Genomic DNA, 52,419 nt, shown 5'->3' on the forward strand with positions numbered 1-52,419 from the left:
ACAGCACAAGGCCAATATCGAAGGCGGGGCCATGCTCGGCCGTTGCCGTCTGCCCGTTCGCGCCCACGGCATCGACGATGCGGCGCACGTACGCATCGTCGATGCCCGAAACGGATGCGATCTCGCCGTCTGCGACGACCAGATTACCATTCTCCGCGATGTACGATCCCTTCGGCATCTCCTTGCCGAACATGCCGATCAGCGTGGCGTATTGCCGTCCAGACGCGGGCACGAAGCGGATGCCGAGCTGCTTCATGCGTTCCAGCCGAGACCAGAAACCATCGGGGATGCGGCTTTCGCCGTCAAGCAGCGTGCCGTCCATATCGGCGACAACGAGCTTGATATCATGTGGTTCTTGCGTGATTTCAGTCCAGTCAGCAGCGCCCATATCATCCTTTTCAATACCTGTTGTTCCCTAATCGTGCAGCAACGATACTACCTGTCTGACATTGCCGGATCGACCCGCGGGCATTTCTTATGGCTCTTCTCGCCGCATCCGATCTACCGGCGGCTCCACCTGCCACATGCAGACAATTCATGACTCACGCCGTTGCAGCGATTCGCGACATCCAACGGCGGCCTACGCCATCAATCAGTAATCCCGCTTGGGCGCGTGATTCGGGTCTTCGACCGGATTGCCCTGCGCCTCGTAGTCGCGCAGCAGGCTGGTGGCCTCAATGCGAGCGGCGCCCTCTGCGCACCGCTCGCCGTCAGGACCAGGCGAGGGCACGAAGAACATTTCGCGGTAATAGCGCAGCTCGTCGACCGATTCGATGATGTCCGCCAGCGCGCGGTGCCCGCCATGCTTGACAGGCTTGTTGTTGTAGGCGTTCGGGTACCAGCGGCGCGACAGCTCCTTGAGCGTGCTCACGTCGATGATCCGATAATGCAGCATGCCCGTCAGCTCAGGCATGAACTGGTCGAGGAACTTCTTGTCGGAACCGACCGAGTTGCCTGCCAGATGCGCCTTGCCGCGTGCGGGCAGGAAGCGTTTGACATAATCGACGACCTGCTGCTGCGCGTCCTCCAGCCGCATACCGGACGCATTCCATTCGTCGACCAGACCGGAAGACGTATGCATATTGCGCACGTAATCGTTCATGTTCGCCGCCGCCGCATCCGAAGGCCTGATGACCAAATCGATACCTTGGTCAAGCACTGTGAGATTGAAATCAGTAGGAACGACCGCGACCTCACACAGCTCGTCATGGAAGACGTCGAGACCCGTCATCTCGCAATCAATCCATATCATCCGAGATTCCTCGGGTGTGAATGTCAGATCCTCATTGCTTTGAGCCATGCCGGCCCGCCTTTCTTCGAATTGCCGAACCGATTAGGCTACCTCGCCGACGCGACCACGCATGACTGCACTATTCGTGGCACGGTTTTGCCGGGTCACCGCTGGAGTTGCGCATCTCGCCCGGCATTTTCCCATGAATTTCACGAATCACGCGCCTTCAGAACCATATCCTCGGCAACCTCCCGGGATAATTGCGTTTTCGGAGCGTCCGGGCCCAATGCGAGCGGCAGCGCGTGTCACCGAAAATGTGGAGGCTCTGACTTGCAGGGCGGCCAGGCGACGGCTAGTTATGGAACCCGTTGTAGTTGGGGGCCTCGGCGGTCATCACGATGTCATGCGGATGCGATTCGCGCAAGCCCGCATCGGTAATCCTGATGAAACGGCCTTGTTCCTGCAGCTCGGGGATCGTGCGTGCACCGGTATAGAACATCGACTGGTGCAAGCCGCCGACCATTTGGTAGAGCACCGCGTTGAGCGGGCCGCGATAGGGCACCTCGCCCTCGACGCCTTCAGGCACGACCTTGTCGTTGCTGGTGACGTCGGCCTGGAAGTAGCGATCCTTCGAATACGATTTCTTGCCGCGGGGGGCCATGGCACCCAGCGAACCCATGCCGCGGTATAGCTTGTACTGCTTGCCGTGCAAAAGCACTTTCTCGCCCGGGGCCTCTTCGCAGCCGGCCAACGCACCGCCGAGCATGACAGAGCTGGCTCCGGCCACCAGAGCCTTGGCGATATCACCCGAATAGTGAATGCCGCCATCGGCGATACAGGGAATACCCGCCGCCTTGCAGGCCTGGGCAGCGTCATGCACAGCCGTCAGCTGTGGCACGCCCACGCCGGCCACCACACGCGTGGTGCAGATGGATCCCGGGCCAACGCCGATCTTGACCGCGTCTACTCCGGCATCGATCATCGCCTGCGCGCCTTGGCGGGTGGCGATGTTGCCGCCGACGATTTGCACGCCATTGAAAGCCGGATCGGCCTTGATGCGCCGGATCATATCGAGCGCCAGCCGCGCTTCGCCGTTCGCCGTGTCGACGATCAACGCATCGACCCCGGCTTCCATCAGCGCGGAGGCACGTTGCCAGGCGTCACCCAAGAAGCCCACACCTGCGGCCACACGCAGACGGCCCTGTTCGTCCTTGGTAGCATCCGGGTACTGTTCGGTTTTCACGAAGTCCTTGACGGTGATCAGGCCGGCGAGCCTGCCATCCTTATCGACCAACGGCAGCTTTTCGACCTTGTGCTTAGCCAGCAGGTCGTGCGCATCCTCTTTGGTGATGTCGGCCGGGCCGGTGATGAGGTTGTCCTTGGTCATCACGTCCTTGACCTTGAGCCGGTCGTAGTCTTCGGAGGCGATGAAACGCATGTCGCGATTGGTGATGATGCCCACGAGACGGCTGTCGCGGTCGACCACCGGCAAACCGGAGATGTGGAAACGCGCGCACAGTTTGTCGAGATCAGCCAGCGTCACCTCGGGATTGACGGTGAGCGGATCGGTGATCATGCCCGATTCGCTGCGCTTGACGACATCGACCTGCGCGGCCTGGTCGTCGATGGAGAGGTTGCGGTGCAGCACGCCGATGCCGCCGTTGCGGGCCATGGCGATCGCCATATCCGATTCGGTGACCGTGTCCATCGCGGCGGAGAGCACCGGGACCTTCATCGTGATCTCTCGGGTGAAATGCGTCGTGGTGTCGACCTCCGAGGGGATGACATCCGTCTCGTTGGGAAGCAACAGCACATCGTCGTAGGCCAAGCCAAGCTTGGCAAAAACGGCAGGGACGGGAGCGTATGGAAATTCCATGTTCATATCAGGATTTGAAGCCATATCGTCACTATATGGGGCCGGGCTGACGAATTAGGCGGACCCGCGCTGCGTCTTCGCTACGCGCGCATGGAGGGCGGCCGCCTCCCGGCATGCGATGTTTTGCTCTCCCGCATGCGCCGCACGACATAGGGAAACATCGTCAGTACCGTCAAAGCCACGCCCGCGATGATCATGCCGATGGCGACATAGCGGGCCGGGAAGAACAGAATCGTAATCGAACCGAAGGAAATGAGCGCGGCCCAGCCCCATAGGATGAGCACGGCACCCTGCACCGAATGGCCGATGCGCAACATGCGATGGTGCAAGTGCATGCGGTCCGGGTGCGTGGGCGACTGGCCTTTGCTCAGCCGCCGCACAATGGCTAGGCACATGTCGAGCACCGGCAAAAACAGCACCAGAATGGGCAGCAGGATGGGCATGAACGCCGGCAGATACACGCTGGTATTCACCGAAGCTGGGTCCAAGTGGCCGGTCATGACGATCGAAGCGCAGGTGATGAGGTAGCCGAGCAGCATCGAGCCGGAGTCGCCCATGAACAATTTCGCCGGATGCCAGTTGTGCAGAATGAAACCGATGCAGATGCCGACCATGGCGACGTCGAGCAACGTCGCCATCGAAGCGTAGTTGGGAGACGAGCGGGCAAGAATATACGAATATATCGCGAAGGCGATGCCACCGATCGCCACGATGCCCGAAGCCAGCGCGTCCAATCCGTCGACGAAATTCACGGCGTTGATCGAGGCGACGATCAAAAACGCAGTAATGGCCATGGAAATCGTGGGTGATGCGGTGATCAGAGATCCCAATGGCAACGAGATGATCTGCAGGCCGCCCCAGGCCACGAACACCGAAATGAGCAGCTGCCCGGCGAGCTTGAGCATCCAATCCAAGTCCCAGAGATCATCGGCGACCCCGAGCAGGCAAATCAGCACGGCTCCGGCGAGGATGATCCACGCCTGATGAGAGTCGACGAACAGACCGCTGATGAACGGAATGCGGCTGGCAAACACCAACGCCACAGCAAATCCGGCCAGCATGCCGACGCCACCCATGCGCGGGGTCGGCACCGTGTGCACATCGCGTGCCCGCACCTCGCTCACAGCGCCTAGGCTGATGGACAGGTGCCGCACCAGCGGGGTGACCAGCCAGGTCACGCCGCCGGCGACCGCCGCGATGAACAGGTATACCCTCACGCGCCCAGTCCCCCGCCGTTGATGGTCAGCGCCCTGCGGATCACGGATGCCGGAATCATGCCTTCGCGAATGATAGCGATGCCGTCGCGTTCATGCGGGTCGGCCGCTACGACGGTACTGGCGATATGCCCCTGCGTTGCGCCGCCGTCCAGATACAATTCAACGTCGTCGCCCAAAGCCTCGTATGCCTCCTGTGCCGTCTGCGGGCTTTCGCCGCCCGAACGGTTCGCGCTTGAAGCGGCCACCGGGCCGATGGCCTTGAGAATCTGCAGTGAAACCGTTGAATTGGGGATGCGGATGGCCTGCGTGCGTTTGCCATTCGATTCAGTGCGCAATGTGCCGAGCGTCCTGGCAAAATCGCCGTCCTGCGCTGCCTGCGCGATCGGCGAGAACGCGCCAGGCAGGAAGGTGGCGGCCAAGCGGTTGAGCGGCGCGGGCAGATAGAGCCCCAACCCTTCCAACTCGTCGATCGACGAAAGAATGATCTGCAAAGCCTTGTAGCGCGGACGACGCTTCGCCCCATATATGCGATCAATGGCCTTGGCGTTGAAAGGGTCGCACGCCACGCCATACACCGTGTCGGTGGGGATGACGACGAGCCCTCCACGGCGCACGATATCGGATGCAAACGCCAGCGACTCATCGGTGACGGCACGAATCTCGCTCATAAAGCCTCCCTGAACTTCGTATCAACCACCCATTGCACCATTGCGCCGCGACGTGTGCATGTGACGACAGCGCGGGGATCGGCTACCGCCTGAGACCGTGCAACGCGAAGTCGCATACGAATGCGGTCAGGCGCGAATCGCGAAGAGGTATCGCGGCCGCCCAGTCAAATCGTTGCCGGTATGTGCTGTGGCGAATCCTCCGTGCAAAGCACATTCAACCAGTGATTTGCCTTGGAAGATATCGTGCTCCATCACCAGCAGGCCGCCCCGACGCAGCAGTGCAGCCGAACGGGCAAGTATCGCATACGGGACTGCCAGGCCATCATCCGATCCGCCGTACAACGCCATTTCGGGGTCATGATCGCGCACTTCCGGCTGCTCAGGGATGTGCGCGAGTGGCACATACGGCGGATTCGTGACCACGGCGTTGACCGTTCCGTTGAGATCGGCCAGCGTCGCGGCATCAGTGGCGTCACCTTGAATAAGGCGGTATTGATGCTGTCGCGAGGCTGGGGTCCCTGTGGCAGCATCCAGTACCGAGTCACGGTTGCGTCGTGCCCAAACCAATGCCTGCGGCGACTGTTCAACCGCCCAGACCTGCGATCCCGGCAGCTCGGTCGCGATGGCCAGCCCGATGGCACCGCTGCCCGCGCACAGATCGACCACTCTCGGCTGCGCAATCGCGTGCCCGCGCATCCAGTCAAGCGCGGTCTGCACCACGCTTTCAGTTTCCGGCCTAGGGATGAACACGCCCGGACCGACTGCAAGATCGAGGAAACGAAAGGGGGCGTGCCCAGTGATGTATTGCAAAGGCTCCCGAGCGGCCCTGCGGGTGAGCATGGAGCCGAAACGGCGTGCGGCATGCGCGTCTTCAGACAACCCACGGCCGAGCAACATCGCCTTGTCGATATCACGAGGCTCCACATTGTAAGCTTCGGCCAACAACAGCTTGGCGTCGACTTGCGGAGTCTCGACGCCGGCCGCGCGCAATATGTCTGCGGCCGCCCGCAGCCGCTTCCGCACGATATCGGATGCGGCATTGGAGCCTGCGCGAAATATGTCAGCAGTCATTGTGCTCGGCGACCAGTTCGCATTCAATGTACGCAGTACACGGCGCTCAGCGCGCCATGCGCTGGGCCTCGTCAGCCTGGATGTCGCTGTCGATCACGGCCTGCAAGTCGCCGTCGAGCACCTGGTCGAGGTTATAGGCCTTGTAATTCGTGCGATGGTCGACGATGCGGTTCTCGGGGAAGTTGTACGTGCGAATGCGCTCCGAACGGTCCAGCGAGCGCACTTGGGAGTGGCGCATGTCGGCGGCCTCGGCGGCCTCCTGTTCATGCTTCATGGCAAGCAGTCGTGATTTGAGCACGCGCAGGGCGGCCGCACGATTTTGGATCTGCGACTTCTCGTCCTGCATGCTCACCACGATGCCGGTGGGGATATGCGTCATGCGCACCGCGGAATACGTGGTATTGACCGATTGACCGCCGGGTCCGGAACTCATGAAAATGTCGATTTTCAGGTCTTTAGGATCGATTTCGATCTCGTCATCGTCATCGTCGGCCTCGGGGAACACGATCACGCCCGCGGCCGAGGTCTGGATGCGCCCCTGCGATTCGGTGACGGGAATACGCTGCACACGATGCACACCGCCCTCGTATTTCAAGCTTGCCCACACGCCGTCTGCAGGCGCCGGATTGCCTTTGGACCGGATGGCCAGCTGGATGTCCTTGACGCCCCCGAGCTCGGTCGAATTCTCGCTCTGAACGGCCGTGGACCAGCCGCGTTTCTCTGCATAGCGGGTATACATGCGCAGCAGATCGCCCGCGAACAAGGCCGCCTCCTCGCCGCCTGTACCAGCCTTGATCTGCATGATCGTGTCACGCGCATCGTCAGGGTCGCGCGGAATCAGCGCCGAGCGCAGCCTCTCTTGGGCATCGGGCAGTTGAACCTGCAAACGCCGGGCTTCTTCGGCGAATTCCGTGTCCTCAGCCGCCATCTCTTGGGCCGCCTCGAGATCATCGCGGATTTGCCGGTAGCGCTGATAGGCGGAGACAATGACGCCCAGCTCGGCGTGCTTGCGGCCAAGCTTACGCATCGCGTCGGGATCCACCGCGACCTCGGGCGTGCCCATCCGACGCTCGATGTCCTGGTATTCCTCCAGAGCGCTCTGCGCTGCGGGGAACTGTTCGTCTGCCATGCCTGTCCTTAGATTTCACTGTTGTAATAGTCGTGATGGTTACAACGTTGGTTGACTTCTTGTCGAATGGATACGCGGATATGAAAACGCCAGTCCGCAGACGAGCCGCCGAAACGACCCGGACCTGCAAGGACTGGCGCGATAACGCTACTTGGCCTTCTTGCCGTAGCGGCGCTCGAAACGAGCGACGCGGCCGCCGGTATCGAGGATCTTCTGCTTGCCCGTGTAGAACGGGTGGCAGCTCGAGCACACGTCAACGGTCATATGATCGCCCTGGGCAGTCGAACGGGTCACGAAGGTGTTACCGCACGAGCACGTAACCTGCACGGCGTGGTAATCGGGGTGAATGCCCTGCTTCATAATATCTCCTATGGATTCAACGGGGACCCGGGTCGCCGCGCCCCATTGGCGGGCGTGAACCGGAACCTTACCGATTATAGGCACCTGTATGGACGCCCGTGTAGAGACGGTTGAAGCCCTCGGCATAGTTCATCCCGACCGCTCAGCGCAGTTTTATGCCTCCTGCCTCAAATACCCGCCGCGAACGCGGCATTGCTGAATGGGTGCTGTCCCGTTTCCGCCTTCTGCCGCGAACTAGCGTTACGAAAAAGGCACAGCCCACAAGTCACCGGAACCCCATGATCTCAGCGCCGTGTGCATAGGACTGCTCGGGCCTAGGCCAGGCCCGGCGAATATGAATCCGCTGCCCTGATACAACGGGCGTTGGAACCACCAAACAAGAATGTTGGACGCCAACGATAATCAGCCATTCAGACGTTGTATAGAACCGAACAGTCGCCGTCCGGGCAATAAACACTGCTTTGGCAGAAGGCGGCCAGGCGCCATGGCAACCGAGCTCGGCGACTATGTAGGTCAATGGCTCGAAGCGAAACGTCACACCGCGGATCCCGCGCATACCGCAACTGCCAGACGGCGGCGAACCTGCGCCTGAACGCCTGCTGGAACCGCTCACCATCGGAGATGGCACCATGATGGTTCCTCTGCTCACCGGCATGAAACACAATGAAATTCCGGGCACCTCGGCCGAAGACCTGGCAGTCGACACGGACCTCATGGAGCGGTTGAAGGAATGGTGACGCCTGACGAAAAACCAACTTGCAAGGCGACCGACCGAGCCTGACGGTAATCAGCGTAATCGGTTTGGAACACTGAGGCTCATACTCTCACATTGAGCAAACGGCCTGCAATGACGGTTTATCGCGACCTCACCCCTTTGGCTGCCAAGGCCTTCACGAGTTTGCCGCATGTATCGCCGACAGGACCGCCAATCGGGTTTTCGATCACGGTTTCGCTTTACGCTTCACATTCAGGTTGATAGTGGATAGTGTAAAATTTGGTTTAGCGGTTTTTCTGTTAGGCTGTCAGGATTCCTTTATGAGCCCGGCGTTACAGATGGCTCGTTCACAACGTTTCATGGAATCCGCCTCGACAATGGATGGACATTGTAGCTCGCCGGGTTCGCCACCCTATACATCAGGAGGCAACGATTATGAGAATTCAGGCTTTCCATTCCCGGCTGGGAATGATCTACCACGACAATGACGACTACCCGTTCGCGCGGACCATCAAACCCGCATCACGCCGCTCCGGTGAATCAGGACTGGGCCTGTGCATGATGTGCCGCAGCCTCGACAAGGAAGACGATGAGGCCAACGACCCTCGTCTGCAGCAGGCGCAATTAGAGGTCACAGATGGCGACGGGGGCGCGCAACACCGCATCGACGATCAGCAAACCCGCTGAACCGACACATACGCCACCTAAGGAGACATTATGTTCGCTTTCATGATCGTGCTGCTCGTCGCTTGGCTCATCGCCGGCACTATAGGCCTGGCTGTACAAGGACTGCTCTGGCTGTTCTGGGTCGCCCTGGCCCTATTCCTCCTCACCGCCGTCGCCGGGTTCATAAAAGGACTCTTCAGAAAGAACCCCACGGAGCGCAAACCGTGACTTGCCGCCCGGCGGACGTTCGGGTCGCAGCGCCCAGGCCCAGCGCATAGGTTGCGCCTGCTCCGGCTGCGCACAGAAATCATACGAACCGTTCATCGTCGGCGGCGACCTCAGAAACCCGAGGACACCGCCCACCAGCAGAAGGAAAACCAGATCATGTCAGACAGCACATCGAGTCATCGCGCTTGCACCATAATCGTCATCATCACCGCACTGTCCTCGCTCGCCCTCGTGGGAGCATCGGTATACGCCGGCATGAGCAAACGCAAAGAAGCCCGGGAGCTCACAGGGATACTCCAGAGTTCGACACAAGACCTGTCCAATGAGGCCAAGAGGAAAATTCTGGACACCATCGCCCGAATAAGCACGGTTCTTGCCAAATGAAAATTCCGAGCCGGTGATTTCCACCGGCTCGGCCAGTCCAATCCGCTCGGCTCGGCCGTCCCGCGTTGGACTGGCCGAGCCGAGTAGCGAAAAGGCCGTCGCCGTACTCAACAATCACATCAGCGAGGCGCAGCGACCCACAACGGCCCAAAGCCCCTCACCACGCCGATCGACACCTAAGTCTCCAACATGCGGTTCAGCCAGCTATCATCCAACAGCCGCCCCGTTGCATGGCCGTCTTGGCCGGAAGAGACAACACAATGCACATGCCGAAAGTCTGATCACGACGAGGGCCAAATACGAAAGCGGCCAATCGCTCAGTCACAGCGAAACAATCGAAGAACAGGAGCCACATGGAAAACGGCAGCAATAACCAAGGGGACAAGCTCGAGCGCTCGTTCCTTAAGCAGAACTTCGGAATCAACGGGAAAAGGGACCTCAAAGGCAATCCGGTGCCTGACGAGGAATTGAAGCTCATCGATCAGAATCTCAATCAACTGCATGACCGCAGGCGCAGCCGAACCCGTCAGGGACAAAACGGGGACGAAAGTAAGTAATCTGCGACTGCACAGGAAAGTCGGCCTGCAGGGAGTTGCACCCTGCCCATTCCACACTTGCAAGCATTGCAGGGTGGGGTTTCTGGTTAAGCCACAATATGATCTCATGCACAAAGGCAAGGAACGAATCCGACCACGCGTACATTGAAATCTTCTTCATTAAACCTCGCACACCAGTGTTTGTCAAGTTACTTCGGCAAGTTTCTCCATTCTTTGCTCCATGATCCGAACAATGCCCGCTGCTGGATCTTCATTCTGCCGCGTGCAGCGTGCCCCCGCTCGAGCGCCAGGGCTCGACGCGCATTCAGGGCAGGTGACGGGCCGCCGGACGGATTGCAGCCGGTGCGTTTGGGCGCAACGCATGGGTTTTGATGTAGAGCACCTTGCGTTTCTTGCCGAACATGCCCCGGGTGGCCTCACCCGCCCAGAGGCCAGCTGCTTCTCACGCAGATGGTCCTGTGCATACAGGGGGTCTGGTCTTCAAGCTGAGTTAGGGCACCTCACACATTTCGAGGGCGATCACGATCTTCATTGTCCTTGTGTCAAGAAAATCGGAGTGCACCACGCCGACACTATTTTTCAATCGTTTCATTTGTTGCATGCACTGATAATGCCTCGCGCTCACCCAGTGCTTGCCCACCCCGTGCTTGCCCACCGCTATGTGCGCATTGAAATAACGATCCCATACGTCGACTGCCCCGCGCTGCTGGGCGACCGCCGCGTTCGTCGCTTGTGCGCTCTTCAGACGGCTTATGCCGGTAGTCGCCGCCACACGGCGAAAGCGCGGCGATCAATCATCGTCATGCTGCAGGTCTTACTGTCCGCACTAGTCGTTCGCGTCATACGAACGATCGCCCGAGGTTGACGTTGAAGCCGTCCGAGCTTTCCTTCGGCTGCGAGGAAGTGGTTTTCGCACATCGGTTTCACGGCTGCAAGGCGGAAAGTCCTTCTAGGCTGCGGCGGACGTGAAAACCTTGATAAAAAACGGACTTTTTGGCAACATCGCTTCAAGATCTACACTGATCTGCACCACCCGGCGGGAAGACTACCGTTCAGGATTCATCAATGCGGTGGCGACGAACCACAATTGCCGATTACTTCAATCGGGAAGATTATGGAGCTGCTTCTCAGGAGGCAATATTCAATGAGTTCCACAGAAAATGGGAAGATGAACAAGATCCCTCTAAAATTCGATTCGGCAATCATTGGGTCTCTTGTATCAAGAATCCAGAACATTTTTAGATCGCTATTATTCGGAAAAGGGCTTGGATGGCTCGGTTATAGTGCTCAGCGCCAATAAGTCCGTGGATCTCAGTTCATTACCGGCCTGGGAAAACGTCCAAGACGAGCAGGAAGTCGTTGCACCGCCAGATAAATCACAGCTGGTCGAGGTTCTTTCATCCAACGAGTTCAAAGAAAAATACTGCAAACTCGGATATGAGGACTATCCTTAACTCTTCCACAACAAAAAAAGCCCGGCGCAAGGCCGGAATCGCGATCAGCTTATTACAGAAAGAGTGTGAAGATCAAAGATCATGTTCCGATTGTTTTTGGTCATTGATAGAAACCCCGTGCCTTATGCCAGTCGATAAGGCCATCTTCTTGCCTCTGATCGTCGGGAGGATCTGCCTGAAGACTTTCGAAGTATTCCTTCAAGCTCGCATCGGTGATGATGCGATCATCGGTCACGCGTGCGTTCCTCCAGGGGTCCTGTCCTTGGCTAAGGTCTTCAACGCTTGTGCCCGAAAGACGAATCGTCCACGTCATCAAACAGGCCAAGGACTCGATTGATGACGGCGCTCTGCGACCCACTCAATTTTGCCTCGTTGAGGAAGCTTGGCAGCGCAAGCTTGAAATGTACTATTCCCTCTGCAATATGGCCAGGCGCTCTCTATGGCAGGGCCGTGGCCCCATGCACTCGTGGCATCCGCAAAGGGAACATCGTCTTTTGCGACAAGAGACTAGCCCCTTGCACAGGTAAAGGAGTTTCTGCAGAGCAAAGGCGGCAGTTGAATGTCCGCGTCGTGCACGCTCATTCAATATGTACTTCGCTACGCTAATCGCAGTAACCATCGCCTGGCTCCTTTCGCAATTTCCGGTAACGCTTGAATTGTGCATAACTCTGTGCACAACATACAAATCACATCATGCAACACCGTTCCACGACGAATCATCCTCCCCCTATGGGGGTTAGCCTCGCCGAGTCGCCTGATCAAACTTCCTGCGGCCCGAAGCCGTTGACGGCCGCTCCCGTGGCCGCGCCCAATGCGTTTCGTCTCCCGTTTGCGTTCCCCTAGTTCCAGCGCGCCCATGATCGTCATAGGTGAGATTTGTTGACATTTTTGTTGGCTTTGCGCGTTTCCCTGAACATTGAAAAAGCCCTGCTCCCCTGTGAGGAGCAGGGCTTTCATGGTAGTGGGGCCGCTCGGGCTTGAACCGAGGACCGACGGATTATGAGTCCGCTGCTCTAACCGACTGAGCTACAGCCCCACGTTGGCGAAGGCCAACTCGGATAGTGTAGCATCTGGCCCACATTTTGACACTCTCACAACAAGCGAGAGCCAAAACGGACCCATCGTGCTCGTTTTTCACAAGTAGCAGACATTGCAATTACGCCGTTCCAACAGCAAAACCCATCACTGGCCCTGTTCGTATGACTCAGACCTTCCGCGCACCCAAAAAGTACGACCTGCGATAAGCCCTATGCGAATCATGCCGCGTTCTCGTCATCGTCAGGCCGCCGCACATCACGCCCAGACGCGAAGCGCTCAAGCGCGCCGGTTTTGGCGATGGCGCGGTATAGCGCCCAGCTCATGATGCCGGCGAACAGCACGCCGCCCAGAATCTCGCAGATCATATGCGTAATGCCGCGCGGACTCAAGAAAGCGACTCCCTGGAATTGGAAGAACAGCAAGTAGAAGCCGTATTCGACCGCGGTCAGCGCACCAGCTGTGACGGTGATTGCGGGATTGAACACCCGGTATCGCGTCACCGCGAACGGCAGCTCGGAGCATATGCCCTGCAATGCCGCCGAAATGAAAACAAAACTGAAGGAAAAGCCGCCGCTGCCGAATATCATCTCGGCTAATGAACCGACAATGTTCACGTAGATCGCAGCCCCGGGCTTGCGAAGAACGAGCACGGCCAGCGGGCCGGAGAAGTACCAGAAGGCGTGCACAATGCTGGTGACCCCGGGCAGAACAGCGCGGAGAAATGGCGAAATGAACACATACGCGTAGTTGAATCCCCAGAACACGAGTCCGCAGGCCACGCCCAACGCCGCGCCGACGGCGATATCGACGGGGCGCCACCGAAGACGGATGGTGCCCGCAGACATTGACCGCGGCGAAGAGGGATCTGGAAAAGGAGAACGCGGAGAACGCGACGAAGAACTAGAAAAAAACGAATGTTTGAGTTTGGCGAATATATTCATGGGACTCCGATCCCTCGTGCTGCGCACAGTGATGTCGTATCGTCGTGCAGCGCCGAAACGTGTTCACGACCCAGACGCCCCTTGACCTGCGCAGTCCGGGCGGGAGCGCCAGACGCCACTGTACCAGCACTTCGTCACGGCAGAACGCTTGCAGCTGTTCACGCATTTCGTATATGCCATCCGCATATCAACCCTTTCGTGCAGCTATTCGATACGAGCTCTTGAAGCCCTTTCCTCCGCAGGGACGTTGGAAGCATGAGGGACCCTAAGAAAAAACGGGAAGAATTGCAAAGCCTGAATTTAGAATCGGCTGAGGCATTACCAAACCATGTAGAAAGTCGGCGCCGCCTGCCGAATAATATGCAGACGACGCCGACTTGTAATTGTATGCGCCCAGAACGCTGTGGCGTGCGCTGTGCCTAATTCGCCCGGTGCGATTCCAGGCTGGCACAGCTCACGCTACGACCAAACCTCCGGCGGGATTCGACAGATCAGGGTGCGCGGCCTTGACGATGAGCTGCTCGTTGACGAAGGCCAGCTGGCCAATGCGGCTCATCTCGCGTCCGTATCCAGACAGTTTGACACCGCCGAAGGGCAGCTCAGGAAGCGAGGCCATGAAGTTGTTGACGTAGACCATGCCTGTTTCGATGCGCGAGGCGACTTCGGCGCCGTGATCCGGATCGCCGGCGAAGAGGATGCCGCCCAAACCGTAGGGGTTGTCGTTGGCGAGCGCCACCGCCTCGTCCTCGGAATGCACGCGGTATACGGCTGCAACCGGTCCGAACATCTCTCCCTTATAGGCAGGATTGTCCTTGTCGATGTCGGTGAGGATGGCCGGGCGGAAGAACTGGCCATCTGCATCGATTTCGGGATACTGGTAGGCGAGCTTCGCGCCTGCGGCGATCGCATCATCGAGCTGGCCTTGCAGTTTCTCCTTGGCGCGCTTGGTGTTCATCGGCGCGAGCGTAGTGGTGGTATCGAGCGGGTCGCCGGGCTTGACGGCCCCGAAATGCTCCTTGAGCGCATCGAGGAACTCGTCGTAGACATTATCCATCACGATGAAGCGCTTGGATGAGGTGCATACCTGGCCGCAGTTGTAGAGCCGCACACGCCAAGCGAGATTGGTGACGTCATCCATGTTCGCATCGCCAAGCACCACGAAGGGATCCATGCCGCCAAGCTCCATCGTGTTCTTCTTGAGGTACTTGCCGGCCGCTTCAGCGACTGCCATGCCGCCGCGTTCGGATCCGGTCAGCGCCACGCCCTGCACACGTGGATCGGCGATCGCGTCCGTGACCTGATCGTAGTTCAGGAACAGGTTCGTCAGCGCGCCCTTGGGCACGCCAGCCTCCTCGACGATCTCGCAGAAGCGCTTGGCCGAGGTCGGCGTATTCGCCGCATGCTTGAGGATCATGGGGTTGCCGACCATGTAATTCGGTGCGAAGACGCGCATGATCTGGTAATACGGGAAGTTCCACGGCTCAACCATCATAACGATGCCTACCGCATGATGCCGTACCTCAGCCTCTCCCGTAGCAATCGTCTCGATCGGCTCAGGACTGAGTAAGTCCTCGCTGTGATCGGCGAACCAGTCTGCGATGATCGCGCACAACTCCACTTCGCCAGCCGATTCGCCAATCAGTTTGCCCATGTCGACGGTGCAAATCCTGGCAAGCTCGTCGGCATGCTCACGCATTGCTGCGGCGACTTTGTGCAGCAGCTTGGCGCGATCGGCGATCGGCTGCGTCTTGAACTCCTGATAGCGCTGGGCGCCAAGGGCCAAGGTCTCCTGCAACTCCTCGTCCGTCGCATAAGGGTATTCCGTGACGACCTCGTTGGTATAGGGATTGACTGTTTGATATGCCATAACTACCTCCTCGTAGAGTTTAGGAACTTCACAAACGCCTCTATTTTATGCCGATATTGCCTTTGTGGCATGGTTCTGTTGCAATTGCGCCTTCAGCGTTGAGGGTTGCGGATTTGGTCTCGTGCGACCTAAAGATGCATTCGGAATGGCGCGGGCGGCGAATATGCCAACGAATCCTACTCCACCACTGTCCAGTCGTTGATGCTTGTGCCGTCGTGATCAAAGAACTGGAGCCAGCCGTTAGCACGGCCGAAATAGAGGAACAGTCCGGCCTCGTTCACGCTTTTGAGCACGATGTCCGCCGTGGTCGTGAAGTCCCTGATCGCGTCGGCGTGCTCTTGGCGCAGCATCGCGCCCCAGCGATCGTCGAAACCGACAGAGCCATCCTTGTTGAGCGGGGCCTCGGGGCGCAGCTTCGCGCCTTGTTTGATGACCAATTCATTGCGCTTGCGCCAGACGATCGTGGCTGTGCTTTCGAAATTATCGAGATGGAATTCGACCGTGCAGATCTCTTTGCTCCAGCGGTGACGCGGCTTGGCATATGATTTCTTTGGCGTTGGAGCGGTAGCCGCCGGTGCAGTGGCCGCCGGTTGATTTGTCTCATCCCTCGTGTTCTGCCCGCTCATCGTATTCCTCCGCGTTGTATTTTGCCGTTGTTGCCGTATGCTTCGGGCATGTGCGCGGCTGCCCAACCTCAACCATCGTGACATCGAACGAATCGTATCATCAAGCGCTTTTCTGCGGATCCCACGCTATCGACCGTTTCCGGTCATAGCCCGTTGTCACCCATGCATATGTCATCATCGTACAGGAATCTGCGCATGCTCGTCATGCATGGCGTTCGCGTCGGCATCCGCCGCCGTCATCGAGCCACGCAATCCCGATATTGCCATCGCAGCAAGCTCACTGCTCGTGAGGCGCAGCCGTGATTCCAGCGCCTCGGTGCCCCAGTCCTCCCCGGATGCCAGCACACTGGTCGGCGTGGGGATCGCACGCAGGAAGGCGAACAGCGAGCGCATCGCCGTGTCGGGCACGAGCGCGTGCCTGCGGGATCCGCCTGTTGCAACCAGAGCCACTGGCATATTCATGATCGCATTGACATCCACGATATCCCAGAAGGACTTGAACAGCCCGGAATACGAGGCCTTGAACACCGGAGTCGCCGCGATCAGCGCATCGCTGGACGTCACCTGATCGAAGATGTCGAGCAGTGCATCGGTCATATGGTAGTTGACTGCGGCCACTGCGATATCGGCTGCGAAATCCTTCAGATCAATGTGCCGCAGCTCGCATTCATAGCCGTGCCTGCGCAGCGTCTCCTGCGTGCGCATCGCCACGCCGTCGCCCAGACGTCCGGTCGCGGAATGCTCGGAAACGCCAGCGCTGATGACGGTGATTCGGTAAGTATCATGGTTCACGCGATTCATTGCGGAACCAGCCACGCCGCTGACGCCTGCTCTCCCATATCGGCCGTAGCCACCCACCGCGTCGTTGCCGACACATGTATCCGTCACAGCTGTGCTCTGTCCTATGCTCATATTCTGGCTTTCCCGCGATGCGAACGATTCCGACCGCGCCCCAATATGATGCCAAAGCGCGTCAGTTCGTCATATGATCACCATCAACAGGTACACCTCTCACGTGCGCAACGTCAAGACCCAATCATTCATATTCACCCCTGCGCGCAGCGAGGCCGCGGCTTTGGATGCCATTGCTCGAAGTCGCAGCGGAGAATACGGCGCCCATAAGCCAGCTGGACGCCCCGAGAGGCTGGCACCTTCCGCGCATAAGCCCGAGAAACACCAAGGCGACGGCCGCATCAAGGATTCGATCGCAGAGATCGTGCCCGATGCAGCCGCCGCCCTGCGATACAGCTGGTTTTGGCAATAAGCAGGCCGCTGCCTACTTGATCGCCCCGCTCAAGTCGCCGTTGTAGTCAACGTCTTTGGTCTCCTTGGTCATGATCAGCGAGACGAAAGTCAGCGCGGAGGCGATGGCGAGGTAGACGCCGACAAGCCAGGTGCTGCCGCCGGCGGCCGCCCACAGCGCCGTAGCGATGATCGGCGCGAGCGCGGCGCCGATGATCGAGCTGACGTTGTATGCGATGGCAGAGCCAGTGTAGCGCACATTGGTGGGGAACATCTCGGGCAGCAGCGCGCCCATCGGGCCGAAGGTGAAGCCCATCAGCGTGAAGCCGATGACGAGGAACGCCTCGACCAGAGCGCCGTTGAACGAGGTGTTCGCCTTGGCATCCAGGAAGATGGGGAACATCAGCGCGAAGACGATAATGATGGCCGTGATCCAGAGCAGCAGCTTGCGGCGCCCAATCGAATCAGCGAGCGGGCCGGAGAGGATCGTGAACAGGCCGAAGAACACCACGCCGATGATCTGCATCAGCACGAAATCGGTGTAGTTGATGCCCAAGCCGGCAGGGTTGGTGTCGGAAGGATGAGTGCCGTACGAGAGGCTGAACGTGGTCATGAGGTAGAAGAGCACGTACGTGGCGAGCATGGCGAACGTGCCGAGCACGACAGCCCTCATATGGTGGCGCAGCGTGTCGAAAAGCGGCACCTTGACGATGGCGCCTTTGGCCTCGGCCTGCTTGAATGTTTCGGATTCAGCAAGCTTCGAACGCACATACAGACCGACGATCACCATTACGGAGCTGAACAGGAACGGAATGCGCCAGCCCCAGCTGAGGAATGCCTCAGACTGCATGGTGGATCCGTCGGGATGCGGCAACGTGAAATTGATGATGAGGAAGAGGCCGTTGGCGATGATGAAGCCGATGGGAGCGCCCAATTGCGGGAAGGTGCCGTATAGCGCCCGCTTGTTCTGCGGAGCATTCTCGGTGGCGACCAACGCCGCTCCCGACCATTCTCCACCCAGCGCAAAACCTTGCGTCAGGCGCAGGATGAGGAGCAGCAGGGCGGCCCACAGCCCGATCTGGTCGAAGGTGGGGAGAATCCCCACCAGGAATGTTGCAATGCCCATGGTCATCAGGCAGGCGACGAGGGTCGCCTTGCGGCCGCGCTTATCGCCCATATGGCCATAGAAGATCGCGCCGACGGGCCGGGCGATCATCGCGGCCCCGAACACACCGAACGAGGCGAGCTGGCTGGCGACCAGATTGCCGCTCGGGAAGAACAAGTGCGGGAACACCAGCACAGCTGCGGTTGCATATACGTAAAAATCATAGAATTCGACCGTCGTGCCTACCAGGCTTGCGGCGATCACCTCCGCAGGGGAGTTCAACGGTTTGCTTTGTTGTTTCTTGACGGTTGCGGCTGAAAACGCCGCCATGTCCGTCGCCTCTTCGGCTACTGAGGACACAGTCCTTTTCCTCTCTCAGAACTCTCGAAACGCACCCAAAAGTACGCGGCAGGATACGTCTCCGCCCTTGGTAAGGTACAAAAAACGATCCGGCAAATAGCAGTCCTCGTGAGACCGGCCTTGTTGAGCGATACTAAGAGCGTGCCCGGACTACGCGCCAAGGCCGACCAGCATGTGGACATAGCCCTACCAGAGCATGAGCTCTGCGCCGCAGACCGCGGCCAAACGAATGTCTCCGGCCCGCCGGGAATGATCCCGGCGGGCCGCGATCGGCCGGCACGCCTCGCGAGCACGACGAAATCCCCCCTGGCGTCGTCGCACATATGCATCGGCGCAGCCATAGGGGTCAGGAACGCAAAAGCACCTCTTCAAAGGCGGAAACCATGCTCTGCGGCAGCTGGTCATGGCGCCGCCCATGATCGTCCGACGATTCGTAATCCAATGTACCTAAAGTCTGCAACCCGCGCACGCCTTTGTCCCGTATGAGATTGAATGCATCCTCTTTCAACGGGTACGCGATTTGCGCGTCCTTGCAAATCGCGAAGATGTCATGCTCCACCGGATTGCGCGCGATCGTCAGACCGTCGGGGAACGTGATGAAGATATCGTCGCTGCTAGGCATGGCCGGCAACGCGATGGTCAGACTCATCGTTTCAGCGTCATAGGAGCTCTTGCAACCGACGCCGTTGACAGCTGCCTTCGCATCGTCGACACCGCGCAGCGTTATCGTCCAGGAACGCTGCCGCGGCACGGCGTCGGCTGCGCCGGCAACGCCAGCTATATGCAGGCTCGCATGTTCCCAGTCGAAGGCAATCGCGGTGTCGGCAACATGCATGCCGGCCGCATCGGCGCCATAGCGTCCGTCGTCCTCGCGCAAGGTGAATGCCCCGTCGGCGCCGGGGAACACCAGCAGCCGCAAGGCGGCAGGGTTGGCGACGTCGTTGCTCCTGTCGTTCTGCTGCATGGGGACGATTCCGCCGGCCTTGGCAAACACCGGCAACGTGTCGATCGTGCGCCAGGCATCGAACTGCATGCCCGACTCGTCCACAGCGCGGTAGCCTCTGCCGCTGAACAGATCGAACCACTGCCCCTGCGGTAGCCACACTTTTGCCTTCGCCCGCATTACGGACGGATCAATGGGATCGGTGATGGGCGCGGCGATCAGCTCGGTGCCGAAATAGTATTCGTTGCGTACGCCGTAGGCTTCACCCCGGTCCGGGTATTGCCAGTACATGGGCTCGACGAGTTCAAGACCTTCGGTGGCGTTGCGCCAGTTCATCGTGTACAGGTAGGGCACCAGCGCCTGGCGCAGGCGCAACACCTTGACCATGGCCGAGCGGACCGGCTCGTGGAAGTTCCACGGCTCCTTGCCGTTGAATGGGGAATTGCTCGAGTGCAGCCGGTTGATCGGGCTGAACACACCCAGCTGGTACCAACGCGCCTCAAGCTCCTCATCGCGGAAGCCCATCATATGGCCGCCGATGTCATGGCTCCACCAGCCGTAGCCGATATTTGAAGCAGTGGCGGTGAAGTAGGGCTGGAACCGCAAGGAATCCCAGCTCACGACGGTATCCCCGGAGAAGCCGACCGGGTAGCGGTGCGATCCCGGGCCGGCGTAGCGCGAAAACGTCAGCGGCCAGCGTCCCTCGCGGGCCGAATCAAGGTAATGCAGGTGGTTGAGCATCCACAGCGGGTCGAGCCCCGCCTGCTTGGTCACGCCGCCCTGCTGCCAGTCGATCCACCAGAAGTCGACGCCCTCGTCCTCCAGATCGTGGTGCATGCCGAAATACGCGTCCACGAACTTCGGGCTGGTCAGATCAAATTCGATCGGGTCTTCGCTCTCCGGGTCGATGCCCAAAGCCCGAGCCATCTTGGGATAGGCCTGTTCGAAGGAACGGACGCCATCTCGGGGGTGAATATTGAGGGTGACGCGCATGCCACGCTCATGCAAGCGACGCAGGAACGCCGCGGGATCGGGAAACAGATCATGATTCCATGTGTAGCCCGTCCAGCCGCCGCCGAGCTTGCGGTCGATGTCGGTGACATGCCAGTCCATGTCGATGACTGAGGTGGTGAACGGCACGCCTTCGGCATGGAACCGATCCATAAGCTGCAGGTATTCATCGGCCGAATATCGGTAATAGCGGCTCCACCAGTTGCCGAGCGCGAAACGGGGCAGCAGCGGGGTCGCGCCGGTCAGGCGGTAGAAATCCTGGACGGCCTGGCGGTAACGGTGGCCATATCCGAAGAAGTAGAGGTCGATGCCCCGATTCGGCCGCGGGGCGATGCCGACCCCGTCGAGGCCGAACATGGCGCCGGGCCGATCAGGGTCATCGGGCGGCACGAGGATATTCGTGGATGAATCGTCGATGAGTGACCACCCGTCAGGCGAGTTGAGCCCGATGCCGAGATCAGTGGAGCCATTGACGCCATCGAGCGTGCGCGCGGTGCCGCCCAGGTTGGCATGCTGGTCATCGCCGTAATGCCAGGTGCTGCAGAAGCCGTCCATGCCTTTGGGCGTGATGCGCAGCCCTTCCTTGGTGAAAGGCCTGCGGTCGTAAGTCAGATGTATTTCCGGGGTGTCGATGACCAGCAGACCGCCCTGCTCGAACTGTCGCATATGGATGTTCGAGACGTCCTCGAAGTCCCGGTCGATGACCGTCTGAGTGCAATGATCCTCGAAACGACCGCAATCCGACCACTCGAGGCGAATCAGGGAATCAGTGAGCACTGTGAAACGCCAGTGTTCGCCTTGGATGATCGACGACGGCCGCGCATGGGGATGGGCTCCGTGCGGCAGCGCATTGCGGGGATTAGAAGCGGCGTATGAAGCGCTCATGGATAATTGCACCTTCGTAATGGTCGGTTATGATTGTAATGAATGATTGGGAACTTGCAGCTTAGGCGGCGAAGCTGCAAAATGCGCAGCGCCAAAGGCGAATCGCATCAGGTGCGCAGGAGTGCGCATATACCGGGAATCGAAACGGCCGAATGCCGCCGTCCCCATGTTGGGGACGCAAGGGCCTTCGGCCATTCGAGCAGCGACGGTCAGCCCTTGACGGCGCCGATCATCACGCCTTTGTTGAAATACTTCTGCAGGAACGGATAGATGACCAGCAACGGCACCGTGGACACTATGATGATGCCGAACTTTATCTGATCCGCGAAATTCTGCGCTTCAGAGGCGGTCATGCTGGCATTGTTGGCGCCGTTATTCGCCTGGTTGGCGATGAGAATCATCTGCAGCACATTCTGCAAGGGCTGCTGATCCTGGTTGCGGATGTAGATCAGCCCGGTGAAGAAATCATTCCAGTGCCCGACGAAGCAATACAGCCCGATGACTGCAAGAACAGCGCTCGAAAGCGGCAGCACGATCTTGAAGAAAAACCCGAAATAGGATACGCCGTCGACTCGGGCCGAGTCTCGGAGTTCCTCAGGTATCGAGCTTTCAAAGAACGAACGGGCGATGATCATGTTGTACACGCCGAACGCCCCCGGCAGGATGAAGACCCACATGCTGTTGAGCAGGCCGAGCTGCTTCATGAGCAGGTAGCTGGGGATCAGGCCACCGCTAAAGAACATGGTGAATGCAAACAGAAACATGATGATGCGTCTGGGCCTGAATTCCCTGCGCGAAAGCGCGAAGGCAGCCGGAATCGTGACTATGAGGTTCACCGCAGTGCCAACGACGGTGTACAGGATGGTGTTGCGGTACCCGATCCAGATGCGGCTGTCCGTGAGGATCTTGGCATACCCCTGCACGCTGAGCCCCTTGGGGAGGATGGAGACTTGCCCTTGCGCCACAGCGGTGGGGTCCGAGAAGGATGCGATGACGATGAACCAGAGCGGGTAGACGACCGCCACCACGATCACGGCGATGATCACGGCGATGATCGTGTCGACGACCCAATCGGAAACCGTTTTTTTCTGCGCCGTGTGTTTGTTGAACGGTACCGCCGAGTGCGGCTCTTTCGCCGCAGGCCCAACCGCGATTGGCGCCAGAGGGGCTTGTGCAACCGAAGTATGAAGAGAACTTGCCATGGTATTCGCCGCTTTCTTAGAAGATGCTCGTGTTGCTGGTCCGCTTGGCGATCGCATTTGCCATCACCAAGAAGAAGAAGTTCACGACAGAATTGAACAGGCCGATAGCCGTCGAATACGAGAACTGATTATCGAGTATGCCTATGCGGTATGTGTATGTCGATATCACTTCGGACGCCGTGACATTAAGCGTGTTCTGCATCAGCCAAACCTTCTCGAATCCGACGCCCAGCACAGAGCCCATGTTGAGGATCAGCAGCACGCCGATGGTGGGCATAATGGTCGGAATGTCAACGTAGCGAATCAGTTGAAGCCTTCCGGCGCCATCGATTCGAGCCGCCTCATACAGCGCCAAGTCGACGGAAGACAAGGCTGCGAGATAGATGATGCAGTTCCAGCCGGCATGCTGCCAGACCTCGGAGATCCAGTAGATCGGCGCGAAGGCGTTTGGATCGCCCATGAGACTCGTGTTACCAAAGAAACGGCCCAGAAGACCGGTTCCTGGCGAAAGGAAGATCTGCAATATGGAGACCATCACCACAGTGGAGATGAAATGCGGCATGTACGTAATCGTCTGCACGAAGCCTTTGATCTTCGAACTGCCGATCTGATTGATGAGCAGGGCGAGGATGATCGGTGCAATGAAGCCCATCACCAAAGTCCACATGCTGATGCGGAAGGTGTTCGTGATGATCTCGACGAAGAGCGGATCATTGAAGAACTTTTCGAAATACTTCCAGCCGACGAAGCGCCCGCCAGTCAGCCCTTTGGTGAAATCGAAGTCCTTGAAGGCCAACTGAATGCCATACATGGGGATGTAAGAGAATACCACGACGAAAAGAATCGACGGCAGCACGAACACCCATAACTGCCAGTACAGACGGAAATGCCCGACGATCCTCGCGAAGAACGAGGCATGCCTGCGCCCTTCTATATTGTCCTTCACCGCGACTCGCGAGCCGCTTTTAGTTGCATCCATGAGATTCCTCTCCATTCTAGATCTGATAGACGAATGCGGTCCAAGGGGAAAGCTTTCCCTCGGCGACATACGTGGCAAGGGCATCGCTGTCCTCGTTGGCGATGAGCACTCTCGAAGCATCGATGCCGTTGGCCAGCAGCAAACTGGTTTCGACGGGCAACGGCACTGTCTTCGAGCTGACGTTGACGACGGCCAGCACCCGACGGTTAGCGAGCGACCGGGTGAAGGCGTAAACGCACTCGTCATCGCGATCCACCAATTGGAACACACCGGCGGCGATGACGTTGTCGGAGTGACGAAGGGCAATGAGCCTGCGGTAGAACGAAAGCACCGAGCCAGGGTCTGCGGACTCGGCGGCGACGTTGATCTGGGCCTTATTGGAGTTGACCGCCAACCAGGGTTCCGTTTGCGCGCCAGAATCGGTGAAGCCGGCGAAACGGCTGTCATCCCACTGCATCGGCGTGCGAGAATTGTCGCGGCTTACCTTCGCGAGCGAGTCCAGCATCGATTCAGGATCCTGAATATGGGCTTCATCGACCCGCTGATGGTAGGCGTTGATCGACTCGAGATCCCGGTATTGCTCCAGCCGGGTGAAGCCGGCGTTGGTCATGCCTATTTCCTCGCCCTGGTAGATATACGGGGTGCCTTTGTGCATATGCAGCAGCAGGCCTAGGGCCTTGGCTGATTTGACGCGCAGCTCCGGCGACGAAGTATCGCCCCAGCGGGACAGCGAGCGAGGCTGGTCGTGGTTATTGAAGTACAGGCTCGCCCAGCCCTTCGACCTGACGGCATCCTGCTGCTCGGCCATGGCTTGTTTGAGATCCGGCAGATGCAGCGGCACCATATTCCACTTTGCGCCGCGCTGATCGACTCCCACGTGGTCGAACAGGAAAAGCATGTCGAGCTCTTTATTCGCCGGATCGGTGACGGCCTCGTTGCGCCTCGGGGAAATGCCTTGTCCTTCGCCGACCGTGAGATAGCCGTGCCTGGAAGAGAACACTTCGCGGCGCATCTCTTGGAGGAACTCGTCAAGCCGCGGGCCGTCCATGCTGAAAGGCCAGGGGCTGGAATACCCTTCCTCCCCGACCGGCTCGTCCTCGATGTCGCTGCCGGACTCCCCTGGCAGACGTCCTTTGCCGTCGATGCATTTGGATATCAAGGTGATGACATCCATGCGGAATCCATCGACGCCACGATCCATCCACCAGTTCATCATGTCGTAGACGGCATGGCGAACATCAGGGTTCTCCCAGTTGAGATCGGGCTGTTTCTTCGAGAAAGTATGAAGATAATACTCGCCGCGCACAGGGTCATACTGCCAAGCGGAGCCACCGAAGGATCCGCCCCAGCGATTGGGCTCGGCGCCGGGCGTTCCCGGCTCGCAGCCTTCGCGGGCAGGACGCCACCAATACCAGTCTGCATAGGGAGATTTGCCGTCTCGGGAGGCTTGGAACCACGCATGCTCGTCGGAAGTGTGATTGACTACCAGATCCATGACGATCTTGATGCCGAGCGCATGGGCCCTGTCCAGCAGCGCATCCATGTCCGAGAGCGTGCCGAATAAGGGGTCGATGTCGCGGTAGTCGGAGATGTCGTAGCCATTGTCGTCCTGAGGAGAACGGTAGACGGGACTGAGCCATATTGCATCGATGCCGAGGTCGGACAAATACTCAAGGCGCGAGGTGATGCCCTTGAGATCGCCGAATCCGTCGCCGTTGCTGTCTTGGAATGAGCGGGGGTAAATCTGGTAGACGACCGCATTGGCCCACCACGGGTTCGGATCGGCTCCATTGGTGTGGATGGTATCGGGCACTGTCTGGCGTTGCCTGGTAGTCATGTTTTTCTTACTTCTTCTCTGCCTCGCATGATGCGAATGCGTAGGGCAGTCCTTGATTGCACATCATTGTGGGAGCGGCCGTCGTTTCTGGCCGCTCCCCCAATTCATCGCTCCGACGTCGCTGTAGCCTGAGTCACTGCTCGCTGTTCAGATTGACGCCGATCTTGTCCATGTTCTTCTGGAAGGAGTCGTAGACCTGCTGATACGTTGCGACGTTCTCATCGATCTTGTTCTTCTTCAGGTAAGACACATAGGTGTCCCAGTCCTTGTCGACACCACCCTTGGTGACCCAAGTGGCGAACTTGCTCATGGCATACTGCGTGATGCCGGTGTTGTTCGCGTTGACCGTGTTCGTCTGGTCGGTCGTCATAGGCATGTTCGAGTAGAAGATGTCCTTGTTGAAGTCGACGTTCTTGTAGTCCTCGTCATAGACGGCGTCGGACTTCTTCCATTCGTCGCTCTCCGCCTGGGTTTCCTCGGGGTAGTCAAGCTTCATGTCGTTGCTGATCCAGCCTGGCGCGCGGTCGGCGAGCGACTGGTAGAACTGCCAATCGTCTTCATGTCCCTTGGGAGCCTGAAGGATCTCGTAGTGGTTGACGGCGATCTTCTTCACTGCCGTGCCGAAGGAGCCGAAGTGCGCCTGCACGGAGATATCCGGGCTGTAGAACGCGTCGACGAGCTTGATGGCTGCTTCCTTGTTCTTCACATTAGCCGAGATCACCGCGCGATACGGCGAATACGAGGCGTCGTCGCCGTTGTAGCCCCACACCGGAGCCTCCTTTTGATCCGCAGTCTGCTTCAGGGCCGGAATCGTGATGTACTGGTCGGCGATGGGCTTGCCGAATGTGCCGGTCGGCGCATACAGCCATGTCATGCCGACCGTGGCCGTGCCATTGCTGCCCTTGAGCCCGGCGGTGTACTGGGACCAATCGTGGGTGAACGCCTGGGAGGAAATCACTCCGTCAGCCCACAGCTTATGCAGGTATTCGACAAGGCTCTTATAGCGAGAATCAGTAAGGTAATTGGCGACCTTTCCATCCTTCACATAAATGCCAAGAGGCCCGAACGGTACGACGATGCCCATGCTGGAGAGCAGGACGTTGGGCTGGAACAGGCCAAAACCGCTGGTATCGGGTGCATTGAAATCAAGCGGGACTTCATCCGCCTTGCCATTGCCGTTAGGATCCTGGGTCTTGAAGGCCTTAAGCACGGTTTCAAGCTCATCCCAGGTCGTAGGCACCTTGAGTCCGAGCTTGTCGAGCCACGTCTTGTTGATGAACATGTGGTTGCTGGTGCGAGAAGCAAGCTGCGGCTGGATTTCAGGAGTCCCCATAACCTTGCCGTCCGTTGTCGAGGAGATCGCCTGCGCGTAAGGCTCGGCCTTGAACGCCTTCGACAGATTCGGCATGTTTTTCAGCTCGGGCTTCAGGTCAAGGAACAGGCTGCTGTACTGGCTCATATCACTTGTGCCAAAACCGCTGAGCGTAACATCGGCCACTTCGCCGGCGGTCAGCGAGGCCTTTTTCTGCTGATCCCAAGAGGAATCAGCGACTTCCTGCCACTTGATCGTGCAACCGCACGCCTTTTCCAGATCCTTGGTCCACGCCTGTTTCGCCATGCTCTGCATGCGCGAATCATGAACGACCTGAACCGTAAGCACGGGCTTGCCGTTTTCCATGCCATCGGATGAGCCGCTGCCGCAGCCAGCCAATGCCAGTGGCAGGGCGCACGCCAAAGCACCAACCTTCCATGCCACACTTTTCTTCGTCATGTGAAATCTCCTCTTTGATCTTCCTTGCAACGTCTTAGTTGCCAGGAGCCGAGTCTCTTGTATCGGCGAGCACCACTGTAGCGTACATGATTTTATTTCGCAAATTTTCATGGTATTTCATACGACGTCGCGGTTAATGCTTAGGCTGGTCAACGATATAGATGCGCTTACAGGCTGTTTGAACTGGATGGAATGTACCGACTATGGCTACAAAACTTGCGGATATCGCCCAAAAGGCAGAGGTGAGTCAGGCGACCATCTCTCGCGTCATCAACGGCAAACCTGGCGTGTCGCAGGACACCAGGAACAAGGTCCTCGACGCCTTGTCATCCATGGGCATGGCGAAGGAACAGCTTCAGCGCAATGAGACCAGACTTGTGGCGCTGATCACCCCAGACCTCTCCAACCCCATATTCCCTGAATTCATCACCGAATTCGTCACGCTGCTCGCCCAGCACGGGCTGCTCGCCGTCGTGTGCACGTATACACCGTCAGGCGCATCGGAATCACGATTCCTCACTATGCTGCAAAACCAGCCGATAGGAGCGGCGATATTCCTCGCCGGCGTCTACGACACCCGCAACACGAATCTGTCTATATACCGGTCCCTCTCGGAACGCGGCATACCCTGCGCGTTCCTCAATGGTGCCCCGAGAGATATGGATGGACTCTACGCCGGCACCGATGACGCCGGCGCCATTACCATGGCGCTGCGCCACCTCGTCGACCTCGGCCATACCCAGATCGGCCTGCTGATGGGAGACCGGGACCATTACCCCAGCATCCTCAAATACCAAGCCGCGCAACAGTTCTTCGCCGATCGCCAGCTCGCCCGGGACGAAAGCCTGAACGCGTGGACCACCTACGGCATGGAGTCGGGTCGCATGGCCGCCCGCAATCTCCTGGAGCAGGGGGTTACCGCCATCGCCTGCGCCAGCGATCAGCTGGCCCTCGGTGCCATCCGCGCGGCAAAATTCATGGGGCTCTCGGTTCCCAACGACATTTCGATCACCGGATATGACGACTCGCCAGAAATGAGCACGATCTCCCCCTCGCTGACCACCGTGCGCCAGCCCGTAGGCAAAATCAGCAGATCAGTGGTCAACGGCATCTTGGCAATGATGGAGAGCCCGAAACTGGCGAAGCGGCGCGACACCTTATACTTCGAGCCGGAACTCGTCGTTCGCGAGTCCACCGGCCGCTGCAAGGCGCGCGAGTGACCCTCCTGTCCGGGCAGCGCGGATAAGTCGGCAAATCTTGAGCCATCGACTGCGCCTCGGCGCGCACGTGGTACGGCTGCAATTGACATGAGTCGGCTACCGTGAGCCGACGGTAGATTCAGCATATTTGCAAACACACTGTATCTTTGCAAAATTTTGCAGAAATGCAATTCCACAACGAATATGGTAAAGGCCGCGCATCGTCACTTCCCTGCGCGGCCTTCGCCTCAATCTGCCTGCTTCCATTCCTTCGCAACGAGCAGCTCTGCCAGGAAGAGCGGCGGAACGCGGCCAAGCAATGTCAGGTTCCCCGCGCACATCACAGCGCATGGGCACTGATGCGCTCCCGGGAATGACTAGCCGTCGCACGACGCCGTCACGCTGGCAACGCACCTTCACGGACGGCATCATCACTGCCTCGCCATATGAAGACATGGGGGTGCATCGTTGCCCACAAACGCGGGCAACGATGCAGAATTGCGCCAGGGAGCCCGATCGCCGGCAGCGACCGGGTCAGCGGCCCGAACCGGCCGATTCGAGAACAGCCTACTTTCCAGCGGCAGCAGCGCCTTGGACATGACTGACAAAAGCGTCAGTAAACGTTTTGATGAAGCCTTCTGCAGCTGGGACGAGATTACCCTTCTCGTCGAAACCAGTGAGCGCATTGAAGTAGACTTCGGGTTGGCCCATGATCTTCATGTCGAGGAACAGCAGCACATTGCGCAAAGCGGCTTGCGCCTGCGTTGCGCCAAGCGCGCCGCCCGATGCACCGATGATCGCCGCCGGTTTGCCCGCGAAGGAATTCTGCCCCCACGGGCGCGAACCCCAATCGATGGCGTTCTTCAGCACGCCGGGGAAGCTGCGATTGTATTCGGGCGTGACGAACAACACGCCATCGGCGCCTTCGACCAGCTGTTTGAGCGCGGTGGCATCACCGGGGAAGTCGGCCTCGAGGTCCTGGTTGAACAGCGGCAGCTTGAGATTCGCGTAGACGAATTCGACGCCTTCCGGCAGCATGCGCTCGACGCTTTTGGCGAGTCGCAGATTGAAGGAGTCGCTGCGCAGCGAACCGACGAGGACGGCTATGGTGGTCATGGTTGGTCTCTTTTCATGTAGAGGGGTGTGTCTGGTCAAACCGAATGGGCCTGAACGAGCACTATCATAAGGGATGGCGCACAATACCCGTGACGATTGCCCTGTCAGAAAAGCGGGAATAATTTGGCGTCACATAAACTTAGGGGATCAGGTGCTGCCGGAACAAGGCGCGAAACACATTGTTGGAAGGCATTGCCCCTATGCCGGGGAGCGGCGCGAGCGGAAGGGCGAGACGCATGGATACAGCGTGTGCGGCAACGGTCTCGGCCCGTGCGGCGCTGCATGTGATCAGCCCGCTCGGATGGATTGCCGATGCCTTCGCTGAGCCGTTCTCTGCCATGCAGCGAACGGCAACGATCTCATCCGGCGCATCGTCATCCGCTGTCTCGCCTGCCGATGGACCTTTGTCTTCAGCGTCCTCGCCCATGCTTTCTTCGCCTGATTGCGCGCCGGAACACATTCCGCGCTGGAATATCATAAGACATTCCGCGCTGGAGCCGGCGCAAGGCATCGCCGGCAATGATGCCGTATGGATCGCACCAGAGACCTTGGTGTCACTGAACGCTTGGCGAGAATGGCAAGGCAAGGCTCCGCTGGCATTTCGGGCGCCATCCCCGCGCTGGCCTGACCGATTGCCCGAAGCCTTGGCCGGTCGCGGCGTTCTGACCGTTTCCGTGGCGCAAATCAGGTCATGGGTTGCGTTCCCGCACATCCTCGGAGAGCAGCCATGGGCGCAATTATCTCGTTGTCGAGTCGACGGGTTCAATGCGGCGCGGCGCAGTCTTTCAGCGCTGCAAATCGCCGTCGGCACCGCGCCGGAAGGCTCGAGCATCATGCTGAGCGAGCACATTCCCGGCATCAACGAGGAATGGAACGTGTTCGTGCATCATGGGGTTGCCGCCGCTGCGAGTCCGTATTGCCTGCACACCCCACCAGACAGCCGCACCATCGTCACAGTTTTCGACTTGCCCGTGAACAGCCTTTTTTCAGCGGCTCCCGCGCATTTCCATGAGCGGTATCGCGCAGTTGCCGCGCACGCCGCAGAACAGGCAGCAGCGGCAACCGGAACGCGCGACGCCAGCATGATCATCGCCTTGCGCGCCGAGGAAGATTCTCCCATCGTCCTCGAAATCAACCCGGTCTGGTGCGCGACCCCCTATCCCTACGATATGCGGGGAATGCTCAGCTTCATGGATGCCATTGCCGAATCACGCGTAGACCCGTCAGCATCTCGCATGCCCGCTGAAGCCGCCTCGGAACAGCAGCAGGAATCAAACCCCATATTCAAGCCGGATCCATGGGCAACCGCCCGATACGCCGATCGGTATCTTCGGTTCAGACCAGCGACGCGCCAAGTTCTTTGATGCGCCCGAGCTGCAGACCGGCAGCGGCACGTTTGTCATGGTCGTGGTCGCCCATGGTCAGATTGTCGACATAAACAAGATCCACGTCTTCGACGCCGCAATATTTCTTGAAAGTCTGCACGCAGATCTGATTGCGCAGCGCGGCATCAATGCCGTCCGACTCGTACCACTGCCGCGACCCGCCGGTGAGCGCGATCACACGCACTGTTTTGCCGGCGAGCGCAAGCGGTTTGCCAGTGGCCGCGTCGTAGGCGAAACCGCGGCAGATGACCCTATCGAAAAAGCCCTTCATCATCGCCGGCATCGTATACCAGTACACGGGGAAAACGAGCGCGATGACATCGGAGCCGGCAAGCCTGTTCTGAATCGGCACGACGTCGTCGGGCACCGGCACCCTGCCAAGATAGTGTTCACGGTCCGCAGCGCCATAGACCGGATCGAATCCGATCTTGTGCAGATCAAGTACCTCCGCCTGGGCTCCGGCCTCGCGTGCGCCCGACGCAAATGCCTCTCCCACCGCATCGGTGAGCGAAGTGGATTCCGGATTGCTGGTGATGACAAGAACGTTGCTCATACCCAGTATTGTCGGGCAGCTCGGGGACAGACAGCAAAATATCGCATCTAGTCAAGCAAGGCGAGGAGATCGTCCTTGGTGAGGCGGGAGACGGCGGTTCCGGTCGAGGAGGCGGCGTCGACGAAGCGCGAGGCCAAGTCGCTTTTGGCGTGCTGCAGACTCAGGATGCGCTCCTCGATGGTGTCTTTGGCTACGATCTGGTAGACGTTGACGTCCTGCGTTTGGCCGATGCGGTGGGCGCGGTCGGTGGCCTGATCCTGCGCGGCCGCATTCCACCACGGGTCGGCGTGCACGACGACGCAAGCGCCGGTCAAATTGAGGCCTGTGTTGCCGGCTTTGAGCGAGATGAGAAACACCGGCGTGTCGTCGCGGTTGAACTGATCGACCAGCTCGACGCGGCGTTTCTTCGGCGTGGCACCGGTAATGACGTCGTAATCCACGCCGCCTGCACGCAGGCGTTCGGCGATCAGATCCAGATAACTCGTGAACTGTGAGAAAATGAGCATTTTGCGACCCGCGTCCTGGCAGCTCGACACCAGCTCGGCAATGGCGTCGAGCTTCGCCGAAGCCGCCTTGCGTGATTTCCTGCCACCTGGCGCCGACCCTGCCGCCGACGATCCAGCCGCACCCAACAGCCCCAGGTCGCGCTTCGCAGCCGTCTCCTGCGATTCCTCGAGCGTGCGGGCCGGCATGCCCCACGCTTTGGCATCCGTTTCCACGACATTGCGCCCCACGTTCGCATACAGCAGCCGCGGATCGCAGCAGGCCTGCCGCAAGCGGGTGAGCTGGGCCAAGATCTGGATTTTGCCAGTGGCGAATTCGATGTCGCGTTGCTTGAGCAGCGTCGCGCGCAGCCGTTGTTCGAGCGCAGCATAGAGCCGCCGCTGCTCGCCTTCCAGCGGCACGGCAATGATGTTCTCGATCTTGTCGGGCAGGTCCTTGAGCACCGTCGACTTGAGCCGCCGCAGAATGAAGGGCCCGACGAAAGCCTGCAGCTTGCGCTGCACATCCTCGTCGCCGCTCAGGATGGGCATTTCGAAGCGCTCGCGGAAATGCGCATACGAACCCAGGATGCCAGGCATCAGAAAATCGAAGATGCTCCACAGCTCTGAAAGCCTGTTCTCGATTGGCGTGCCGGTGAGCGCGAAGCGGTGACGAGCGGCGACTGATCGCACGGCCTTGGAAGCCTTGGTCGCATGATTCTTGATGTACTGCGCCTCATCCAACACCATGCAGAAGCATTCGAGGCCTTGGTAGTCGTCTACGTCGCGGCGCAGCAGATCATATGAGGTGATCAGCACGTCGGGAATGCGATGCCCGTCATCGGTTCGCGCGGTTTGCGGCGCAGTTCGCGCGCCTTGCCAGCCGCCGCCGGCAAAACCGGATGCATCATCTGCGCCAGCAGCATCATTGCCTTGACCCGCGCGGGCATACTGCACCTTTGCCTCATCCAACATCGCACGCCGCGAAGCCTTGTTGCCGGCAACGATCATCACGCCCAGTTCGGGCGCGAACCGCTCGCATTCCGCAGCCCAGTTGTAAACCAGCGATGCCGGGCACACGATAAGGCTCGGGCCGATCTCGCGGCTTTTCGCGCGCCGGGACACCAGCAACGACAGCAGCTGCACGGTCTTGCCCAGGCCCATCTCATCAGCCAGAATGCCGCCGAACCCTTTGTCGCACACCGCATTGAGCCAACGGAACCCTTCGATCTGATACGGCCTGAGCACCGTGCGCAGCGAATCCGGCACCCGGTAGGTCCCGGGGTCGATCACGCGCAGGCCGTCGAGATAATCTTTGAACCCGTCCGATTTGTCGGCGTTGTCCACCTGATGATCGAGATAGTAGGCTTCGAATGCGGGCACGGTCACCGGGCCCTTGTCGAAAGCCGTGGCGGGCAATCCCAAATCGGACGCCAGCTCGTCAACGGCGCCGGCGTCCACGTCCCGCATGTCGATGAAAGCGCCGTTGCGCAAACGGTGGAAGCGGCGACGTTTACGGTAGCTGTTGAGCAGCCCGGGCACGTCTTCAGGGTCGATCTCATCGGCGATCGGCGAAATTTCGACCAATCCGGAGCGTAACGACAGCCCGACCCTGATATTCGGCCGCGGAGCCGACGTCAGCCCATCGAAATCCGGCGTGGAGAACACCGTGCCGAGCGAACGCAACACCGGAATACCCTCGCTGATGAGTTTGTAGATCGCCCCGTCGTCATGCTCCGGCAGGAACGCGATATCGCCTTGCGGCATGGGGAAATAATGGCGCACCGCTTCCACGGCAAGCCGTTCAACTTGTCGGTCCCGGTTCACGCCCTTGGTGACGCCGTCCATCGGAATGCCGTCGAACACATGGAAACGCCTGTCGCCGTACCGAGCTTGCAGGTCGCAGGTGACCCCGCCGACGGAACGGTCGCGGTCGAGATAAATTTCGATAACGCACGGTTCGGGCCTGCGCCGCAGGAGTTCGGCAGGCATGCGCACGCGCACGCCGCTGCCGGTCCGCCCGTTGTTTCGCCCGGCTGCATGGCCCGGGCCGCTTCCGCCGGCCGGATCCGCCGGTGCATGCCCGACCGGTTCCGCGCCGGTGCTCTCTTCTGCTGTATCTGCCGCATCCCCTTCGGCCTGGTCGCTCTCCTCCGGGTTGAGGAACGGCAGCACCGTGCGCGAGAATGCGTCCACATCATCCTGCGCGAGAAAGAGATCTCCCTCTTCGCCGTTGCCGCACAAGGCCTGTGCTACCGCGCGGTTGTCGTAGAACGCCTCCGAGCAGCGGCGGATCTGCGTGTCCCCCTCACCGTTATGCACGATGCCGGCAGCACGCACGATTGCATATTTCGAACGGCTGCCCTCGATGAAATCCTCCGCATAGCGGCTGTGGCGGATCATGAAACCGGCCGCCTGAGCCGAATCTGGCGAAGCCATGTCCGAGCCGACAGCGTCAGCCGAGGCCGCTCGGCCCTGCGCCGGCGCAGCATCCGGCGAAGCCCCGGCACGCTCGATGCTCAGGCCCAAATCAGGATCGCCGTCGCGCACCTGTACCAGCGCCGTGTTGGTTCCCGACCACAATCCGGGCGAGAGATACTCCACCGTATCGCCGGAATCGACATAGCGGTCGAGCACATCGGCGATCTCATTGTCGGAAAGCGACATCTGACCGCTGGGATTGCGCAGCCGCGGATCGTAATAATACGGCAAGATGCCACGCCGGATATCCAACGCCTTGTCGAGAATCGCAATGACTTCGCGCGAACGATCGTCGAAGGAATCCAAGGTGTGCAGAAAAGCGAGTTTCTTGCCGTAGACGATGGACTCGCGATAGTGCACCGCATGCAGCAGCGCGCTGATGTCTTTGACGATGTACGACAGCGAGCGGCTCGGCACGGAGACGCGGAGCCTCAGATACCAGCCGTCGGCGGACCGGCCGATGCCTGGGCGCAGCACGACGCTGCCGATGGGCATGCGTTGCATCGCGTTCAGCGTGTCCGCGGACGCCCGGGCCTTGGAAGTCTTGGACGACGATGACGAGGCCTCGCCATTCACCGTTTTCAGAAGCTCGAGATGCCGGCCTTTCGCCTGCTCTTTCAGCTCGCGGTCCTGATTGCCCATGAAGGTCTTCAGCAGGCGCGTAGTGGTCTGCGTCAGCGAGCGCCGCAGCGGCCCGCCCTGCAGATCGAAGTCCCGCGGGTTCTCGTTATACGCCATGACCAGCGCGATCACATGCTTGCAGCGCGCCCCGTAACGTCCGAACGCCGGGCAGGTGCAATGCGATTCGACGATATCGTCCGCCTGTTCGTCGACTACGGCAGTGACCTCGTAATCGTCTGCGTAGCCGTCGGCGCTGTCCGCGTATGCCGAGAGCAGCAGGGCATTAGGCGTCTCCTCGTCGTCTGCGACGCACATATCGTGCATGCGACCGCTGGAGATGACGTCATAGGCGCGGTAATACGCCGGCCCGCCGAGCTGTTTGAGCCTGCGATCGGATATGACCTCCTGCGCGCCGAAGGTGACGCCGCCTTCGTCATCGCCGAAGCCGGATTCCCCGTCGTCGCCATACCCACCGAACCCGCTATAGTCGCCGTATCCGCCTTCGCGGCCGGTACGCGAGCCATAGACCGAAGCATGCCAATCCAAGTGCGGCTCACAACCCCAGGAAACGCTTGATGTCGTCAAGCTCCTGCGGGCACACTTCGTGGCGCATGCCAGGATACGTATGCGCGTCCAGATCCGCGAAGCGCGCCAGCGACCCCGCGATCCCCTGTTGCTGCGCGGCCGGGATGCGCGCGTCGAGCTCCCCATAGCCCAAGAACACGCGCGGCTTGGTATCGGTGACCACTTCAGCCACCAATGAATCCTCGATTGGAGACTCATTGCCTTCTTCGGAGACAGCTGTGTCGTGGAACGCCGGAGACATGAGGACAGCGGTGTCGAATATGTCCGGATGCTCGGCCAGCAGCCGGTACGCCAGATAGCCGCCCTGCGAAAAACCTACCGGGATGATGCGCTTGCTGTGCAACAGCGTCGAATCGAGCATGTCGACGATATCATCGCCGAGCGCAGAGCACCGCTCCTGAATGAGGGAGTCGGCGCAAGTGTCGTCGTACCAAGCGTTGCCGCCCAAATATTGGCGATGAATCGGGCCGCGGAACGACTTGTAATCGGCGTCCGGGTCGATGGCTCCCAAGATGCGGATCATCTCGGATTCGTCGTTGCCATACCCGTGAAACATCACATACAGGTCGCCATCAGCGCGATGACCCGGATCGATGCTCGTTGTCGTTGTGAATCTCATACGTCCTCCCGCGGCGGTTTCGCGTCCGTCTCAACCTTTTTATTATGACAGCACCCCGCACCTTTGACATTCCTTTGCCCAGCGAGAACAGCAGCACATGCTCACACCCCTCCTCCCCCGGTAGCGAACGGCTATAGGCGACACGGGTCCACGGTGGGATACTTGCGTTATGACAAATGACTCCAGTGAAACCATCACTGCCCTCGCAGCTGACGACATTTCTGCCCCTTCGTCCGACGCCTATTTCGCTGGCGGCTGCTTCTGGGGGCTTGAGCGCTATTTCCAGGGCGTTGACGGGGTGCGCGCCACCCAAGTCGGCTACGCGCAATCCACGGTTCTCGATCCTTCCTACGAACAGGTCTGCTCAGGCGCGACCGATGCCGCCGAAAGCGTGCATGTGACCTACGATCCTTCGCAGGTGACGTTGCGCACGCTCGCGCTGCTGTTCCTCGATGTGATCGACCCGTACTCCGTGAACCGGCAGGGCAATGATACCGGACGGCAGTACCGCTCGGGCATGTTCTTCACCTCGCCGGAGCAGAAGGCGGTATTTGACACTGCTCTGCAGCAATTGGCCGTGCGCGGCCCGCGCACGCCCGCCGTCACAGTCGAAGAACTGCGCAGCTTCTATGACGCCGAGGAATACCATCAGGACTACCTCGACAAGAACCCTGGCGGCTACTGCCATATTTCGTTTGCGAAAATCGCCGATGTCGCGAACCGACAGCGCTACATCGAGCGCGTCTGGGATCTCACGCCCGAGGAATACGCAGTGACCCAAGAGGCGGCGACCGAGCGGCCTTTCGACAACGCCTACGACCAGACCTTCGAGCCGGGGATCTACGTCGATATCGTCAGCGGCGAACCGCTGTTCCTGTCCACCGACAAGTACGATTCCGGCTGCGGCTGGCCGGCGTTCTCGAAGCCGATCGACGGCACTGCGCTTACCAATCACCGCGATTCGACGATCCCTGGCCGCCCGCGCATCGAAGTGCGCACTGCGGGTTCGCAGATCCACCTCGGCCACGTTTTCGACGACGGGCCGCGCGATCGCGGCGGGCTACGGTATTGCATGAACTCGGCCTCGCTGCGCTTCGTCCCGCGCGACCAGATGCAGTCCGAAGGCTATGGAAATTATCTGGAGCTGCTCGACAAGTGAGCTGATGCACCCAGTTGTACACCCTCCGCACGCAGTTCGGCGCGCGCAGCTTCGCCTGATTCAGAGCTGACCGGGACGGTGAGATCCAAGAACACTGTCACCTCGTAGCCGAGCCGCTTCGCATCGAGGGCTGTAGCCTTCACGCAGTGGGATTCGGCGATGCCCACGACATCGACCTGATCGATTCCAGCGGCTTTCAGCGCATTGGCGAGAGTGTGTCCCGCCTGTTCCCGGGCCCTGACCTCATTGCGTGACGGGAGGGCATCGGTGTTGTCTTCGATGCCCTCGAAGCCGGAGTACGCGGCGCTGTATTGCCCCTTCTTGAAATGATGCGCTATGCCCAGCGCGGCGATAGCAGGGTGCAGCTGGGCAGTCGGCGTTGACGCCCGGCCGTGCGGAGGCCACGTGTCAACGAAATCCGGATGGTCGGAAAAATGCGCGCCGGGTTCGATATGCCAATCCTGCGTCGTGGCCATATAGGCATAGTCGCCGCGATGCCCGGACACGAACGCAGCGATGCGCTCGGCCACGACATTGCCGCCCTGCACGCCCAGCTCACCCCCTTCGCAGAACGTCGGCTGCACGTCGACGACAACAAGCGCCTTGGACATATGCCGCTCCTTATATGTAACACTCCCATGCAACGGGTCCATGCGACAGCCGACGCCGGCCGGCATGTACGCTCGACGAATGGCAACTGCCATTTCAATCTCGGAAAATCGTCAATTCTGCAATGCTCATGACCATATTAGATGACGGCGGAGCATCGTGCCAGCCTAGTCGCACTCGTCAGTTCATATGTTCAGCGAGATATCGACCGGTGACGCTGTGCCGATCACGGGCGATCTCGTCGGGCGTGCCGACGGCGACGACGCGGCCGCCCTCCTGGCCGCCACCCGGACCCATGTCGATGACGTAGTCGGCGTTAGCGATCATATCGAGATCATGCTCGATGAATATCACCGTGGCTCCGCCTTCGATCAGCCGCTGCAGCACGCGGATGAGCGTGCGCACGTCGAGCGGGTGCAGACCGGTGGTCGGCTCGTCGAGCACGAACAATGTGGTCTCCTGCCGTTTGCCCAGTTCATTGGAGAGCTTGAGCCTCTGCGCCTCGCCGCCGGAGAGCGACGGCGTATCTTCGCCCAGTTTGAGGTAGCCCAAGCCGAGGTCGGACAGCGTCTGCAGCGCCCTGTGCATCCGCGAGCGCATGGCGTTCGAGATCATCGACGGTTCGGATCGGGCATGCATGGCATGGATGTCACGCGGCTTTTCCGAATTCGCGAACGCTTCCAGCGCCTCATCTACCTCCAGATCAAGCACCTTCGGCAAACTCATGCCCTCAGGCCTGGTTGGCGTGGCTATGCGAATCCCATTCGCCTGCGCTTGATAACGGCTGCCGCCGCACACCGGGCAGGCGATCGTCACGTCCGGCAGAAACTGCACATCCAGACTGATCTGCCCGGTGCCATCGCACTGCGGGCAACGCAGCGATCCAGTGTTGTAGGAGAAGGCCGAAACCTTGAGGCCTGCTGCTTTCGCGGCATCAGTGCCGGCAAAGGCCTTGCGCAGCATATCCATGATACCCGCGTATGTAGCGAGCGTGGAACGCACGTTGATGCCGATCGGCGTCGAATCCACCAGCCGGACGCGATCGATGCCGCCGGCCTCGATCCCCGAGACATGCGCCGGGAGCGCGCTGCCGCCGGCCGCCGCCTGCAGCGCGGGAACCAGCGATTCGAGCACCATCGTCGTCTTGCCAGAACCGGAGACACCGGTGACCGCGGTCATGCGACCACGCGGTATGGCCACGTTGAGCGCATGCACGGTATGGATGGACGTGGTGGACAGACGCAGCCAATGCACGGGATCAGCGGACTGCGAGCATGGCAACCTGTGCCGCACCAGCACCGGTTCCTGCCCGGAGAGGAATCCGGCAATGCGCGAATCAGGATTGCGCTCGATCTCCTGCGGCGCGCCTTGCGCCAGCACCCGGCCGCCGCGGCCTCCCGCGCCCGGACCCATCTCGATGAAATAGTCCGCGGCTCGCAGCACACGCACATCATGGTCGACGAACACCACCGAGTTGCCGGCGGCGAGCAGATCGCGCATGACGCCGATCAGCCCTTCGATATTGGCCGGATGCAATCCGGTCGACGGCTCGTCGAGCACATAGAGCACGCCGGTCGTCTCGTTGCGCACTGCGCGGGCGAGCTGTGCGCGCTGCCGTTCACCGGTGGACAGCGAGGCGCTGGAGCGGTCGAGCGTCAGATAGCCAAGCCCGAGCTCCATAAGCCGTGCGCCCATGCCTTGCAGCGTTTCGATGAGATCATGCGCCATCGGCTGCATCTCGACCGGCAAAGTCGGCGTGATCGTCTTCGACCAGACGAGAATGTCGCGCAGCGACCATGACGTCACTTCGGCCAGGTTATCGCCGTTGATACGCGGCGCCCGGGCCGCCTCTCCCAGCCGTGTACCGCGGCAATCCGGGCATATGCGTTCGACTAGGAATTTCTCCACCTTGGACAGCCGTCGCTCGTCGCCAGCCCGCTCAAGCTCCTTGGTGACGGTCAGTCGCGCGTTGCGGAAGGTGAAATTGAGCTTGTGCACGCCTTTGACGGAAGTCAGCGTGATGTGCTTCTTCTCCTCGGGGCCGTTGAAGACGATGTCCTTCTCATGTTCGCTCAGCTCGCGCCACGGCACGTCGGTGCGCACGCCGAGTTCACGCACGATATCAGGTTGCACATTGAATCCGAACGTGCGCCATGGCACGACCGCGCCCTCGTCTATGGTCAGCGAATCATCGGGGACCAAAGTGCCATCATCCACTTCGCGCACGATCCCGGTGCCATGGCAACGCGGGCAGGCCCCGGCCGAATTGAACGCCAGGGCCTCCGCCCCGGGAGGGTCGATCGGCGCACCGCAGACCCCGCAACGCATGGGCATCTCTGCGGCAACCGCCATCGAAGGCTGCTGGTAATGCCCGTTGGGGCAACGATGTGCCGCGAGCCGCGAGAACATGAGCCGCAGCACGTTGAGCAGCTCGGTCGATGTGCCGAAGGTCGAACGCACTCCCCCAGCGCTTGGCCGCTGCCGCAACGCCAACGCCGGCGGCAGGAACCGCACCGAGTCGACCTGCGCACGTTCCGCCTGGGTCATGCGCCGTCGCGTATATGTCGACAAAGCGTCGAGATAGCGGCGCGAGCCCTCGGCATAGAGCACGCCGAGCGCCAACGAGGACTTGCCTGAGCCAGAAACGCCGGCGACGCCGACCAGCCGGTTCAGCGGTATGGAAATATCGATGTCCGCAAGATTGTGCACGCGTGCGCCCCGCACCTCGATCGCCTGCGGGATTCCATCGGCAGTTCTTGGGCGTTCCTGTGCCTTCACCGCTGACAATGCCATAACAACGCACTCCCTAGGTTCAATTGCTGCCTCTTAGCGTATCGCATTCCCGCGGGAAGGACTCGACAATATGCGCAGGCCAGCCTATAGCATTCTCTCAACCTCGGAATTCCGCCATTCGAACTGCCATGGGCCTGCCTATGTGCCGTATCACCGATAAGAAGGTTTAACGCCCATTGCGGAAGGGGCCCAAACCTTTGCCGCCACGGGAATGACGAAAACCGGACGCCGTGCGCGAGGGGCGCCCCGAAGCATTCCTTGCACTGCTGCTGCCGCGTCGGTTTGAGCCTGCACGTTCGCCGCGGGTTGCGCCTCGTCTATCGCCCTGATCGGACTCGAAATAATCGTTATGACGTTCGTCGCGGCGATCATCATGGGCACCCCGCCGGCGATGTCCGCCATCGCGCGAACCGCCCCGGCCGTCCTGATCGTAATCGAAATCGTCACGGCGGGAGCCGCCACGGCCCCCAGTGCCCGCACGCGAACCACGGGAATTGCGTGAACCGCGCCCATCGCCGTACTCCGGACCGCGATGGGCAGACCCGTTTCGAGCTCCGCGGCGACGCTTGGAACCGTTGCCGGAACCAGCCTGTTGCTGCGCAGGCGCGCTCAATGCCCAACCCTTGACCAGCGGAGCATGTTCTCCCACCAGGTCATCAAGCTCGGGCGAAGCGGGAGTCACTTCCACGGAATGCACATGAATGCCGGCGCGCCGCAGCATGTCGCGCGCGTCACGATGTTGCTCGGGCAGCACCAAGGTCACCACATCTCCGCTTTCGCCGGCTCGGGCCGTCCGCCCAGAGCGGTGCAGGAAGGATTTGGGATCCTCCGGCGGCTCGGTCTGCACGACCAGCTCCACGTCGCTCACGTCGATGCCGCGCGCCGCCACATCGGTGGCGACCAGCACACGCACCTCGCCATCCGTGAACGCCGCCAGATGGCGATCGCGCTGATTCTGCGAAAGGTTGCCCTGCAGGTCAACGGCCGGGATGCCGCCGTCTACGAGCTTCTTGGCCATTTTCTTGGCCTGGTACTTGGTTCGGGTGAACAGGATACGCTTGCCCATGCCGGAGGCGAGAATGCGAATGACCTCATGCTTGTTGCCCTGCGACACCGCGAACACGTGATGGGTCATCGTGTCGACATGCGACTCGGCGGAGTCAACGGAATGAATTCGCGCATCGGTCAGAAAGCGCCTGACCAGCTTGTCGACGCCGTGGTCGAGCGTGGCGGAAAACAGCATGTGCTGCCCCTCCCCGTCGACCTGCTCAAGCAGGCGCGAAACCGCCGGGAGGAAGCCCATGTCCGCCATCTCGTCGGCCTCGTCGAGCACGGTGATCTCCACTGAATCCAGCGAGAGCAGCCGCTGATGCAGCAGGTCCTCAAGCCGGCCCGGGCACGCCACGATGATGTCCGCGCCATCGCGCAGCGCGGAGACCTGCCGGTTCTGGTTGACGCCGCCGTAAATCGTCGTGGTCGTCATATGATAGGCGCGCGCAAGCGGCGCGATCACTTCGTCGATCTGGTTGACCAGTTCGCGGGTCGGAGCAAGCACCAGCCCGCGCGGCCGAGGCAGCAACGCCTGCGCCTTGGAGCGGGAATCGCCATGTTCGCGCCAATGCTCGAAACTGCGGATGGCGGATTCGCTGCCGCTGCTCTGGCTGAGCCGCGTGACCAGCGGTATCGCAAACGCCAGGGTCTTGCCCGAGCCGGTCTGGCCACGGCCGAGCAGATCGCGCCCCGCCAGCGAATCGGGGAGCGTATCGACCTGAATCGGGAAGGCGGTGGTTTTGCCGTCAGCGGCAAGCACGCGCACCAAGGGCTCGGGCACGCCGAGCTCAGCAAACGTCACATCACGGTTGTCGAACAGGGAGCTGGACTCAGCATCCTCATCGAGTCCGGACACATCGTCGCGAGCGTTAGCATCGGCATCGTCATAACGATCAGAATAAATATTTACATCGGAAACGGAAAGAAGTTTCGGCACAATAGCCTTTCACACACTACATATATTAATGACATACGCTGAAGCCGTCTCTCACGTGTTCGCGGCATCTTCCGCGCGACGACTTCCTACGAGTAATTCAGTGTATCAACATGGCCTGTCATCGGGAATGACCATGCAAAGACGCCGGCTTCACGTGTCAGTTCGTCTTCGCTCTGCCGCCTTCATGGCCGGCTGAAGTACTCGTCGCACGTGATGCGCCTGATCGCTTCGTCCCTATACACCTCGCCCGGCAGCAGCGGCATCCGTACGTGCTTGGCGACCCGCACCCAGGACAGCCCCAGTTTGTCCATGACCCGTTCGGACTTATGGTTGTCGACATTATGGGTACCCCAGATGGCGGCGAGCTGCAGATCTTGAAAACCGTGGCGCAGCACCTCGCGAGCCGCCTCGGGAACAAGACCCTGCCCCCAGTACGGCTCACCGATCCAATACCCCAATTCCATCGCGTCGGAAGGCTTGTCATCCCCGGAGCACACCCTATCTGACAACGCTATCAAACCGATGCTGCCGATCGGTTCGCCAGTCTCCTTAAGCACTACGGCATAGTTCTCCGGAGCTGCCAGCACATCGCGAATGACCTCCATGCTGTTTTCGATGCTGGTGTGCACCGGCCACGCCCCTGAAGGCCCCACATGAGGATTGCTCGCATAGCGAAACAGTGCCTGCGCCTCATCCCGGTCATTCACTTTCCATGGCCGCAGGATTAGCCGCTCGGTCGTCAGCACTGCCCTTTCAGCGGCATTTCTGTTTTCATCGCTCATGGCCGTTATCGTAGCAACCGGCACACTACAGCCACAGACCGCACGTATCATTGGGTCATTGGGTCATTGGGCGGAACTCATCACGAGACATTGCAAAGGACCGCCAAATTCGTTACGTGCCGTTTTCGCTGCGAAATCCGGTTCCGATGCCATGCCCGTTGCCGGACTATTCAGCTCATGCACGAATAAACTACCAGATCTTTTCGATACAGTGATGTAAGACCAGATAATCAAATACAGACATGAAAGGCACCCGATGACGCAAGACACACCGGCAGCAGACTCTGCTCCAGAAACGATCGGTTCGGCGGCAGCAGCAACCACCATCTACGATTTCACGGTGACAGCGCAGGACGGCAGCAGGAAATCGCTAGCCGATTACCGAGGCAAGGTACTCTTGGTCGTCAACACGGCGACCGGCTGCGGATTTACGCCGCAATACGAAGGCCTTGAGGCGCTGTACAGGAAGTACAAGGATCAGGGCTTCGAGATCCTCGACTTCCCCTGCAACCAGTTCGCCGGCCAGGCGCCCGGCACCGACGAGGAGATCCACGAGTTCTGTGTGGGGCGATTCGCGATGACCTTCCCGCAGTTCTCCAAAATCAACGTCAACGGCAAGGAGGCCGACCCGCTGTACGCCTGGCTCAAATCGCAGCAGGGCGGCGTGGCCGGCAGCCGCATCAAATGGAACTTCACCAAATTCCTCATCGATCGCGCAGGCCATGCCGTGAGCCGTTTCGCCTCGCAGACTACGCCGGAGGAACTGGACGGCAATGTGGCCGCGTTGCTATAGCTGCCGTATCGACCATAGAACCGTGAGCATCTTTCACGCAAACGGCGCGGCATCTCCTTGTTGCGCCGTTTTGGTAGCCTGTACTCATATGGTGGGTTGATACGAACTCTTACATTTCATTGCACTAGATTCAAGAAGGATAGGATGCAGCTTGGCTGTATTTGTATTACAGATGATCAACGCGCGCAAGGCATACGGCGACCGCGTGATCCTCGACAACGTGACTCTGAACTTCCTGCCCGGGGCCAAGATCGGCGTGGTGGGGCCCAATGGCATGGGCAAGTCGACGCTGCTCAAGATCATGGCAGGCCTCGAAACCGTGTCGAACGGCGAGGCCTACGTCACGCCGGGCTATTCGGTCGGCATTCTGCAGCAGGAGCCGCCGCTGGACGAGACGAAAACCGTCGGCGAAAATATCAAGGAAGCCTTCGGCGGCATTTACGACAAGGTCACGCGCTTCAATGAGATCGGCGAGGAAATGGCCAATCCCGACGCCGATTTCGATGCGCTGATGGAGGAAATGGGTACCCTGCAGACGCAGATCGATGCCGCCAACGGCTGGGACCTCGATTCGCAGCTCGAGCAGGCGATGGACGCGCTGCAATGCCCCGATCCGGACACTCCGGTCACGCAGTGCTCAGGCGGCGAGCGCCGACGCGTGGCGCTGTGCAAGCTGCTGCTCGAGGCGCCCGACCTGCTGCTGCTCGACGAGCCGACCAACCATTTGGACGCCGAATCGATCCTATGGCTCGAACAGTTCCTGCATCAGTACAAGGGCGCGGTCATCGCCGTCACCCACGACCGGTACTTCATGGACAACGTCGCCGAGTGGATCTGCGAGGTCGACCGCGGCCAGCTCTACCCGTACAAGGGCAACTACTCCACGTATCTGGAGACCAAGGCCAAGCGCATGGAGGTCCAAGGCGCGAAGGACGCCAAACTTGCCCGCCGCCTCAAGAACGAGCTCGACTGGGTGCGCAGCTCCCCCAAGGCGCGCCAGGCCAAGAACAAGGCCCGTCTGGAGCGTTACGACCAGATGGAGACCGAGGCGCGCAACTCCAAGAAGCTCGACTTCTCCGAGATCCAGATCCCGCCGGGGCCGCGCCTGGGCTCGCAGGTGCTCGAAGCCAGGCACATCCACAAGGCGTTCGGCGATCGCGTGCTCATCGACGACCTGTCGTTCACGCTGCCGCGCAACGGCATCGTCGGCGTCATCGGCCCGAACGGCGTGGGCAAGTCCACTCTGTTCAAGACGATCGTCGGCCTTGAGCCGCTCACTTCGGGCGAGCTGAACGTGGGAGATACAGTCAAGATCTCCTATGTCGACCAGAACCGCGAAGGACTCGACCCGAACAAGAACCTGTGGGAGGCGGTCTCCGGCGGGCTCGACTTCATTCAGGTCGCCGGCGTCGAGATGCCTACGCGCGCCTATGTGGCAAGCTTCGGCTTCAAGGGCTCCGACCAGCAGAAGATGACCGGCGTGCTCTCTGGCGGCGAGCGCAACCGCCTGAATCTCGCGCTGACGTTGAAGCAGGGCGGCAATCTGCTGCTGCTTGACGAGCCGACCAACGATTTGGACGTGGAGACCTTGGAATCCTTGGAGAATGCGCTTATCGAGTTCCCCGGATGCGCCGTGGTCATCTCCCATGACCGCTGGTTCCTCGACCGCATCGCCACGCATATCCTCGCGTGGGAGGGCGACGACGAGCACCCGGCGAACTGGTACTGGTTCGAAGGAAACTTCCAGGCCTATCAGGAAAACAAAGTCGCCCGGCTCGGCGAGGAGGCTTCGCGCCCCCACCGCCTGCACCGCAAGCTCACGCGGTAACCCGCCTCGCTCCGGCGACCATTGCCAATGGCCGGCTGATTCCTATCCGCAGGATCAGCCGGCCATTTACGTATATGTTTGTTAGCTGATGACATCGCTTCGACAAGGCAAGTCCGTACCACCGTTTTCCATCGGAAATCCTTGGTGCGCGTCGATTGTACATACGCCTGTTACACAATATCGAACGCGATTTTACCTGCGCCCGATAGGCTGATGCTGCAATCCAATGGACGGGCATTGGGCGGGAGCCCCGGCCTCGGTTGGTATAGGATATAGCACTGAACGATCGAAGTAGAGGACTCGGCATGGCACAGACGGCACAGCAGAAAACACTCACCCCATTGGAACACTTGGTCAAAGTGCTGCGGTTGGGCGAGCCGTCGCAGTATCGCGGCCATACCTATATCAACGGCGAAAGCCTGTATTTCCCCACCGGCCGGGTGTATGGCGGCCAAGTCATCGCGCAGTCGCTGATAGCCGCATCCAAGACCGTTGTGCCATCACGCCTGCCGCATTCGATTCATGGCTATTTCATCACCGCGGGAGACACCCGGCAGGATCTGCTATTCGACGTGGAATCGCTGCGCGACGGGCGCTCGTTCTCGGCACGTCGGGTGAATGTGACGCAATCACAGGGCGCGATCCTCACCGCCATTGCCAGTTTCCAGGAGCAGGGCCAGTCAGGCGTCGAGTTCGCCGACCCCATGCCGCAGGACATCCCCGGCCCCGATGGTCTGGCCAGTGCGAAGGAGCTCATGACGCCTTTTGCCAAACAGTCGTCCTTTGCAGATTATTACGCCGAGAAATCGCCCTTCGACATCCGCCATGTCACCCAGACCATCATGCTCCAGGCCGACGAGCAAAGCGCCGAGCACGATTCCGGCAAGCAGCTGGTATGGATGAAGGTCGACGGCACGGTTGATGTGCCGCAGGTGTTCCACCGCGCGATGTTGGCGCTGGGCTGCGATCAGGTGATGATGGAGCCGGTGCTGCGCCGCGCCGGCCTAAGCGTGTCGACGCCGGGAATCTCCTACGCTTCCATTGACCACTCGATGTGGTGGTACCGTGACATCGACATCAACAACTGGCATCTCTACGTGCAAGACACGCCCACCGCCGCGCATGGCCGCGGGCTGGGCAACGCCAAGGTGTATACGCAGGACGGGGATCTGGTGGCCGTCATGTCGCAGGAAGCCATGATCCGCGTGCCAGCGGCGGCGTAAGCGAAAGGCCCGGCGCAGTTTTCGTAGCCGGGGCCAACGATGGGGTCCACCCTAATTTCCAGCACTACGGCATCCCGCAGCTAGAGTCACGTCTCCTGCAGTATCCCTGTCCTATGCGGGTTTTTCCTCGTTCGAGCATCGTCATATGGTATGTCTCCCGCACTATCGCTTACCTGATGCGGATATGCCATACAACCGATCCGACACAGCACAGCGCCCGCATAACGTTTGCCTTAGTGCGGGAATTGCACGCAAGCTTGGTCCCACGCCGACTGCCGATGCACCAGACAATGGCCAGATATGAATCCAGGATCCGGGCATGGCCACCGGCTCAGACAGCCAGCGCGGGGATCTGCCGTAACGTGACGAGTACTTCGCTGCCGATGCCTATGCCGGCGGGAAGCTGATTTTCAGGTAGCTGCACAGTGACGCTCAGCGGCTCGCCGCCATTCCATCGCTGCCAGTCGTCAGACGCCACAACAGTATCCACGCGAACCAATGCGCCAAGAAAATGAATCATCGTTATGCGGGCCCGTACCCCGACACCGGTGAGGAAGGTTGCAGCGTTCGAAATGGCGGCATTGCCGCCCGCCCCGTGTGAGTCGATGACGCCATCAGCCCCGTTCGAGCCAGCCACCGAAAGTGTTAGCGACTCCGGGCGAACCAATACGACGCGCGCCCTACCGCTTTGCGATCCAGGAAGCAGATCGATCCACTGCCCGAACACCTTCGCGTGCCGGCCATCGCAATCGCCTGGCAGGCGATTGGTCAGGCCGATGAACGTGGCGACGTATTCGCTCGCCGGACGCTGGTAGAGCGCTTTCGGCGCGTCTATCTGTTCAATGCGGCCATGGTTCATGACGCCGATCCGGTCGGCGATGGCCAGCGCCTCCTCTTGGTCATGGGTGACGAACAGCGTCGTCGTGCCGGTTTCGAGCTGGATACGGCGTATCTCATCGCGAAGCTGCACGCGAACCTTGGCGTCCAAGGCAGAAAGCGGCTCGTCCAGGAGCAGCACGTGCGGAGAGACGGCGAGCGCCCGAGCCAAGGCCACGCGCTGCTGCTGGCCGCCGGACATCTGTTGCGTGTATTTGTCCGCCTGATCGCCCAAACCCACCAGCTCGAGCTTCTCCTGCGCTATTGCCCGCCGCCTCGCCTTGCCAACGCCGTGCACTTCGAGACCAAATTCGATGTTCTGCAGCGCCGTCATGTGTGGAAAGAGTGAGTATGCCTGAAACACCATGGCCATATTGCGCCTGTTCGCCGCGACGCCAGTCAGGTCGCAGCCCGCGACCATGATGCGTCCGGCCTGAATATCCTCCAGCCCGGCGAGCGCGCGCAACGCTGTCGACTTGCCGCAACCCGAACCGCCGAGGAGCACGACCAGCTCCCCTGCCCTGATGTCCAGATTGAAGTCATCCAATGCTTTGGACAACGCGCCGGGATAGGTTTTGTCGATGTGCTGCATGCGGATGCCAGCCACGTCGGCCTTGTCTCTTGCATCTCTCGCGCTGCGGTCTGTTGCGCCGGGAAGCCGGCCTATCCGCATTGAAGTGGTCTGCAGAGGGTTCGCCCGCGCTGCAATGGTCTGCTCCGCAGCCGTCTGTACAATAATCGCCGTGCGGCTTTTGCTAGTCGACATCAGTCACGTTCCTTATGCTTGTTCATCACCCCTGCGATGGCGTCTATCGTCAGCAGGAGCAGCACCCCGAAGGCCATTGCCAGCAGCGACATGGCAGTGGATACCTGTGAATTGGATTGCCCGAGCTGGTAGAGCGCGACCTGCAGGTTCATGCGTCCCAGCAGCGAAGCCACGGTGTATTCGCCCAGCACCACAGCGATCGAGATGAACGACGAAGAGAAGACGGCTTGCCACAGATTCGGGATGATGACGCGCACGAAAATCTTCGGCCACGGGGCGCCCAAGGAGCGCGCAGCCTCGGACAAAGTTACGACGTCGATGGAATTCAGCCCCACGGCCAGTGCACGGAAGGCGTAGGGCATGACCAGAATCACATAGGCGAAGCACAGCCAGATCGGATTCGTGCTCAGCACGTCGGCCGAAAGCCAACGGTAGATTGGTCCCAGCCCGACGACCAGTACGATGGCAGGGATGGTCAGCGGCAACGTGGCCACCCATTCCATCGCCCGTTCGAGCGTTCGCGAGCGGATATGGACGATCACCATCGCCGGCAGCATGAGCAGCAGCATAGTCGCCGCTGTGACTGCACTCAGGGCGAGTGAATAGCCCAAGCCCTGCCACAGAATGCTCAGATCCGTGCCTGGACTGTCGCCGCTCCCGGTGAAAATAGCCTGCCACGCACTCAGGCTCCATCGACCAGACAGCGGCTGGCGAACGGTGAACAGGAGCATCGAAAGCAATGGTACGAACAGAAACAGCAAGGTGAGCGTCAGAATGACAGTCTTGACGACCTGCTGCCTGCGTATCGCACGCGCACGCAGCTGCGGAGGCGCTGCAAGCGTCATGCCATCGTCCCCAGCCATATTCACAACCATCGCCCGGCCCTCTTTTCCACAGCGTGGCTGGCCATCATCACCAACGACATCACCACGATCATGGCGAAGGCGAGCACTTGCGAGAAGCCCTGCTGATTCGCATCCAGCTCGTTGCGGATGACGCCCTGGATCATCAGCGGAATCAGAATGGAGCGTTGCGAGAAGAGCGCCGCCGCAGTGGCATAGGCGGAAAAAGCGTTGGCGAACAGCAGCAGCAACGCCGAAATGAAACAGGGAGCCAGAATAGGCCCCGCCACGCGGGTCCAATACTGCCAGGCGCTGCCACCCAGATTCTCGGTCGCTTCGCGCCACTGCAGGCGTATCGAATCGACCGCAGGCAGAAAGATGATAATCATGAGCGGAATCTGAAAATAGCAATAGATCATGATCAGCCCAGGCAATGAGCTGAGCCAATTCGGATTGACAGTCAAGCCCAGCAGCTGCTTGATCAGCATTGTGCCGACGCCATTGATGCCGAAGGTCGCAATGAAGGCGAAGGCCAGCATCACACCGCCGAATTGGGCGAGCGTGGACGAAATCGCCGTGATGATGCGGCGAGCGATGCCGTTCGGCCGTGAGCCGATCACCAGCGCATAGGCGGCGAGCGCCCCTACGATGGCGCCAATAAGCGCGGAAACCAGGGAAACCGCAATCAAAGTGCCCAGGCTGATCAGCGTATTGCGCTCGGCAAGACGGGCGAAATTGGCCAGAGTCAGGCCGCCGTCAGCCGCTTCGAACGCGCCGACGACCACGATAAGCGTCGGAACCAGCAGGAAGCAGGCGCTGTAGGCGAAGAACGGCAGCGTGACGGCAATAGCGCCAAGCTCATTGCGGTGGCTCGAAAGCGACGGTATACGGGACGAACCCGCTGTTGCCGCAGCGGGTTTGCCTTGCGGGAAGCTGGCGGTCATCGCTCAGTTGCCGATCGTCTTGTCCCAGTTGCCCTGCAGCCACTGCGTAATGCGCGTGGAGTCGTCGTTCGTATAGGTGACAGGATCGCCTTCGAGCTTGGTGGTGGAGGCGAGGATGGACTTGTCGACGGTTCCATCTTTCTCCATGGCGGCAAGCAGCACCGGGTTGGAACCGCCTTTGAGCCAGAGGTTCTGGACCTGCGGCGTGTAGAGGTACTCCTCCCACAGGCGCGCGGCGGCCGGATGCGGCGCGCCCTTGTTGATCGCCTGGTTGTAGTAGCTCACCACCTGTGCATTCGGGAAGGTCTTGTACTGCCAGTTCACGCCTTTGGATTTCAGCGACTTCTGGTAGGAGGCCTGGTTGTAGGTCCAGTCGAAGACTACTCCGGTCTGGCCTGAATCGATGGTGCCGTCGGTGACGTCGACCTGAGTGAGGTTGCCCGCGTCCTTGAGCTTCTTGAAGAAGTCCAGTCCGGGCTGGAGGTTGTTGATGTCGCCGCCCGAGAGCTGGTTCGCCATGACGAAGCCGTTGAACGCCGCCCCGGCCTCCGCAGGCTTGCCGTTAAGCGCCACGGTGCCTGCGAACTTGGGGTCGAGCAGATCGTCGAGGCTGCTGATATCGCCATATTTGTCCTCGTTCCAGCCGATTGACATGATGCCGGTGTAGTCAGCGAAATACAGTCCAGTGGATTCTTTGAGCGCATCGGGTATCGAATCCCAGGCCTGTACCTTGTACGGCGCGAACGAATCGGTGTTGGTCGAAGCGACGGCGAGGCCGATGTCGAAGATGTCGGGCGCCGCGTCCGTGCCCTTGTTTGTCTTCGCCGCATCGATCTCCTCCTTGGAGGAGGCGTTCGGATTCTGCTCGTTGACCTTGATCTTCGGATATTTCTTCTGGAACCCGGCGATGATCTCGCCGTAATTGGACCAGTCGTGCGGCAGGGCGATGACGTTGAGTGACCCTTCCTTTTCGGCGGCGGCCTCAAGGTCGGCAAGCGAGCCGAAATCGGACAATGATGTGGCAGTGGCGGATTTGTCATCCGTTGATGCGGCCTTGCCCGAGCCGCCGGCGGAATCGTTGCCGGAGCCACATGCGGCGGCCGTGACAAGCACCAAGGCCGCCATGGAACCGGCAGCCAATTTACGCAACGAAATCATCAGGATAGTTCCTTTCCTCGAACCTCAGGACGGGCGATTCGCGGCTCATATCCGCGAAGCCATACCTATGCCAAGGAATGAGGCTAATCACGTTATGCAACGGGGCGCTGACTTAGAGATGAACGGCAGTGAGGTGGACTGGGTTTTGTTCCCTGTGTTTTATTGGGTGACTGGTGTCACTTGTGATTGATAGTAGCGTGCTTCCACTTCGGCTGGTGTCTGGTAGCCGAGGTGTTCGTGCAGGCGTTCCTGGTT

The 52,419-nt window shown here is 60.0% G+C and carries 43 protein-coding genes and 1 tRNA gene; 11 read left to right on the forward strand and 33 right to left on the reverse strand.

Annotated features, from left to right (window positions below):
* From LKG04_RS04375 to rpmE, 8 genes are all read right to left on the reverse strand, one after another.
* The coding region (locus tag LKG04_RS04375; RefSeq protein ID WP_291763324.1) for an HAD hydrolase family protein at positions 1-388 on the reverse strand (388 nt) is incomplete at its 3' end.
* Positions 389-592: 204 nt separating this feature from the next.
* Positions 593-1,300 (reverse strand): oligoribonuclease, encoded by a 708-nt coding sequence (gene orn / locus LKG04_RS04380; protein WP_291761507.1) that lies wholly within the window; start codon positions 1,298-1,300, stop codon positions 593-595.
* Between the two features lie 283 nt (positions 1,301-1,583).
* Entirely contained in the window at positions 1,584-3,131 is a 1,548-nt protein-coding gene (gene guaB / locus LKG04_RS04385; protein ID WP_291761505.1) for an IMP dehydrogenase, read from the reverse strand.
* A 56-nt stretch (positions 3,132-3,187) separates the two neighbouring features.
* Positions 3,188-4,324, reverse strand: a complete 1,137-nt coding sequence (locus LKG04_RS04390; RefSeq protein ID WP_291761504.1) for an MraY family glycosyltransferase — start codon at positions 4,322-4,324, stop codon at positions 3,188-3,190.
* Positions 4,321-4,992, reverse strand: a complete 672-nt coding sequence (locus tag LKG04_RS04395; RefSeq protein ID WP_291761502.1) for an L-threonylcarbamoyladenylate synthase — start codon at positions 4,990-4,992, stop codon at positions 4,321-4,323. The genes LKG04_RS04390 and LKG04_RS04395 overlap by 4 nt, the downstream gene beginning before the upstream one ends.
* A 126-nt stretch (positions 4,993-5,118) precedes the next feature.
* Positions 5,119-6,063: a peptide chain release factor N(5)-glutamine methyltransferase gene (prmC, locus tag LKG04_RS04400; protein WP_291761500.1), complete on the reverse strand. Its 945-nt coding sequence runs from the start codon at positions 6,061-6,063 to the stop codon at positions 5,119-5,121.
* A gap of 46 nt (positions 6,064-6,109) precedes the next feature.
* Entirely contained in the window at positions 6,110-7,192 is a 1,083-nt protein-coding gene (gene prfA, locus LKG04_RS04405; protein ID WP_291761498.1) for a peptide chain release factor 1, read from the reverse strand.
* Between the two features lie 147 nt (positions 7,193-7,339).
* A complete protein-coding gene (gene rpmE / locus LKG04_RS04410) occupies positions 7,340-7,552 on the reverse strand; it encodes a 50S ribosomal protein L31 (protein WP_291761496.1) in 213 nt (70 codons plus the stop codon).
* Positions 7,553-8,702: 1,150 nt separating this feature from the next.
* Between rpmE and LKG04_RS04415 the strand changes: the two genes are divergently transcribed.
* The 4 genes from LKG04_RS04415 (at position 8,703) to LKG04_RS04430 (ending at position 10,102) form a co-directional block, all read left to right on the forward strand.
* Positions 8,703-8,954: a hypothetical protein gene (locus LKG04_RS04415; protein ID WP_291761494.1), complete on the forward strand. Its 252-nt coding sequence runs from the start codon at positions 8,703-8,705 to the stop codon at positions 8,952-8,954.
* Positions 8,955-8,984: 30 nt separating this feature from the next.
* Entirely contained in the window at positions 8,985-9,161 is a 177-nt protein-coding gene (locus LKG04_RS04420) for a hypothetical protein (RefSeq protein ID WP_291761492.1), read from the forward strand.
* A gap of 156 nt (positions 9,162-9,317) precedes the next feature.
* Positions 9,318-9,545 carry a hypothetical protein gene (locus tag LKG04_RS04425; protein ID WP_291761490.1) on the forward strand — a complete coding sequence of 76 codons (228 nt, stop codon included), beginning with the start codon at positions 9,318-9,320 and terminating at the stop codon, positions 9,543-9,545.
* Between the two features lie 353 nt (positions 9,546-9,898).
* Positions 9,899-10,102: a hypothetical protein gene (locus tag LKG04_RS04430; RefSeq protein WP_291761488.1), complete on the forward strand. Its 204-nt coding sequence runs from the start codon at positions 9,899-9,901 to the stop codon at positions 10,100-10,102.
* A 490-nt stretch (positions 10,103-10,592) separates the two neighbouring features.
* Here LKG04_RS04430 and LKG04_RS04435 read toward each other — a convergent pair whose 3' ends face one another.
* From LKG04_RS04435 to LKG04_RS04465, 7 genes are all read right to left on the reverse strand, one after another.
* The gene (locus tag LKG04_RS04435; RefSeq protein WP_291761486.1) at positions 10,593-10,874 is read right to left on the reverse strand and encodes a hypothetical protein; all 282 of its coding nucleotides are present in this window, start codon (positions 10,872-10,874) and stop codon (positions 10,593-10,595) included.
* Positions 10,875-11,656: 782 nt separating this feature from the next.
* Positions 11,657-11,791 carry a hypothetical protein gene (locus LKG04_RS04440; RefSeq protein WP_291761483.1) on the reverse strand — a complete coding sequence of 45 codons (135 nt, stop codon included), beginning with the start codon at positions 11,789-11,791 and terminating at the stop codon, positions 11,657-11,659.
* A 727-nt stretch (positions 11,792-12,518) separates the two neighbouring features.
* Positions 12,519-12,592: transfer RNA gene (locus tag LKG04_RS04445), tRNA-Ile, on the reverse strand.
* A gap of 220 nt (positions 12,593-12,812) precedes the next feature.
* A complete protein-coding gene (locus LKG04_RS04450; RefSeq protein WP_291761481.1) occupies positions 12,813-13,439 on the reverse strand; it encodes an ECF transporter S component in 627 nt (208 codons plus the stop codon).
* 550 nt (positions 13,440-13,989) lie between these two features.
* Positions 13,990-15,402: an NAD-dependent succinate-semialdehyde dehydrogenase gene (locus tag LKG04_RS04455; protein ID WP_291761479.1), complete on the reverse strand. Its 1,413-nt coding sequence runs from the start codon at positions 15,400-15,402 to the stop codon at positions 13,990-13,992.
* Between the two features lie 176 nt (positions 15,403-15,578).
* On the reverse strand, positions 15,579-16,028 hold the full coding sequence (locus LKG04_RS04460; protein WP_291761477.1) for a hypothetical protein: 450 nt from the start codon (positions 16,026-16,028) through the stop codon (positions 15,579-15,581).
* A gap of 174 nt (positions 16,029-16,202) precedes the next feature.
* Entirely contained in the window at positions 16,203-16,820 is a 618-nt protein-coding gene (locus tag LKG04_RS04465; RefSeq protein ID WP_291763327.1) for a CE1759 family FMN reductase, read from the reverse strand.
* A 193-nt stretch (positions 16,821-17,013) separates the two neighbouring features.
* Between LKG04_RS04465 and LKG04_RS04470 the strand changes: the two genes are divergently transcribed.
* Complete coding sequence (locus LKG04_RS04470) at positions 17,014-17,292, forward strand: hypothetical protein (protein ID WP_291761473.1); 279 nt, start codon at positions 17,014-17,016, stop codon at positions 17,290-17,292.
* A 12-nt stretch (positions 17,293-17,304) separates the two neighbouring features.
* Here LKG04_RS04470 and LKG04_RS04475 read toward each other — a convergent pair whose 3' ends face one another.
* The 6 genes from LKG04_RS04475 to LKG04_RS04500 form a co-directional block, all read right to left on the reverse strand.
* On the reverse strand, positions 17,305-18,705 hold the full coding sequence (locus tag LKG04_RS04475; protein ID WP_291763329.1) for an MFS transporter: 1,401 nt from the start codon (positions 18,703-18,705) through the stop codon (positions 17,305-17,307).
* Positions 18,706-19,081: 376 nt separating this feature from the next.
* Positions 19,082-21,574: a TIM-barrel domain-containing protein gene (locus tag LKG04_RS04480; protein WP_291761469.1), complete on the reverse strand. Its 2,493-nt coding sequence runs from the start codon at positions 21,572-21,574 to the stop codon at positions 19,082-19,084.
* Positions 21,575-21,783: 209 nt separating this feature from the next.
* Entirely contained in the window at positions 21,784-22,776 is a 993-nt protein-coding gene (locus LKG04_RS04485; protein ID WP_291761467.1) for a carbohydrate ABC transporter permease, read from the reverse strand.
* 16 nt (positions 22,777-22,792) lie between these two features.
* A complete protein-coding gene (locus LKG04_RS04490; RefSeq protein ID WP_291761464.1) occupies positions 22,793-23,755 on the reverse strand; it encodes an ABC transporter permease in 963 nt (320 codons plus the stop codon).
* Positions 23,756-23,771: 16 nt separating this feature from the next.
* On the reverse strand, positions 23,772-25,592 hold the full coding sequence (locus LKG04_RS04495; RefSeq protein ID WP_291761461.1) for an alpha-glucosidase: 1,821 nt from the start codon (positions 25,590-25,592) through the stop codon (positions 23,772-23,774).
* A 133-nt stretch (positions 25,593-25,725) separates the two neighbouring features.
* Positions 25,726-27,363 carry an extracellular solute-binding protein gene (locus tag LKG04_RS04500; protein ID WP_291761460.1) on the reverse strand — a complete coding sequence of 546 codons (1,638 nt, stop codon included), beginning with the start codon at positions 27,361-27,363 and terminating at the stop codon, positions 25,726-25,728.
* A gap of 203 nt (positions 27,364-27,566) precedes the next feature.
* On the opposite strand from LKG04_RS04500, the gene LKG04_RS04505 reads away from it, so the two are divergent.
* Complete coding sequence (locus LKG04_RS04505; protein WP_291761458.1) at positions 27,567-28,583, forward strand: LacI family DNA-binding transcriptional regulator; 1,017 nt, start codon at positions 27,567-27,569, stop codon at positions 28,581-28,583.
* 546 nt (positions 28,584-29,129) lie between these two features.
* Here the strand turns inward: LKG04_RS04505 and LKG04_RS04510 are convergent.
* Positions 29,130-29,678, reverse strand: coding sequence for an NADPH-dependent FMN reductase (locus tag LKG04_RS04510; RefSeq protein WP_291761456.1), 549 nt, complete (start codon positions 29,676-29,678; stop codon positions 29,130-29,132).
* 236 nt (positions 29,679-29,914) lie between these two features.
* Here LKG04_RS04510 and LKG04_RS04515 point away from each other — a divergent pair, with 236 nt between their 5' ends.
* Positions 29,915-31,042, forward strand: coding sequence for a hypothetical protein (locus LKG04_RS04515; RefSeq protein WP_291761453.1), 1,128 nt, complete (start codon positions 29,915-29,917; stop codon positions 31,040-31,042).
* On the opposite strand, the gene LKG04_RS04520 is transcribed toward LKG04_RS04515, so the two are convergent.
* The 3 genes from LKG04_RS04520 to LKG04_RS04530 are packed head-to-tail and all read right to left on the reverse strand — an operon-like array spanning position 31,014 to position 36,404.
* Entirely contained in the window at positions 31,014-31,616 is a 603-nt protein-coding gene (locus tag LKG04_RS04520; protein ID WP_291761451.1) for an NAD(P)H-dependent oxidoreductase, read from the reverse strand. The genes LKG04_RS04515 and LKG04_RS04520 overlap by 29 nt on opposite strands.
* Before the next feature lie 47 nt (positions 31,617-31,663).
* Positions 31,664-35,746 carry an SNF2-related protein gene (locus tag LKG04_RS04525; protein WP_291761563.1) on the reverse strand — a complete coding sequence of 1,361 codons (4,083 nt, stop codon included), beginning with the start codon at positions 35,744-35,746 and terminating at the stop codon, positions 31,664-31,666.
* Between the two features lie 7 nt (positions 35,747-35,753).
* Positions 35,754-36,404 carry an alpha/beta hydrolase gene (locus LKG04_RS04530; RefSeq protein WP_291761449.1) on the reverse strand — a complete coding sequence of 217 codons (651 nt, stop codon included), beginning with the start codon at positions 36,402-36,404 and terminating at the stop codon, positions 35,754-35,756.
* A 169-nt stretch (positions 36,405-36,573) separates the two neighbouring features.
* Between LKG04_RS04530 and msrA the strand changes: the two genes are divergently transcribed.
* A complete protein-coding gene (msrA, locus tag LKG04_RS04535) occupies positions 36,574-37,563 on the forward strand; it encodes a peptide-methionine (S)-S-oxide reductase MsrA (protein ID WP_291761447.1) in 990 nt (329 codons plus the stop codon).
* Here the strand turns inward: msrA and LKG04_RS04540 are convergent.
* The 4 genes from LKG04_RS04540 to LKG04_RS04555 form a co-directional block, all read right to left on the reverse strand.
* Complete coding sequence (locus LKG04_RS04540) at positions 37,539-38,174, reverse strand: isochorismatase family protein (protein WP_291761445.1); 636 nt, start codon at positions 38,172-38,174, stop codon at positions 37,539-37,541. The two genes, msrA and LKG04_RS04540, sit on opposite strands and share 25 nt — an antisense overlap.
* A gap of 178 nt (positions 38,175-38,352) precedes the next feature.
* Positions 38,353-40,965 (reverse strand): excinuclease ABC subunit UvrA, encoded by a 2,613-nt coding sequence (locus tag LKG04_RS04545; protein ID WP_291761443.1) that lies wholly within the window; start codon positions 40,963-40,965, stop codon positions 38,353-38,355.
* A gap of 166 nt (positions 40,966-41,131) precedes the next feature.
* Positions 41,132-42,952, reverse strand: coding sequence for a DEAD/DEAH box helicase (locus LKG04_RS04550; protein WP_434734889.1), 1,821 nt, complete (start codon positions 42,950-42,952; stop codon positions 41,132-41,134).
* A 182-nt stretch (positions 42,953-43,134) separates the two neighbouring features.
* The gene (locus tag LKG04_RS04555; protein ID WP_291762593.1) at positions 43,135-43,734 is read right to left on the reverse strand and encodes a GNAT family N-acetyltransferase; all 600 of its coding nucleotides are present in this window, start codon (positions 43,732-43,734) and stop codon (positions 43,135-43,137) included.
* Between the two features lie 256 nt (positions 43,735-43,990).
* On the opposite strand from LKG04_RS04555, the gene LKG04_RS04560 reads away from it, so the two are divergent.
* The 3 genes from LKG04_RS04560 to LKG04_RS04570 all read left to right on the forward strand — a co-directional run bounded on the left by LKG04_RS04560 (position 43,991) and on the right by LKG04_RS04570 (position 47,578).
* Positions 43,991-44,527, forward strand: a complete 537-nt coding sequence (locus tag LKG04_RS04560; RefSeq protein ID WP_291762591.1) for a glutathione peroxidase — start codon at positions 43,991-43,993, stop codon at positions 44,525-44,527.
* Positions 44,528-44,678: 151 nt separating this feature from the next.
* Complete coding sequence (gene ettA / locus LKG04_RS04565; RefSeq protein ID WP_291763331.1) at positions 44,679-46,355, forward strand: energy-dependent translational throttle protein EttA; 1,677 nt, start codon at positions 44,679-44,681, stop codon at positions 46,353-46,355.
* Between the two features lie 305 nt (positions 46,356-46,660).
* Positions 46,661-47,578: an acyl-CoA thioesterase gene (locus LKG04_RS04570; RefSeq protein ID WP_291762586.1), complete on the forward strand. Its 918-nt coding sequence runs from the start codon at positions 46,661-46,663 to the stop codon at positions 47,576-47,578.
* 331 nt (positions 47,579-47,909) lie between these two features.
* On the opposite strand, the gene LKG04_RS04575 is transcribed toward LKG04_RS04570, so the two are convergent.
* Genes LKG04_RS04575 through LKG04_RS04590 form a run of 4 tightly spaced genes read right to left on the reverse strand, consistent with a single transcriptional unit; the run spans position 47,910 to position 52,164 of the window.
* The gene (locus tag LKG04_RS04575; RefSeq protein ID WP_434734869.1) at positions 47,910-49,220 is read right to left on the reverse strand and encodes an ABC transporter ATP-binding protein; all 1,311 of its coding nucleotides are present in this window, start codon (positions 49,218-49,220) and stop codon (positions 47,910-47,912) included.
* Entirely contained in the window at positions 49,220-50,083 is an 864-nt protein-coding gene (locus tag LKG04_RS04580; RefSeq protein ID WP_291762583.1) for an ABC transporter permease, read from the reverse strand. The genes LKG04_RS04575 and LKG04_RS04580 overlap by 1 nt, the downstream gene beginning before the upstream one ends.
* Before the next feature lie 2 nt (positions 50,084-50,085).
* The gene (locus LKG04_RS04585) at positions 50,086-51,006 is read right to left on the reverse strand and encodes an ABC transporter permease (protein WP_291762580.1); all 921 of its coding nucleotides are present in this window, start codon (positions 51,004-51,006) and stop codon (positions 50,086-50,088) included.
* Positions 51,007-51,009: 3 nt separating this feature from the next.
* Positions 51,010-52,164, reverse strand: a complete 1,155-nt coding sequence (locus LKG04_RS04590; protein ID WP_291762577.1) for an ABC transporter substrate-binding protein — start codon at positions 52,162-52,164, stop codon at positions 51,010-51,012.
* Between the last annotated feature and the right edge of the window lie 255 nt (positions 52,165-52,419).

The organism is Bifidobacterium sp. (assembly GCF_022640935.1).
GTDB lineage: Bacteria > Actinomycetota > Actinomycetes > Actinomycetales > Bifidobacteriaceae > Bifidobacterium.

Bases quoted from the DNA above. Each gene is read 5' to 3' on its own strand.
- orn (WP_291761507.1), bottom strand. From the start codon at position 1,300: ATGGCTCAAAGCAATGAGGATCTGACATTCACACCCGAGGAATCTCGG.
- guaB (WP_291761505.1), bottom strand. From the start codon at position 3,131: ATGGCTTCAAATCCTGATATGAACATGGAATTTCCATACGCTCCCGTC.
- LKG04_RS04395 (WP_291761502.1), bottom strand. From the start codon at position 4,992: ATGAGCGAGATTCGTGCCGTCACCGATGAGTCGCTGGCGTTTGCATCC.
- prmC (WP_291761500.1), bottom strand. From the start codon at position 6,063: ATGACTGCTGACATATTTCGCGCAGGCTCCAATGCCGCATCCGATATC.
- prfA (WP_291761498.1), bottom strand. From the start codon at position 7,192: ATGGCAGACGAACAGTTCCCCGCAGCGCAGAGCGCTCTGGAGGAATAC.
- rpmE (WP_291761496.1), bottom strand. From the start codon at position 7,552: ATGAAGCAGGGCATTCACCCCGATTACCACGCCGTGCAGGTTACGTGC.
- LKG04_RS04415 (WP_291761494.1), top strand. From the start codon at position 8,703: ATGAGAATTCAGGCTTTCCATTCCCGGCTGGGAATGATCTACCACGAC.
- LKG04_RS04420 (WP_291761492.1), top strand. From the start codon at position 8,985: ATGTTCGCTTTCATGATCGTGCTGCTCGTCGCTTGGCTCATCGCCGGC.
- LKG04_RS04425 (WP_291761490.1), top strand. From the start codon at position 9,318: ATGTCAGACAGCACATCGAGTCATCGCGCTTGCACCATAATCGTCATC.
- LKG04_RS04430 (WP_291761488.1), top strand. From the start codon at position 9,899: ATGGAAAACGGCAGCAATAACCAAGGGGACAAGCTCGAGCGCTCGTTC.
- LKG04_RS04450 (WP_291761481.1), bottom strand. From the start codon at position 13,439: ATGTCTGCGGGCACCATCCGTCTTCGGTGGCGCCCCGTCGATATCGCC.
- LKG04_RS04455 (WP_291761479.1), bottom strand. From the start codon at position 15,402: ATGGCATATCAAACAGTCAATCCCTATACCAACGAGGTCGTCACGGAA.
- LKG04_RS04460 (WP_291761477.1), bottom strand. From the start codon at position 16,028: ATGAGCGGGCAGAACACGAGGGATGAGACAAATCAACCGGCGGCCACT.
- LKG04_RS04470 (WP_291761473.1), top strand. From the start codon at position 17,014: ATGATCACCATCAACAGGTACACCTCTCACGTGCGCAACGTCAAGACC.
- LKG04_RS04475 (WP_291763329.1), bottom strand. From the start codon at position 18,705: ATGGCGGCGTTTTCAGCCGCAACCGTCAAGAAACAACAAAGCAAACCG.
- LKG04_RS04480 (WP_291761469.1), bottom strand. From the start codon at position 21,574: ATGAGCGCTTCATACGCCGCTTCTAATCCCCGCAATGCGCTGCCGCAC.
- LKG04_RS04485 (WP_291761467.1), bottom strand. From the start codon at position 22,776: ATGGCAAGTTCTCTTCATACTTCGGTTGCACAAGCCCCTCTGGCGCCA.
- LKG04_RS04490 (WP_291761464.1), bottom strand. From the start codon at position 23,755: ATGGATGCAACTAAAAGCGGCTCGCGAGTCGCGGTGAAGGACAATATA.
- LKG04_RS04495 (WP_291761461.1), bottom strand. From the start codon at position 25,592: ATGACTACCAGGCAACGCCAGACAGTGCCCGATACCATCCACACCAAT.
- LKG04_RS04500 (WP_291761460.1), bottom strand. From the start codon at position 27,363: ATGACGAAGAAAAGTGTGGCATGGAAGGTTGGTGCTTTGGCGTGCGCC.
- LKG04_RS04505 (WP_291761458.1), top strand. From the start codon at position 27,567: ATGGCTACAAAACTTGCGGATATCGCCCAAAAGGCAGAGGTGAGTCAG.
- LKG04_RS04510 (WP_291761456.1), bottom strand. From the start codon at position 29,678: ATGACCACCATAGCCGTCCTCGTCGGTTCGCTGCGCAGCGACTCCTTC.
- LKG04_RS04515 (WP_291761453.1), top strand. From the start codon at position 29,915: ATGGATACAGCGTGTGCGGCAACGGTCTCGGCCCGTGCGGCGCTGCAT.
- LKG04_RS04520 (WP_291761451.1), bottom strand. From the start codon at position 31,616: ATGAGCAACGTTCTTGTCATCACCAGCAATCCGGAATCCACTTCGCTC.
- LKG04_RS04530 (WP_291761449.1), bottom strand. From the start codon at position 36,404: ATGAGATTCACAACGACAACGAGCATCGATCCGGGTCATCGCGCTGAT.
- msrA (WP_291761447.1), top strand. From the start codon at position 36,574: ATGACAAATGACTCCAGTGAAACCATCACTGCCCTCGCAGCTGACGAC.
- LKG04_RS04540 (WP_291761445.1), bottom strand. From the start codon at position 38,174: ATGTCCAAGGCGCTTGTTGTCGTCGACGTGCAGCCGACGTTCTGCGAA.
- LKG04_RS04545 (WP_291761443.1), bottom strand. From the start codon at position 40,965: ATGGCATTGTCAGCGGTGAAGGCACAGGAACGCCCAAGAACTGCCGAT.
- LKG04_RS04555 (WP_291762593.1), bottom strand. From the start codon at position 43,734: ATGAGCGATGAAAACAGAAATGCCGCTGAAAGGGCAGTGCTGACGACC.
- LKG04_RS04560 (WP_291762591.1), top strand. From the start codon at position 43,991: ATGACGCAAGACACACCGGCAGCAGACTCTGCTCCAGAAACGATCGGT.
- LKG04_RS04570 (WP_291762586.1), top strand. From the start codon at position 46,661: ATGGCACAGACGGCACAGCAGAAAACACTCACCCCATTGGAACACTTG.
- LKG04_RS04575 (WP_434734869.1), bottom strand. From the start codon at position 49,220: ATGTCGACTAGCAAAAGCCGCACGGCGATTATTGTACAGACGGCTGCG.
- LKG04_RS04580 (WP_291762583.1), bottom strand. From the start codon at position 50,083: ATGGCTGGGGACGATGGCATGACGCTTGCAGCGCCTCCGCAGCTGCGT.
- LKG04_RS04585 (WP_291762580.1), bottom strand. From the start codon at position 51,006: ATGACCGCCAGCTTCCCGCAAGGCAAACCCGCTGCGGCAACAGCGGGT.
- LKG04_RS04590 (WP_291762577.1), bottom strand. From the start codon at position 52,164: ATGATTTCGTTGCGTAAATTGGCTGCCGGTTCCATGGCGGCCTTGGTG.